Source organism: Duganella dendranthematis (genome assembly GCF_012849375.1).
Classification (GTDB): domain Bacteria; phylum Pseudomonadota; class Gammaproteobacteria; order Burkholderiales; family Burkholderiaceae_D; genus Rugamonas; species Rugamonas dendranthematis.
The window spans coordinates 1,651,469-1,706,333 of record NZ_CP051684.1 but is presented as its reverse complement, the minus strand read 5'-3'; the positions used below and the strand labels follow the sequence as shown (position 1 = coordinate 1,706,333).

The 54,865-nt window shown below is 63.2% G+C and carries 59 protein-coding genes (2 of these 59 cut by a window edge); 29 read left to right on the top strand and 30 right to left on the bottom strand.

The features are described 5' to 3' along the window. The 6 genes in view from panB to HH213_RS07900 are tightly spaced (at most 45 nt apart) and all read right to left on the bottom strand, a layout consistent with a single transcriptional unit that may run on beyond the window. Nucleotides 1-380: the 5' portion of a 3-methyl-2-oxobutanoate hydroxymethyltransferase gene (gene panB, locus HH213_RS07925; protein ID WP_174864399.1), read on the bottom strand. 499 nt of this gene lie to the left of the window's left edge; the window shows 380 of its 879 coding nt (coding positions 1-380); its start codon is at nt 378-380; its stop codon lies beyond the left edge, outside the window. Nucleotides 381-395: 15 nt separating this feature from the next. Next, on the bottom strand, nt 396-935 hold the full coding sequence (folK, locus tag HH213_RS07920; RefSeq protein ID WP_169111890.1) for a 2-amino-4-hydroxy-6-hydroxymethyldihydropteridine diphosphokinase: 540 nt from the start codon (nt 933-935) through the stop codon (nt 396-398). 13 nt (nt 936-948) lie between these two features. Continuing rightward, nucleotides 949-2,394 (bottom strand): polynucleotide adenylyltransferase PcnB, encoded by a 1,446-nt coding sequence (gene pcnB / locus HH213_RS07915; RefSeq protein ID WP_169111889.1) that lies wholly within the window; start codon nt 2,392-2,394, stop codon nt 949-951. Continuing rightward, nucleotides 2,387-3,058, bottom strand: coding sequence for a histidinol-phosphatase (locus HH213_RS07910; protein WP_110845685.1), 672 nt, complete (start codon nt 3,056-3,058; stop codon nt 2,387-2,389). Before HH213_RS07910 ends, pcnB begins: the two co-directional genes overlap by 8 nt. Continuing rightward, nucleotides 3,058-3,744 carry a DnaA regulatory inactivator Hda gene (gene hda, locus HH213_RS07905; RefSeq protein ID WP_110845377.1) on the bottom strand — a complete coding sequence of 229 codons (687 nt, stop codon included), beginning with the start codon at nt 3,742-3,744 and terminating at the stop codon, nt 3,058-3,060. The genes HH213_RS07910 and hda overlap by 1 nt, the downstream gene beginning before the upstream one ends. Before the next feature lie 45 nt (nt 3,745-3,789). After that, a complete protein-coding gene (locus HH213_RS07900) occupies nt 3,790-4,875 on the bottom strand; it encodes an AI-2E family transporter (protein ID WP_169111888.1) in 1,086 nt (361 codons plus the stop codon). A 173-nt stretch (nt 4,876-5,048) separates the two neighbouring features. Here HH213_RS07900 and purM point away from each other — a divergent pair, with 173 nt between their 5' ends. Both purM and HH213_RS07890 read left to right on the top strand, forming a co-directional pair. Beyond that, the gene (gene purM / locus HH213_RS07895; protein ID WP_169111887.1) at nt 5,049-6,092 is read left to right on the top strand and encodes a phosphoribosylformylglycinamidine cyclo-ligase; all 1,044 of its coding nucleotides are present in this window, start codon (nt 5,049-5,051) and stop codon (nt 6,090-6,092) included. 83 nt (nt 6,093-6,175) lie between these two features. After that, the gene (locus HH213_RS07890; protein WP_229263354.1) at nt 6,176-7,378 is read left to right on the top strand and encodes an alkaline phosphatase family protein; all 1,203 of its coding nucleotides are present in this window, start codon (nt 6,176-6,178) and stop codon (nt 7,376-7,378) included. Nucleotides 7,379-7,403: 25 nt separating this feature from the next. Here HH213_RS07890 and HH213_RS07885 read toward each other — a convergent pair whose 3' ends face one another. Beyond that, nucleotides 7,404-7,667, bottom strand: a complete 264-nt coding sequence (locus tag HH213_RS07885) for a hypothetical protein (protein WP_169111885.1) — start codon at nt 7,665-7,667, stop codon at nt 7,404-7,406. 169 nt (nt 7,668-7,836) lie between these two features. Between HH213_RS07885 and HH213_RS07880 the strand changes: the two genes are divergently transcribed. Next, entirely contained in the window at nt 7,837-8,184 is a 348-nt protein-coding gene (locus tag HH213_RS07880; RefSeq protein ID WP_146235885.1) for a hypothetical protein, read from the top strand. A gap of 69 nt (nt 8,185-8,253) precedes the next feature. Here HH213_RS07880 and HH213_RS07875 read toward each other — a convergent pair whose 3' ends face one another. Next, nucleotides 8,254-8,472 (bottom strand): hypothetical protein, encoded by a 219-nt coding sequence (locus HH213_RS07875; protein ID WP_169111884.1) that lies wholly within the window; start codon nt 8,470-8,472, stop codon nt 8,254-8,256. Nucleotides 8,473-8,665: 193 nt separating this feature from the next. Between HH213_RS07875 and HH213_RS07870 the strand changes: the two genes are divergently transcribed. After that, entirely contained in the window at nt 8,666-8,962 is a 297-nt protein-coding gene (locus tag HH213_RS07870; RefSeq protein ID WP_169111883.1) for a HigA family addiction module antitoxin, read from the top strand. Nucleotides 8,963-8,967: 5 nt separating this feature from the next. Here the strand turns inward: HH213_RS07870 and HH213_RS07865 are convergent, their stop codons facing one another. From HH213_RS07865 to HH213_RS07835, 8 genes are all read right to left on the bottom strand, one after another. Further along, on the bottom strand, nt 8,968-10,182 hold the full coding sequence (locus tag HH213_RS07865) for a 6-phosphofructokinase (RefSeq protein ID WP_169111882.1): 1,215 nt from the start codon (nt 10,180-10,182) through the stop codon (nt 8,968-8,970). 52 nt (nt 10,183-10,234) lie between these two features. Next, entirely contained in the window at nt 10,235-10,939 is a 705-nt protein-coding gene (locus HH213_RS07860) for a DUF6624 domain-containing protein (RefSeq protein ID WP_169111881.1), read from the bottom strand. An 11-nt stretch (nt 10,940-10,950) separates the two neighbouring features. Further along, nucleotides 10,951-12,603 (bottom strand): prolyl oligopeptidase family serine peptidase, encoded by a 1,653-nt coding sequence (locus HH213_RS07855; protein WP_229263353.1) that lies wholly within the window; start codon nt 12,601-12,603, stop codon nt 10,951-10,953. Beyond that, nucleotides 12,600-12,965 (bottom strand): hypothetical protein, encoded by a 366-nt coding sequence (locus HH213_RS30090; RefSeq protein ID WP_229263352.1) that lies wholly within the window; start codon nt 12,963-12,965, stop codon nt 12,600-12,602. Before HH213_RS30090 ends, HH213_RS07855 begins: the two co-directional genes overlap by 4 nt. A 74-nt stretch (nt 12,966-13,039) precedes the next feature. After that, a complete protein-coding gene (locus HH213_RS07850; protein WP_169115034.1) occupies nt 13,040-15,049 on the bottom strand; it encodes a sodium:solute symporter family protein in 2,010 nt (669 codons plus the stop codon). Nucleotides 15,050-15,090: 41 nt separating this feature from the next. Next, nucleotides 15,091-15,378, bottom strand: a complete 288-nt coding sequence (locus HH213_RS07845; protein WP_110845368.1) for a DUF4212 domain-containing protein — start codon at nt 15,376-15,378, stop codon at nt 15,091-15,093. Continuing rightward, nucleotides 15,371-16,891: a sensor histidine kinase gene (locus tag HH213_RS07840; protein WP_169111880.1), complete on the bottom strand. Its 1,521-nt coding sequence runs from the start codon at nt 16,889-16,891 to the stop codon at nt 15,371-15,373. Before HH213_RS07840 ends, HH213_RS07845 begins: the two co-directional genes overlap by 8 nt. Continuing rightward, nucleotides 16,888-17,616 carry a response regulator gene (locus HH213_RS07835; protein WP_169111879.1) on the bottom strand — a complete coding sequence of 243 codons (729 nt, stop codon included), beginning with the start codon at nt 17,614-17,616 and terminating at the stop codon, nt 16,888-16,890. Before HH213_RS07835 ends, HH213_RS07840 begins: the two co-directional genes overlap by 4 nt. A 146-nt stretch (nt 17,617-17,762) precedes the next feature. Here HH213_RS07835 and recA point away from each other — a divergent pair, with 146 nt between their 5' ends. The 6 genes from recA (at nt 17,763) to HH213_RS07805 (ending at nt 23,191) form a co-directional block, all read left to right on the top strand. Beyond that, nucleotides 17,763-18,854, top strand: coding sequence for a recombinase RecA (recA, locus tag HH213_RS07830; RefSeq protein WP_110845365.1), 1,092 nt, complete (start codon nt 17,763-17,765; stop codon nt 18,852-18,854). A gap of 81 nt (nt 18,855-18,935) precedes the next feature. Beyond that, nucleotides 18,936-19,388, top strand: coding sequence for a recombination regulator RecX (recX, locus tag HH213_RS07825; protein ID WP_169111878.1), 453 nt, complete (start codon nt 18,936-18,938; stop codon nt 19,386-19,388). Between the two features lie 432 nt (nt 19,389-19,820). Next, nucleotides 19,821-20,987 (top strand): ADP-forming succinate--CoA ligase subunit beta, encoded by a 1,167-nt coding sequence (gene sucC / locus HH213_RS07820; RefSeq protein WP_110845363.1) that lies wholly within the window; start codon nt 19,821-19,823, stop codon nt 20,985-20,987. A gap of 13 nt (nt 20,988-21,000) precedes the next feature. After that, nucleotides 21,001-21,882, top strand: a complete 882-nt coding sequence (gene sucD / locus HH213_RS07815; protein WP_110845362.1) for a succinate--CoA ligase subunit alpha — start codon at nt 21,001-21,003, stop codon at nt 21,880-21,882. A 71-nt stretch (nt 21,883-21,953) separates the two neighbouring features. Then, complete coding sequence (locus tag HH213_RS07810; protein ID WP_169111877.1) at nt 21,954-22,532, top strand: FHA domain-containing protein; 579 nt, start codon at nt 21,954-21,956, stop codon at nt 22,530-22,532. A gap of 173 nt (nt 22,533-22,705) precedes the next feature. Further along, nucleotides 22,706-23,191 carry a pilin gene (locus tag HH213_RS07805; RefSeq protein WP_308494530.1) on the top strand — a complete coding sequence of 162 codons (486 nt, stop codon included), beginning with the start codon at nt 22,706-22,708 and terminating at the stop codon, nt 23,189-23,191. A 56-nt stretch (nt 23,192-23,247) separates the two neighbouring features. Here HH213_RS07805 and HH213_RS07800 read toward each other — a convergent pair whose 3' ends face one another. Together HH213_RS07800 and HH213_RS07795 are read right to left on the bottom strand one after the other, a co-directional pair. Further along, nucleotides 23,248-23,961, bottom strand: a complete 714-nt coding sequence (locus HH213_RS07800; protein ID WP_110845360.1) for a flagellar brake protein — start codon at nt 23,959-23,961, stop codon at nt 23,248-23,250. A 128-nt stretch (nt 23,962-24,089) separates the two neighbouring features. Beyond that, nucleotides 24,090-25,019: a LysR family transcriptional regulator gene (locus tag HH213_RS07795; RefSeq protein ID WP_169111876.1), complete on the bottom strand. Its 930-nt coding sequence runs from the start codon at nt 25,017-25,019 to the stop codon at nt 24,090-24,092. Nucleotides 25,020-25,152: 133 nt separating this feature from the next. Here HH213_RS07795 and HH213_RS07790 point away from each other — a divergent pair, with 133 nt between their 5' ends. After that, the gene (locus HH213_RS07790; RefSeq protein WP_169111875.1) at nt 25,153-25,908 is read left to right on the top strand and encodes an SDR family NAD(P)-dependent oxidoreductase; all 756 of its coding nucleotides are present in this window, start codon (nt 25,153-25,155) and stop codon (nt 25,906-25,908) included. Nucleotides 25,909-25,921: 13 nt separating this feature from the next. On the opposite strand, the gene moaC is transcribed toward HH213_RS07790, so the two are convergent. Continuing rightward, nucleotides 25,922-26,407 (bottom strand): cyclic pyranopterin monophosphate synthase MoaC, encoded by a 486-nt coding sequence (gene moaC, locus HH213_RS07785; RefSeq protein WP_169111874.1) that lies wholly within the window; start codon nt 26,405-26,407, stop codon nt 25,922-25,924. Between the two features lie 103 nt (nt 26,408-26,510). On the opposite strand from moaC, the gene HH213_RS07780 reads away from it, so the two are divergent. Further along, entirely contained in the window at nt 26,511-28,208 is a 1,698-nt protein-coding gene (locus HH213_RS07780) for a beta-barrel assembly-enhancing protease (RefSeq protein WP_169111873.1), read from the top strand. Here HH213_RS07780 and HH213_RS07775 read toward each other — a convergent pair. From HH213_RS07775 to HH213_RS07760, 4 genes are read right to left on the bottom strand one after another with little or no spacing between them, the layout of a single operon-like run. Continuing rightward, complete coding sequence (locus tag HH213_RS07775) at nt 28,180-28,767, bottom strand: DUF2946 family protein (protein ID WP_169111872.1); 588 nt, start codon at nt 28,765-28,767, stop codon at nt 28,180-28,182. The two genes, HH213_RS07780 and HH213_RS07775, sit on opposite strands and share 29 nt — an antisense overlap. After that, complete coding sequence (locus HH213_RS07770; RefSeq protein ID WP_169111871.1) at nt 28,760-29,716, bottom strand: YheT family hydrolase; 957 nt, start codon at nt 29,714-29,716, stop codon at nt 28,760-28,762. The genes HH213_RS07775 and HH213_RS07770 overlap by 8 nt, the downstream gene beginning before the upstream one ends. A gap of 7 nt (nt 29,717-29,723) precedes the next feature. Further along, nucleotides 29,724-30,146 carry a YybH family protein gene (locus tag HH213_RS07765; RefSeq protein ID WP_110845353.1) on the bottom strand — a complete coding sequence of 141 codons (423 nt, stop codon included), beginning with the start codon at nt 30,144-30,146 and terminating at the stop codon, nt 29,724-29,726. Nucleotides 30,147-30,165: 19 nt separating this feature from the next. Then, nucleotides 30,166-30,366 (bottom strand): zinc-finger domain-containing protein, encoded by a 201-nt coding sequence (locus HH213_RS07760; RefSeq protein ID WP_110845352.1) that lies wholly within the window; start codon nt 30,364-30,366, stop codon nt 30,166-30,168. A 135-nt stretch (nt 30,367-30,501) separates the two neighbouring features. Between HH213_RS07760 and HH213_RS07755 the strand changes: the two genes are divergently transcribed. The 12 genes from HH213_RS07755 (at nt 30,502) to HH213_RS07700 (ending at nt 43,354) form a co-directional block, all read left to right on the top strand. Further along, on the top strand, nt 30,502-31,248 hold the full coding sequence (locus HH213_RS07755) for an AzlC family ABC transporter permease (protein ID WP_110845351.1): 747 nt from the start codon (nt 30,502-30,504) through the stop codon (nt 31,246-31,248). Then, entirely contained in the window at nt 31,241-31,573 is a 333-nt protein-coding gene (locus HH213_RS07750) for an AzlD domain-containing protein (protein ID WP_169111870.1), read from the top strand. Before HH213_RS07755 ends, HH213_RS07750 begins: the two co-directional genes overlap by 8 nt. A gap of 67 nt (nt 31,574-31,640) precedes the next feature. Next, the gene (locus HH213_RS07745; protein ID WP_169111869.1) at nt 31,641-32,855 is read left to right on the top strand and encodes a phosphoglycerate kinase; all 1,215 of its coding nucleotides are present in this window, start codon (nt 31,641-31,643) and stop codon (nt 32,853-32,855) included. 171 nt (nt 32,856-33,026) lie between these two features. Beyond that, entirely contained in the window at nt 33,027-34,475 is a 1,449-nt protein-coding gene (gene pyk, locus HH213_RS07740) for a pyruvate kinase (RefSeq protein WP_110845348.1), read from the top strand. Nucleotides 34,476-34,600: 125 nt separating this feature from the next. After that, nucleotides 34,601-35,665: a class II fructose-bisphosphate aldolase gene (fba, locus tag HH213_RS07735; RefSeq protein WP_110845347.1), complete on the top strand. Its 1,065-nt coding sequence runs from the start codon at nt 34,601-34,603 to the stop codon at nt 35,663-35,665. 109 nt (nt 35,666-35,774) lie between these two features. Continuing rightward, nucleotides 35,775-36,671 carry a phosphoribosylaminoimidazolesuccinocarboxamide synthase gene (locus HH213_RS07730; RefSeq protein ID WP_110845346.1) on the top strand — a complete coding sequence of 299 codons (897 nt, stop codon included), beginning with the start codon at nt 35,775-35,777 and terminating at the stop codon, nt 36,669-36,671. Between the two features lie 2 nt (nt 36,672-36,673). Beyond that, entirely contained in the window at nt 36,674-37,171 is a 498-nt protein-coding gene (gene purE / locus HH213_RS07725; protein WP_169111868.1) for a 5-(carboxyamino)imidazole ribonucleotide mutase, read from the top strand. Next, nucleotides 37,172-38,377: a 5-(carboxyamino)imidazole ribonucleotide synthase gene (locus HH213_RS07720; RefSeq protein WP_169111867.1), complete on the top strand. Its 1,206-nt coding sequence runs from the start codon at nt 37,172-37,174 to the stop codon at nt 38,375-38,377. Then, nucleotides 38,374-39,459 (top strand): L-threonylcarbamoyladenylate synthase, encoded by a 1,086-nt coding sequence (locus HH213_RS07715; protein WP_169111866.1) that lies wholly within the window; start codon nt 38,374-38,376, stop codon nt 39,457-39,459. The genes HH213_RS07720 and HH213_RS07715 overlap by 4 nt, the downstream gene beginning before the upstream one ends. 90 nt (nt 39,460-39,549) lie before the next feature. Next, on the top strand, nt 39,550-41,091 hold the full coding sequence (locus tag HH213_RS07710) for an alpha/beta hydrolase family protein (RefSeq protein WP_169111865.1): 1,542 nt from the start codon (nt 39,550-39,552) through the stop codon (nt 41,089-41,091). A gap of 174 nt (nt 41,092-41,265) precedes the next feature. Beyond that, a complete protein-coding gene (locus HH213_RS07705; protein ID WP_169111863.1) occupies nt 41,266-42,642 on the top strand; it encodes an SGNH/GDSL hydrolase family protein in 1,377 nt (458 codons plus the stop codon). 31 nt (nt 42,643-42,673) lie between these two features. Beyond that, complete coding sequence (locus HH213_RS07700) at nt 42,674-43,354, top strand: OmpW/AlkL family protein (protein ID WP_110845340.1); 681 nt, start codon at nt 42,674-42,676, stop codon at nt 43,352-43,354. A 43-nt stretch (nt 43,355-43,397) separates the two neighbouring features. Here HH213_RS07700 and HH213_RS07695 read toward each other — a convergent pair whose 3' ends face one another. Further along, nucleotides 43,398-44,369: an SDR family NAD(P)-dependent oxidoreductase gene (locus tag HH213_RS07695; RefSeq protein WP_174864398.1), complete on the bottom strand. Its 972-nt coding sequence runs from the start codon at nt 44,367-44,369 to the stop codon at nt 43,398-43,400. 133 nt (nt 44,370-44,502) lie between these two features. Between HH213_RS07695 and HH213_RS07690 the strand changes: the two genes are divergently transcribed. Further along, complete coding sequence (locus HH213_RS07690) at nt 44,503-45,399, top strand: AraC family transcriptional regulator (RefSeq protein ID WP_169111861.1); 897 nt, start codon at nt 44,503-44,505, stop codon at nt 45,397-45,399. 1 nt (nt 45,400) lies between these two features. On the opposite strand, the gene HH213_RS07685 is transcribed toward HH213_RS07690, so the two are convergent. Both HH213_RS07685 and HH213_RS07680 read right to left on the bottom strand, forming a co-directional pair. Then, on the bottom strand, nt 45,401-46,585 hold the full coding sequence (locus tag HH213_RS07685; RefSeq protein WP_169111859.1) for an acyl-CoA dehydrogenase: 1,185 nt from the start codon (nt 46,583-46,585) through the stop codon (nt 45,401-45,403). 91 nt (nt 46,586-46,676) lie between these two features. Next, entirely contained in the window at nt 46,677-47,180 is a 504-nt protein-coding gene (locus tag HH213_RS07680) for a flavin reductase family protein (RefSeq protein ID WP_110845336.1), read from the bottom strand. A 95-nt stretch (nt 47,181-47,275) separates the two neighbouring features. Between HH213_RS07680 and msrA the strand changes: the two genes are divergently transcribed. Then, nucleotides 47,276-47,809 carry a peptide-methionine (S)-S-oxide reductase MsrA gene (gene msrA, locus HH213_RS07675; protein WP_169111857.1) on the top strand — a complete coding sequence of 178 codons (534 nt, stop codon included), beginning with the start codon at nt 47,276-47,278 and terminating at the stop codon, nt 47,807-47,809. On the opposite strand, the gene HH213_RS07670 is transcribed toward msrA, so the two are convergent. The 3 genes from HH213_RS07670 to HH213_RS07660 all read right to left on the bottom strand — a co-directional run bounded on the left by HH213_RS07670 (nt 47,778) and on the right by HH213_RS07660 (nt 51,423). Continuing rightward, on the bottom strand, nt 47,778-49,121 hold the full coding sequence (locus HH213_RS07670; protein WP_169111855.1) for a class I SAM-dependent methyltransferase: 1,344 nt from the start codon (nt 49,119-49,121) through the stop codon (nt 47,778-47,780). The genes msrA and HH213_RS07670 overlap by 32 nt on opposite strands. A 72-nt stretch (nt 49,122-49,193) precedes the next feature. Beyond that, nucleotides 49,194-50,429 carry a pyridoxamine 5'-phosphate oxidase gene (gene pdxH, locus HH213_RS07665; RefSeq protein WP_110845333.1) on the bottom strand — a complete coding sequence of 412 codons (1,236 nt, stop codon included), beginning with the start codon at nt 50,427-50,429 and terminating at the stop codon, nt 49,194-49,196. Nucleotides 50,430-50,487: 58 nt separating this feature from the next. Beyond that, nucleotides 50,488-51,423 (bottom strand): tetratricopeptide repeat protein, encoded by a 936-nt coding sequence (locus HH213_RS07660; protein ID WP_169111853.1) that lies wholly within the window; start codon nt 51,421-51,423, stop codon nt 50,488-50,490. A gap of 54 nt (nt 51,424-51,477) precedes the next feature. Between HH213_RS07660 and HH213_RS07655 the strand changes: the two genes are divergently transcribed. The 3 genes from HH213_RS07655 (at nt 51,478) to cysK (ending at nt 53,895) form a co-directional block, all read left to right on the top strand. Beyond that, nucleotides 51,478-52,356: a tRNA threonylcarbamoyladenosine dehydratase gene (locus HH213_RS07655; RefSeq protein ID WP_169115031.1), complete on the top strand. Its 879-nt coding sequence runs from the start codon at nt 51,478-51,480 to the stop codon at nt 52,354-52,356. Between the two features lie 47 nt (nt 52,357-52,403). Continuing rightward, nucleotides 52,404-52,898, top strand: a complete 495-nt coding sequence (locus HH213_RS07650) for an FKBP-type peptidyl-prolyl cis-trans isomerase (protein ID WP_169111851.1) — start codon at nt 52,404-52,406, stop codon at nt 52,896-52,898. A gap of 64 nt (nt 52,899-52,962) precedes the next feature. Beyond that, nucleotides 52,963-53,895, top strand: a complete 933-nt coding sequence (gene cysK, locus HH213_RS07645) for a cysteine synthase A (RefSeq protein ID WP_169111849.1) — start codon at nt 52,963-52,965, stop codon at nt 53,893-53,895. On the opposite strand, the gene HH213_RS07640 is transcribed toward cysK, so the two are convergent. Beyond that, a protein-coding gene (locus HH213_RS07640) for a cation diffusion facilitator family transporter (protein ID WP_169111846.1) crosses the window boundary here: on the bottom strand, nt 53,892-54,865 show its 3' portion. It continues 58 nt past the right edge of the window; only the last 974 of its 1,032 coding nucleotides appear in the window; its start codon lies off the right edge, out of view — the gene reads right to left on this strand; the stop codon is at nt 53,892-53,894. The genes cysK and HH213_RS07640 overlap by 4 nt on opposite strands.

The window sequence follows — 54,865 nt, the reverse complement described above, 5'->3', positions numbered from 1 at the left end:
GCGTAGGCGGTTTCCGGCGTGCCGTAGGCGCCGAACGGCAGGTCGGCCATGATCATCGCCGACTTGGCGCCGCGCGCCACCGAGGCGGTGTGATAGGCGATGTCGTTGACGGTGACCGGCAGCGTGGAGGTGTGGCCGGCGCAGACCATGCCCAGCGAATCGCCGATCAGCAGGATTTCGACGCCGCAGCGGTCCATCAGCGAAGCGAAGCTGGCGTCGTAGCAGGTCAGCATGGTGATTTTTTCACGCGCGGCGTGCAGCGCCTGCAGCGTGTTGACGGTGACAGCCTTGTTGACGACCGCTTTGGCCGGTGCAGGTGCGGTGGCTTCGGCAGGCTTTTGGCCGGAGGCCAGTTCGGTTCCTTGCAGGTATCCAGACATGATAAATCCTTTACTTTAAAGCGGGCGGATGCCCTGGTCGGCCACACCGGCGGCGTACTGCGACGCCGCGCCGTGGCCGGGAATGTGGATGGACGGCGCGATCTCCAGCAGCGGCACCAGCACGAAGGCGCGCTCGGTCATGCGCGGATGCGGCACCGTCAGCGTGGCGCTGTTGATGACGGCGTCGCCATACAGCAGCAGGTCGAGGTCCAGCGTGCGCGGAGCATTGTGGTAGGGCCGTTCGCGGCCGTGCGCCTGTTCGATGCTGTGCAGTGCCTGCAGCAGCGCTTCTGCATCCAGCGTGGTGGCGATGCGGGCGACGGCGTTGATGTAGTCGTCGCCGCTGGAGTCGATCGGCGCGGTACAGTACAGACTTGATGTGGCCAGCAGCGTGCAGCCGGGCTGGCGCTGCAGGCGTTGCAGCGCATCGAGCACGTTGGCCTGGGCGTCCCCCAGGTTGGCGCCGATGCCGATGTAGGCCAGTGTAAATGCAAATGGCGCCTGGTCGTCCGGTGCGGAGGCGGGCGCCAGGCCGGCGGAAATTGCGGTGTTCATGATGCGGCGGAGATTACTCGGCGCCGCCGTCGCGCGCAGGAGCGTCGCTACCACCTTCGCCGCCGTCGCCGCCCTCACCACGGCCGCTGCGGTTGCGTCCACCACGGCGCGGGCCGCGTTTGCGTTTGGCCGGGCCGCCAGTACTGCCGCCACCAGCGCCGCCGCCGCTTTCACCCTCGCGCGGTGCGCGGGCGGAGGCGATCAGTTCTTCGCGGGTGATCTCGTCGCCTTCGTAGAACGCAGTCCACCAGTCGCCGATTTCGGCGTCGATTTCGCCGGAGGCGCAACGCAGCAGCAGGAAGTCGTAACCGGCGCGGAAGCGCAGGTGTTCCAGCAGCTTGTGCGGCGCCTTGCCGGTGCGGCGCTCGAAGCGCGGCTGCATCGACCAGATGTCGCGCATGTCGGTGCCGATCTTGCGCTGCAAGGCCAGCTTTTCGGTCTGCGAATCGAGTACATCGTCGGCCGCCAGGTGCAGCGCCGGAATGGTCTGTTCGCCGGCTGCGCGGTAGGCGGTCCACTTTTCCAGCACCTGGTGCCACAGCAGCGACGCAAACAGGAAGCCCGGCGAGACGGTCTTGCCGGCGTGGATGCGCGAGTCGGTCGAGTCCAGCGCCAGCGTCACGAACTTGACGCCCAGCGGCTGTTCCAGCACCACGTCGAGCAGCGGCAGCAGGCCGTGATGCAGGCCTTCCTTGCGCAGCTGCTGCAAACAGGCCAATGCGTGGCCGCTCATCAAGAGCTTGAGCATTTCGTCGAACACGCGCGCGGCCGGCACGTTGTTGATCAGCGGCGCCATGACCTTGATCGGCGCGCCGGTTTCCGGCTCGATGCTGAATTTCAGCTTGGCGGCAAAGCGCACCACGCGCAGCATGCGCACCGGGTCTTCGCGGTAGCGCGCTTCCGGTACGCCGATGATGCGCAGCGTCTTGGCGCGGATGTCTTCAATGCCGCCGTGGTAGTCCAGCACCTGCTGGTTGGCCGGGTTGTAGTACATGGCGTTGATGGTGAAGTCGCGGCGTTCCGCGTCTTCCGCCTGCGAGCCGAAGGTGTTGTCGCGCAGGACGCGGCCATGTTCATCCTTCGGCGCGCTGTCCGAGGTGGTGCCGCGGAAGGTGGTCACCTCCAGCAGGTCCTGGCCGAACATCACGTGCACGATCTGGAAGCGCTTGCCGATGATGAAGGCGCGGCGGAACAGCCGCTTGACCTGCTCCGGCGTGGCGTTGGTGGCGATGTCGAAGTCTTTCGGCTTGACGCCCAGCAGCAGGTCGCGCACGGCGCCGCCGACCACAAAGGCTTCGTAGCCGGCTTCCTGCAGGCTGCTGGTGACGCGGATGGCGTTGTTGGACAGCAGGCGCGGATCGATGCCGTGGGCTTCGGGCCCCAGCACCACCGGGGTGTTCGTGTCGCGGACCGCTTTACTCTTGGTGCCGAGGATTTTGCGGATCAGTTTCTTAATCATTGAATAGGTCAATTAATGGCCAGCCATTCGCGGCGGCGTGCGTTTTCAGTTTTTCGTTGGGGTTGGTCGCCACCGGATGGCTGACGATGGACATCAGCGGCAGGTCGTTGTGCGAGTCGCTGTAGAAGTAGACAGTGTCGAAATCTTCCAGCGTTTTCCCCATTTTTTCCAGCCACGCCTTGGTGTGGACGATCTTGCCCGGTCCCTGGGTCGGCGTGCCAAGCAGCTTGCCGGTCAGGTTGCCGTCGGCGTCCAGTTCCGGCATGGCGGCGATCAGGTGTTCCACGCCCAGCGCCTTGGCGATCGGCGCGGTGACGAAGTGGTTGGTGGCGGTGACGATGGCCACCAGGTCGCCTGCATCGATGTGCTTTTGTAGCAGCGCGCGCGCCGCCGGGTGCAGCGCCGGCGTCACCACTTCGGCCATGTACTGCGCGTGCATTTCATCCAGCTGCGTGCGCGGGAAGCGCGCCAGCGTGCCAAGCGTGAACTCCAGGTATTCTACCGGATCGAGCGTGCCGGCCTGGTATTGGGCGAAGAACTCCCGGTTGCGGCGGTCGTATTCGACGGCGTCGACGGCGCCGGTGCGCACCAGGAACTGGCCCCATTCAAAGTCGGAGTCGATCGGCAGCAGGGTGTGGTCGAGGTCAAAAAGGGCGAGGTTCATCATTCTTTCGCTTCCGCCTGCAGCCACTCGCGCAGCAGCGGCAGAGTGATCGGGCGTTGGGTTTCAAGGGAATACTGGTCCAGCGAGTCCAGAATGGTCGACAGCGACCGCATGTCGCGCTGGAAGTGCGACAGCAGGTAGGGTATCACGCCAGCCGACAGCGTCAAGCCGCGGGCGGTGGCGGCGGCGGCCAGCGCGGCGCTCTTTTCGTCGTCGGTCAGGCCGTGGATCTGGTAGATCAGGCCCCAGCCCATGCGCGTGCGCAGGTCTTCGCGCACCGGCAGCACCGCCGGCGCGACGTTGCCGCTGCAGACCATGAAGGCGTTGTTGGCGCGGATTTCGTTAAACAGCGCGAAGGCGTCGATCTGCGCCACCGGCGACAGCTTTTCGCAGTCGTCCAGCAGGTACAGGTCCACCTCCGGCGAGTAGACGAATTCGGACTCGATCGAAAACGGCGAGATGTAGCGTGCGCGCGCCTGGTCGGCCTCGCTGCCGCTGCTGGCCAGGGCCTTGAGCAGGTGCGACTTGCCGACGCCGACCGCGCCCCACAGGTAGGCGAAGTGTTCGCGCGAGCTGCGATCGGCGAACTGCTTCATCAGCGCTGCCGATTCGGCATTCTGTCCCACCTCGAACGATGCGAGGCTGTGCGCTGGTTCCGCGCCTAAATCGAGCACCAGTTGTTTCATGGCGTTCGCCTTGTGGTCTTTTGCATAACGTTTATCTGTTTCACATCATGCATTATAGAAGCTGCTGCTCAGATAGTGGCGACGCAAGTGGCGGAAAGCCACCATCAGCACCGCCGACGCGGGCAACGCCAGCAGCACGCCGACCAAGCCGAACAGCTGGCCGAAGGCCAATAAGGCGAAAATGACGGCCAGCGGATTGAGGCCGATCCGTTCGCCCACCAGGCGCGGGGTCAGCACAAAACCTTCCAGCACCTGGCCGACGCCGTAGATGATGGCCACCGCGATCAGGCCGCTCCAGTCGGAAAATTGCAGCACCGCCGAAATCAGCGCCAGCACCAGGCCCAGGCCAAAGCCGAGGTAGGGGATGAACACCAGCAGGCCGGTGATGATGCCGACCGGCAGGGCGACGTCGAAACCGGCGATCGCCAGCGTCACCGAATAGTAGATGGCCAGCACCAGCATCACCAGCAGCTGGCCGCGCAGGTACTGGGCCAGCAGGGTGTCGACTTCGCGCGCCATGCCCATGGTCGGCGCGATGTAGCGGCGCGGCACGCAGCCGGCCACGCGGCCCAGCATGGCCGGCCAGTCCAGCAGCAGGTAGAACAGCACCACCGGGATCAGGGTCAGCGTCGCCAGCCAGCCGAGAATGGCGGTGCCGCCGACGCGGGCGGAATTGAGCACGGCGCTCCAGATGGCGTCACCGCTGGCGGCCAGCTGCTCGGACGCCAGCTGTTTAATGCCGGCGCTGTCGACGCGCACCTTGACCCCCAGATTGAGCAAGCGCGGCGCCAGCATGTCGTTGGCCTTGGCCAGGAAGGCCGGGATCTGCGCCTGCAGCAGCGGGATTTCCTTTTGCAGCACCGGCACCACGATCAGCACCAGCGCGATAATGGCGGCGAAGAACAGCACCACGACGATGGTCACCGACAGCGCGCGCGGCATGGTGACGCGGCGGCCGAAGCGCACCCGGTCCAGCCAGTCGACGCCCGGATTGAGCGCATAGGCGAAGATGGCGGCCGCCAGGAAGGGCGTCAGCACCGGGCCGAGGGTAATTAACAGGAACAGGAATGCCGCCCACACCGCTAACCAGAATGCCGTCTGCTTTTGCTCAACCGAGAGGGGAAATGGCATGGAGGTGAATTCGATGGTTAAAAAGGCGGTTGGACGGGGCAATTTTGATAAAATAGCGGATTGACCGGGTTTATGTACTAATCTTTGCGCTGATTTCTGCGCGTTTTCATGTGATTTTGTCATGAAAATGGGTCTCCGCCTTCTATTTTACCGCCTCCGCTGCGAAATACACCATGAGCCAAACTTCAAATGTTTCCCTGTCCTACCGTGACGCCGGCGTCGATATCGACGCGGGTGATGCTTTAGTCGAAGCAATCAAGCCGTACGCCAAGCGCACCATGCGCGAGGGTGTGCTGGCTGGTTTGGGCGGTTTCGGCGCCATGTTCGAGATCAGCAAGAAGTACAAGGAGCCAGTGCTGGTATCCGGTACCGACGGCGTGGGCACCAAGCTGAAACTGGCGTTTGAGCTGAACCGTCACGACACCGTCGGCATCGACCTGGTGGCGATGAGCGTCAACGACATCCTGGTGCAGGGCGCCGAGCCGCTGTTCTTCCTCGACTACTTCGCCTGCGGCAAGCTGGACGTGGCCACCGCGACCAACGTCATCAAGGGCATCGCCCAGGGTTGCGAACAGGCCGGCTGCGCGCTGATCGGCGGCGAAACCGCCGAGATGCCAACCATGTATCCGGACGGCGAATACGACCTGGCCGGTTTCGCGGTCGGCGCGGTGGAAAAATCGAAGATCATCGACGGCACCAAGATCGCCCCGGGCGACGTGGTGCTGGGCCTGGCCTCGTCGGGCGTGCATTCGAACGGTTACTCGCTGGTGCGCAAGATCATTGAAGTGTCGAAGCCGGACCTGGAAGGCGACTTCCACGGCCGCAAGCTGTCGGACGTGCTGATGCAGCCGACCCGCATCTACGTCAAGCCGCTGCTGGCGCTGATGGAATCGATCGAAGTCAAAGGCATGGTGCACATCACCGGCGGCGGCCTGGTCGAGAACATCCCGCGCGTGCTGCAGCCTGGGCTGGTGGCCGAGCTGGATTCGAAGTCGTGGACCATGCCACCGCTGTTCCAGTGGCTGCAACAGCACGGCGGCGTGGCCGATTCGGAAATGCACCGCGTGTTCAACTGCGGCATCGGCATGACCGTGATCGTCTCGCAGGAGAACGCGGCAGCCGCCATCGCCCAGCTGGAAGCGGCCGGCGAAACCGTCTACACCATCGGCAAGATCCGCGCCCGCGTCGGCGACGAGCATCAGACCATCGTCGTGTAAGCGATACTTTGCGATACAAAAAAGCGGGCCGCGTGCCCGCTTTTTTCATGGCCGCGTCACGCATGGCTGGCATACTGCGAGCCATGAAAAAACTCCTGACCCTATTGCTGGCGCTGGCCGCCGGCGTGGCGGCCGCGCAGCCGGCCCATCCTGTCATTCTGGTGTCGCTGGACGGCTTCCGTCCGGATTATCTGGAGCGTGGCGTCACGCCCAACCTCAACCGGCTGGCGGCCGGCGGCGTGCGCGCGGTGGCGATGCGGCCGTCGTTCCCGTCGATTACATTCCCTAATCATTACACGCTGGTCACCGGCCTGCGGCCCGACCATCATGGCATCGTCGACAACACCATGATCGACAAGGCGATTTCCGACAAGCGCTTCACCCTCAGTAATGCCGAGGCGGTGGCCGACCATCGCTGGTGGGATCAGGGCGAGCCGGTGTGGGTGACGGCCGAGCGCAACGGCATCCGTACCGGCACCATGTTCTGGCCCGGTTCGGAAGCGGCGATTCACGGCGTGCGGCCAACCGTGGCGCCTAAGTTCGACGGCAAGCTGCCGGCCGCCGAGCGGGTCGATACGCTGCTGTCCTGGCTGGACCGTCCGGCCGACCAGCGCTTCGGTTTCATGACGTTATATTTCGATGATGTGGACCACGCCGGCCATGAGTTCGGCCCGGCTGCGCCGCAGACCACCGAGGCGGTGGCGCTGGTCGATCAGGCCATCGGCCGCTTGCTGGATGGGTTGGCCAGCCGCCACCTCGACGCCAACCTGGTCATCGTCTCCGACCATGGCATGGCGGCGGTCAATCACGAGCGCGTGCTGCCGTTGTACCAGATGCTGCCGAAGGGCAGTTATGAGGACGTGACCAACGGCCCGTACGCGGGCATCAATCCCTCGTCGCCGGAGCAGGCGGACAAGCTGGCGGCGGCGTTGATGCAGCCGCACGCGCATCTCCAGTGCTGGCGCAAGGAAGAGATTCCGGCGCGGCTGGCTTATGGCCACAATGCGCGCGTGCCGGCTTTCCTGTGCCTGGCCGATCCGGGCTGGAGTATTGTGTTCAGCGACAAGAGCGCTGCCAAGGTCAAGGGCGGCAAGCATGGCTACGACAACGTGGCGCCGGACATGGCGGCGACCTTCATTGCTGCCGGTCCGGCCTTTAAGCCGGGCGTGGTGCTGCCGGAATTTGACAACGTCGACGTCTATCCATTGCTGATGCGTTTGCTGGACGTGGCGCCGCTACCATCCGACGGCGACATCACGCCGCTGCTGCCGGCGCTGGGGCAGTAGCACCGGCGGCAGGCGCAGCAGACGATCAGCGCCCCGGTGGCGGCGGTGGACCGCCTTCCGGCATGGCGGCGATGACGTCGCCGTGCTTGTGGCACACGCCGCTGACGGTGTCGCCGCGATGGCCGGTGAACTGCACCTTGTCGCCTTCGACCTTGCCTTTGCAGGCGGCCACCGCTTCCGGCGGTGGACCGGGCGGCGGGCCGTCCGGTGGCGGATTATTCTGCGCGGACGCGCTCAACATGCAGCCGGCCAGCGCCGACCACAGCATCCAATGCTTCATCAACTTCATGACTACTCCCGATAACAATGCGTGAGCCGCCATTGTGCTGCTGGCGCTTGTTAGCTGCGGTCAAGGCGGCGTAAAGCGCGGTAAATTGGCGTGTCCGGCTGCCGTGCGCCGTCGCGTCCGCCGGGCGGATTACACTCTGGCGTCAACCACACCGGAGCATTGAAACCACATGAAAGCGTACTCTTTAATGTTGCTTGCCTGCCTGGCCTTGTCCGCCAAAGCCGACGGTCCTTCGACCTATGAGGCTGCGGGGATGCTGGATGCCTACCTCAAAGTCTGCACCGAGCTGGCGCCGGAAAAAACGGCGTTTTACAAAGCGAACATCCTGACGAGCATGAGCTGCGGCATGTCGGTTGCCGACGCGGAGAAAAGTGTGACAGAAATCCGGGACAGCAAGAATCCGCAAATCCGCGCGGCCTACCAGACCGCCTATCAGAAGGCGCTGGCGCCTTTTAACAGCGCCACAGCAAAACAGAAACTGGAATTCTGCGCCCACTTTTCCGAGGTGAAGTGCTAGACCGTCCGGTAGAGTGCTGTCACAGCTGACGCCGAGCAGCGGTCAGGGTACGGTAAAAGACAGTAACCCCTAATGGCGTCTAGCACCGCCATGGTGATGCAGGTCTTCCAGATCGATGTCTGTGACGATGCCGGTATCTGCATCTATACAATTGAAGGTGACGCGCCAGTTGGCATTCACTTCCATGCTGTAGCGGCAGGCGTGTCCGCTTAGTTGTTTGACGTTTTTGAGCACGCCCAAACCATCGCGGATATCATCCAGACATCTTGCTGAGTGCAAATGCAGCAAGATGTCGCACAACGATTTGGCCCAGGAAACGGAAATGCCGCGTTTATCGTTCCCACCCGATTGTCATAGACGCCGCATGCCTTTATGCACGATATCTCTGCTATGAGGAATCATGACATTGTCCTGAATGGTTGACGGGCTTAGTGTTTGCTCCTACGATAAAGAGTGAGTTCTAATCGGCATCGGAGGAACTATGATCACTATGCATCCTGGGGAATATCTCTCTCTGTCCTACGTCGAACCGTACGAAATTAGTTCGGCCGAGTTGTCGGAGCGACTTGGGCTGCCGGTGCTGACTATCGATGGTTTGCTGATGCAAGAGATAGAGTTGACGGCGGAAATGGCTGTCAGGTTTGAACTGGTGCTGGGCTGTTCTGCCGAATCATGGCTGGGGATGCAGACTGATCACAGCCTGATGCAGGCAAGAAAAAAGGTCGAGCCTGCTACGGTTCGACCTTTCGTATTCCCACCGCGTAAGGACGCGGCCTGACAGGATTAGCGCTTGAGAATTTTCGCCACCGGCGCGGGGCGCAGGCGGAAGGCGTCGGGCATGCCGGAACCGAGCAGGGGACGCAGGTACATGCGGAAAGCGTCGGTGACGTCGGTGCCGCTGGCGCTGATGAACTCGTCTTCCATCACGCGCGTCTTCCCGGCTACGGTGGTCAGCGGCAGTAGTTCGTAGTCGACCGAGTAGAAGCCGGTGCGCTTGATGGCCACCGAGCCGTCGCGGGCGCCCCACATGGCGAACTGCACGGCCTTCTCGCCGACTTCACGCGCTTCGCGCTGGTCGACGTCCGACACGCAGCCGATGAAGGAGCGCTGCAAATAGCCGAAGGTGTCGCCACGCACGCGCTTGATGCCGAGTTTGGCCTTGATTTCGTCGCACAGCAAATCGGCCAGCGCGCCGGTGCCGGACAGCTGCACATTGCCATGCGCGTCGCGTTCCACTTCCTTGGCCAGCAAGGAGGCGATGGCTTCACCGCTAGCGTCATGGATGCCTTCCGATACCGCGATCACGCAGCGGCCGTAGCGTTCGTAGGTGGCTTTCACATCCGCCAAAAACTGGTCCAGAGAAAACACCCGCTCCGGCAGATAGATCAGGTGCGGGCCGTCGTCCGGGAACTTCTTGCCAAGGGCCGAGGCGGCGGTGAGGAAGCCGGCGTGCCGGCCCATCACCACGCCCACATACACGCCCGGCAAGGCGGCATTGTCCAGGTTGGCGCCGGCAAACGCCTGCGCTACAAAGCGCGCGGCCGACGGGAAGCCCGGCGTGTGGTCACTGCCGACCAGGTCGTTGTCGATGGTCTTGGGAATGTGGATGCAGCGCAGCGCGTAGTTGGCGGCCTGCGCCTGTTCGCTGACGATGCGCACGGTGTCCGATGAATCGTTGCCGCCGATGTAGTAGAACTGTTCGATCTCGTGCGCGCGCAGCACCTTGAAGATCTCGGCGCAGTAGGCCAGGTCCGGCTTGTCGCGGGTCGAGCCCAGCGCGGAGGAGGGCGTGGCCGCCACCAGCTCCAGGTTCTGGCTGGTTTCGCGCGTCAGATCGACCAGGTCTTCGCTGACGATGCCGCGCACGCCGTGCATCGCGCCGTAGACCCGGTTGACGTCGCGGAAGCGGCGCGCTTCCAGCACCACCCCCGCCAGCGATTGGTTGATGACGGCGGTTGGCCCGCCTCCCTGTGCGACCAGAATTTTTCCCGATGCCATGCCCGCTCCTTGTGAAGGTTGCTGCTGCGCTTCCGCATCATAGCGTACGGCGTTATGGATGTGGTGTACGGAAGTAGCTCATCATGCAGACATAGTCGGCCAGTGGCATGATGCCAAGCTCGCGCCGGTGCTGTTCGACCTCCTGCACGCTTTGCTCATCGGGCAAGCCGAAATGCGGCATGGCCCAGGCTTGCGGCGTGAACTGCGTGCCGTAGCGTTGCGGCTTGTGCTGCGCCACCAGCACGCGGTCGATGAAGCGCGACAGGGTCATGCCATCCAGTTCACCATCGGCATGCCGTTGCTCGATCTCGGGTTGCAGCGAGGCCTGGAACTTGGGTTGCAGGTCCGCATGTTGCGCCAGCAGCCAGGCGTTGCGGACGCCGCGTTCGCCGACCTGGGCGGCCGTCGGAAAGCCTTGCGCTTTGACGAGCTTGTAAAGCCAGGCGACGTTGTCGGCATCGATTTCCAGTGCGCGCCGCCGGACCAACGCATTGTTGGGCGCGGCGAGATAGGCATTGCGTGCGTCCTGATCGCGCTGGAAGCGTTCGGCCAGCGCGTCGCGCAACGCCGGGTTGCTGAAGGTGCGCGCTGCATCCCGCTGGATGAGCGCTTCGGGCGAGTCTTGCGGATGCGCCTGGTTCCAGGCAATGGCGCCGGGACAGGGCATTTCTTCTGCAGAAGATGGCTCCGGCGCGTCGGCGCTAGCCAGCGGCATGGCCAGCGAGGCGCACAGCCAGGCCAACCATGCCATTTGCATGGCGCCGCGCATCAGTGGTCGCCGATATTCTTGTCGAGGAATTTCTCCACCTTGCCCCAGAAGTCGACGCGGGTCTGCGGCAGCTTCCAGCTGTGGCCTTCATCTTCGTATTCGATCAGCTCGACATTCGGGTTGGTGGCCTTGACCGCCTTGCTGAACTTGATGCTGTGCGCCGGTGTCACGCGGACGTCGGCGCCGCCGTAGGCCATCAGCAACGGCTGCTTGAGCTCGGCCGCACGCAGCAGGGGCGAGGTGGCCTTGAACTGCTCGGCATCCTTGTCCTGGTCGCCGATCAGTGCCGGCATGCCGAAGCGCTTGTAGTCGTCGCTCATGTCCGAACGGTAGTTCCAGCTGCCGTCGTACAACAGGTTGATGTCGGTTATGCCGGCCCACTCCACGCCGCACTTGTAGAGCTCCGGTTCCTTGATCATGCCCATCAGCGTGGCGTAGCCGCCGTAGTTGGGGCCGGCGATGCAGATGCGCTTGGCGTTGGCGTAGCCCTGTTCGATGGCCCAGCGGGTGCCGTCGGTGACGTCATCCTGCATTTTCAGGCCCCATTGTTTCCAGCCAGCGCGGAACAGCTTGCCGCCGTAGCCGGTGCTGCCGCGATATTCCGGTTCCAGCACGGCGTAGCCGCGCGAGGCCAGGAACTGCACTGCCGGCACCCATTCCCAGCTGCCGCCGCGTACCCATGGGCCGCCGTGGACCAGCACCACCATCGGCAGGTTCTTGCCGCCGCCTTTCGGCAGCGTCAGCCAGGCCGGGATGGAGAGACCGTCACGCGCCTTGTAGTGCACCAGTTCCTTGCGGCCCATCTGGTTCGGGTCGATGTTAGGGAAGGATGCGCTGATCATGCGCAGTTTGCCGGTTTCGCTGTTGTACAACATCAGGCGCCGTGGCCAGATGTCGGCGTAGGCGCTCACCAGCACCCACGGCGATTCCGGCCGGGATGGCAGGGTCAGCAGGTTGTTGGTGTTGGGCAGCAGCTTGTCGACCTTGTCCTGCATCGCCTGCATGGCCGGATCGAGCCAGGTGGTGCCCCAGGCATCGGTCAGGTGGCGCACGCCCAGCAGTTTGTCCTTGTCGAAGATGAGCTGGCCGCTGAAGTCATAGCCCTCCAGGTTGACCAGCGGCTTATCGGCCAGCTTGCCGCTGGCGACGTCGTAGCTGTAGACGGCGTTGGTGTCGGTGCCGGGCGCGGTATGCATCACGTACAGCGTGCCGTTCTTGCCGAAAGCGAACGGGCGGAAGCCGCCGCCGCGGCCGGTGTAGCGCTCAAAATCGGTCAGCTTGCGCCAGTCGTTGGTGTTCGGATCGCGGTAGAAAATGTTGTTGCTGCCGCCTTTTTCGCGGGTGGTGGTCAGGCGTGGTTCGCCGTCGTTGTCCAGCATCCACGCGACGGTGTCGCCGGGCCGCGCGATGCTGCCGCTGGTGCGGCCGGTCACTGTATTGAGCCGCAGCACATTGGTGTAGAGAAACTCTCCACTGCTGCTGTAGATGCGATCCTGGACGTAGATATAGTCGGAGTTCTGCGCGCCGCGCTGGCCCAGCAGATAGGTATGCCACGGCAGCTGGTCGCGGCTGGCCGTACTGGAACCGTTGGTAATGAACGGCTGCCAGCTGCGCTGCGCCAGTTGGCGGAATTTGCTGCCGTCGCGGTTCACTGCGAACAGGCCGGGGCGTAGCGCATGTCGCCTTCGGCGAGGTCGTGGTCGGCGGCGGTGAACACCAGCCGCTCATCGTTGACCCAGCGGTAGGTGCCAATGTCGGCATCGCCGAAATTGCCCACCACTTTGACTGCATCGGTGGCAAGGTCGACCACGCCCAGCATGTCGCGCTTGTTCTTGGTGGCGACCCGTACCGCCAGGTATTTGCCGCTCGGTGACAACAGGGCGTCGCTGAATTCGGGATTGGTGAAGAAGTCGGCGATCGGCGGCAGGGTCTTGGCTGCGTCGACGGCCTGGGAGTGGCCGCACAGGAACGCGCCGGCCATAGCCAGGGCGCGCAAAAAGTGGTGGAAGCGCATATGCCTTGTTATAAAATAAGTAATCAAGACAAGATAGCACCAGCTTGCCAAATGCGCCACAGCATAAATGTATTTTAATGTTGCTCCGGCGCGCGGATGTAGTCGACCAGCGCCGCCGCGCGCGGTCCCGGCGCCGGCGTCAGCAGGCTGACCACAACCACGGTCAGCACGCCGGCCGGCACGCCAAAGATGCCGGCCGAAATCGGCGCGATATGGAACCATTGATTTGCCGCGCCGCCGCCGAGGATCGGATTGGTGTGCAGCATGTAGTAGACGCACACCAGGAAGCCGACCGTCATGCCGGCCACCGCGCCGTGGTGGTTGGCGCGCTTCCAGAACACGCCCAGCACCAGCGCCGGGAACAGCGTCGAACCGGCCAGCGAGAAGGCCGCACCCACCAGCGATAAAATGTCGCCCGGCTTGGTCGAGGCGGCGTAGGCGGCGATGAAGGCCACCGCCAGCAACAGCAACTTGGAAATCGTCACCCGCTTCTGGGTGGAGGCGCTGCGGTCCACCAGCTTGTAATACACGTCATGCGACAGCGCGTTGGAGATGGCCAGGAGCAGGCCGTCGGCGGTGGACAGCGCCGCCGCCAGGCCGCCGGCCGCCACCAGCCCGGAGATCACGTACGGCAGGCCGGCGATTTCCGGCGTGGCCAGCACCAGCACGTCGGCGTCGATGGTGATTTCGGCCAGCTGCACCACGCCGTCATGGTTGATGTCGTTGATGCTGAACAGCGGATTAAGCTTGTCCACATTGGCCCAGTACGACACCCAGTTGGGCAAATGGTCGTAGTTGGTGCCGACTAGCGCGTTGTAGATGTCGTACTTGACCAGCACCGCCAGCGCCGGAATGGTCAGGTAGATCAGCAGGATGAAGAACAGCGTCCACAGCACCGAGACGCGGGTGTCGTGCACCGACGGCGTGGTGTAGGAGCGCATCAGGATGTGCGGCAGCGCGGCCGTGCCCAGCATCAGGCAGAACACCAGCGCCAGAAAGTTGTTGCGCTTGATGTCGGAGGTGGCCGGGTCGCCGGGGTAGGGCGTAGCGTGCGGCGTGATCGGTTCGGCGCGTTGCAGGTTCTGCTCGCGCGCTTCGCTCCACACGCGTTCGGCCTCGTCGGCATTTTTCGGATAGGCCACCAGTTCGCGTTCCGCACTGCGGATGTCCAGCAGCGAGGCGTTGCGCGTTTTGACGTGGTCCACTTTGCGCTGGGCGTCGGCGCGGCCGATTTCCCAGGAGGATGGCAGCGTACTGAGGCGCTGCTCGTAGTCGGCGGCGCGCTGGCGGAAGATGGCGCGCACTTCGGCTTCTTTCGGATCTTCCTGCAACACGTGTTCGCGCGCGCTCAACTTGGGTAGCAGTTTGCCGTAGGCCACTTGCGGAATCGGGTTGTCGGTATGTTTGGCCGACAGCCAGATGGCTGGAATCAGAAACGCCACCAGGATGATGATGTACTGCGCCACCTGGGTCCAGGTGATGGCGCGCATGCCGCCGAGGAAGGAGCACACCAGGATGCTGGCCAGGCCGAGGAAGATGCCGACCGAAAAATCAACGCCGGTGAAGCGCGAGGCGATCAGGCCTACCGCGTAGATCTGCGCCACCACGTAGGTGAAGGAGACGATGATGGTGGCGATCACGGCCAGGATGCGCACCGCGCGGCCGCCACGCTCGGCATCGTCGGCGCCGCCGTAGCGCTCGGCCAGGAAGTCGGGGATGGTGTACTGGGCGAACTTGCGCAGGTAGGGCGCGATCAGCAGCGCCACCAGGCAATAACCGCCGGTCCAGCCCATGATGTAGGCCAGGCCGTCGAAGCCGTGCAGGTAGAGGCCGCCCGCCAAGCTGATGAAGCTGGCGGCCGAGATCCAGTCGGCGGCGGTGGCCATGCCGTTGAACATGGCCGGCACGCGGCGGCCGGCCACGTAGTATTCGAGCACGTTGGAGGTGCGGCTGATGACGCCGATCAGCGCGTACAGCACAATGGTGGCGAACATGAACAGGTAGCCGATCCACACGCGCGGCATGCCTTCCTGTTCCAGCGCGGCCAGCGCGATCAGGAAGCCGCCGAAGCCGGCGGTGAACATGGCGTAGTAGCTGCGCAGGCGCTGGAAGAAGGTGCGTGGCTTCAAGCGGACGGCTCCGGTTGCTGGCGCGCGGCGCGGTCGAGCCGGCGCATGCGCCAGGCGTAGAAGGCGATGATGCCGAGGTAGACCAGCGACGCCCCCTGCGCCGCCAGATAGAATGACAGCGGCCAGCCGAACACGCTCAGGCCGGCCAGTTCGCGGGCGAAGAAGGCGGCGCAGAAGCCGGTCAGCATCCACAGCGTCAGCAGCAGGGCGGTCATGCGGCGGGTTTTGTGCCAGTGTTGCAGGCGCGTGAGCGGCGGCGCGGCGGAAGGTTGCGGTTTATCCATAGTACGGCGCTTCGTTTTCGTCGTCGTGCTGCGCCGGCGGCAGCGGGAAAGTCAGGCGGAACAGCGCGCCCGGCAGCTTGGGCTGCGTCGCGCGCGGATTGCTGAAGATGTCGACCTCGGCGCCGTGTTGCTGCGCAATCTCGCGCACAATCGCCAGCCCCAGGCCGCTGCCCTCGGCGGTGTTGCCCAAGATGCGGTAGAAGCGCTCGAATACGCGCTCGCGTTCGCCTTGTGCGATGCCGGGGCCGGTGTCTTCCACTTCCAGGTAGCCGTGCTCCAGTTCGTCGCTGCGCACCCGCACGGTGACGCTGCCGCCGGCCGGCGTGTAGCGCAGCGCATTGTCGATCAGGTTAGACAGCAATTCGCGCAGCATGGTCGGATTGCCGGTGATCAGCAGCGGCAGTGGCGGCGCTTCAAAGCCAAGGTCGATGCGATGGGAGAACGAGGCTTGCACCCAGTCCTGCACCACCATGCGCGCCAGCTCGGACAAGTCCAGCGACTGCATGACGCTGCCGGTCTGCGGATGGTTCTCGGCGCGCGCCAGGGCCAGCAATTGATTCACCAGCCGCGTCGCCGCTTCCGAGCTCTTGGCCAGCTGTTCCAGCGAGCGGTGGATTTCGCCGCTGTCGGTCTGGCGCAGGGCCAGCTCGGACTGCATGCGCATGCCGGCCAGCGGCGTGCGCATCTGGTGGGCGGCGTCGGCGATGAAGCGCTTCTGCATATCGATCGTCAGCGACAGCCGCGACAGCATCTCGTTGAGCGAACGCACCAGCGGCGAGATTTCCTCCGGCACCTGGTTGGAGGCGATGGGACTCAGATCTTCCGAACTGCGCGCGCGGATGCGCTCCTGCAATTGCGCCAGCGGCGACAATCCGCGCGCCAGCGCAAACCAGACCAGGGCCAGTACCACCGGCAACACAATGAACTGCGGCAGGATCACGCCCTTGATGATGGCGTTGGCCAGTTGCGCGCGCTTTTCCAGCGTCTCGGCCACCTGCACCAGCGCGAGCTGCGGCGTGCTGCCATCGTTGCGCTCGATCTGCACGTAAGCGAAGGCGACCCGCACCGGCGTGCCATGCATGCTGTCGTTGCGGAAGCGCACGCCGCCGGCGCTGGTCTTGTCTTCATCGTCCAGCACCGGCTGCGGCATGTCGCGGTCGCCGTCGATGTGTTCGCCTTGCGGGCCCTGGATCTGGAAGTAGACGTTGTCGATGTCGTCGGCGCGCAGGATGTCGCGGGCCGATCCACTGAGGCTCTTGATCAGCTTGCCATCGACCGAGCGCACCTGCTGCGCCAGCACCGTCACGCTGTCTTCCAGCGCATGGTCGAAGGGCTGGTTGGCGATCGACTTGGCGACCAGGTAGGTGATGGCGATGCTCATCGGCCACAGCAGCAGCAGCGGCGCCAGCATCCAGTCCAGGATTTCGCCGAACAGGGAATGCTGTATGTCCTCGTCCGCATCGGGGGCGGGCGGTTGATACTCCGGTTCGGCGGTTTCCGGGACGGCGCTCACTTGCTGGCGTTTCCGGTGTCGGCCCTGGCCTCGGCCTCGGCGCTGGCGCGCGCGGCTTCGGTGAATTTCTCCAGGCAGTAGCCGAGGCCGCGCACGGTGGCGATGCGCACGCCGCCGACTTCGATCTTCTTGCGCAGCCGGTGCACATAGACTTCGATGGCGTTGTTGCTGACTTCCTCGCCCCATTCGCACAGGTGATCGACCAGTTGTTCTTTCGATACCAGACGACCGGTGCGGGCCAGCAGGATTTCCAGCAGCCCCAGTTCGCGCGCGGACAGGTCCAGCATCTGCTCATTAATATAAGCGCTGCGACCGACCTGGTCGTAGCTCAGCGGGCCGTGCCTGATGACGGTGGCGCCGCCGCCGGCGCCGCGCCGCACCAGCGCGCGCACCCTTGCCTCCAGTTCCGACAGGGCGAATGGTTTGGCCATATAATCGTCGGCGCCGAGGTCGAGGCCGTTGACGCGCTGCTCGATCGAATCGGCGGCGGTCAGGATCAGCACCGGCAGCAGCGAGGAGCGCGCGCGCAGGCGGCGCAGCACTTCCAGGCCGGACAGCTTGGGCAGGCCCAGGTCCAGGATCAGCAAATCGAATTCCTGGGTCGACAGGGCGGTGTCGGCTTCCTGCCCGTTGCGGACGCAATCGATGGCGTAGCCGGACTGGCGCAAGGAGCGGGTCAGCCCGTCGGCCAGAACGCTGTCGTCTTCGGCAAGTAAAATACGCATGTGAATCTACTCCGGCTGTACAAGCCCCTATTTTGGCGAGTTTTTGTGCTTTCTCAAAGAATTAGCGCAAATCCCGCTTGCATTAAGCACTGTTTTTTTATACAGTGCTACCTGTATTGAACAACCCAACTGGCTGAAAGCACATTATGGACGACAAAAAAGGCGTAGTACCTGCATCTGAAAAAGCCAAGGCGCTGGCAGCTGCGCTGGCCCAGATCGAAAAGCAATTCGGCAAGGGTTCCGTCATGCGCATGGACGCCAGTGCCCCGATCGAAGAAGTACAAGTGGTCTCGACCGGCTCGCTGGGCCTGGACGTGGCACTGGGCGTCGGTGGCCTGCCGCGCGGCCGCGTGGTGGAAATCTATGGTCCGGAATCGTCGGGTAAAACCACGCTGACCCTGCAAACCATCGCCGAGATGCAAAAACTGGGCGGCACCTGCGCCTTTATCGACGCCGAGCATGCGCTGGACGTCGGCTACGCGCAGAAACTGGGCGTCAACCTGCACGAGCTGCTGATTTCGCAGCCGGACACCGGCGAACAAGCGCTGGAAATCTGCGACGCGCTGGTGCGTTCCGGTTCGGTCGACATGGTGGTGGTCGACTCGGTCGCCGCGCTGACGCCACGCGCCGAGATCGAAGGCGATATGGGCGACTCGCTGCCAGGCCTGCAGGCACGCCTGATGTCGCAAGCGCTGCGCAAGCTGACCGGTTCGATCAACCGCACCAACACCCTGGTGATCTTCATCAACCAGATCCGCATGAAGATCGGTGTGATGTTCGGTTCGCCGGAAACCACCACCGGCGGTAACGCGCTGAAGTTCTACGCCTCCGTGCGTCTGGACATCCGCCGCACCGGCTCGATCAAATCGGGCGATGAGGTGATCGGTAACGAAACCAAGGTCAAGGTCGTCAAGAACAAGATCGCGCCACCGTTCAAGGAAGCGCACTTCGACATCCTGTACGGCGCCGGCACCTCGCGCGAAGGCGAAATCCTCGATCTGGGCGTGGAAGCCAAGATCGTCGAGAAGTCGGGCTCGTGGTACAGCTACAACGGCGAACGCGTCGGCCAGGGCAAGGACAACGCCCGTATCTTCCTGCAAGAGCGTCCGGCGCTGGCGTGGGAAATCGAAAACAAGGTGCGCGAATCGCTGGGCGTGCGCGCACTGCCGCCACTGGCCGGCGCCGACACCACCGTGGTCAAGCTGAAGCCGGCCAAACCGGAAGCCGACGCGGCGTAAGCATGTCGTTCCCGCGCAGGCGGGAACCCATGCTGAGCCAGCGCTGTCTCGGCTCCCGCTTGCGCGGGAGCGACGCCGTCCATGCGAACCCCACCACTTAGCCTCAAAGCGCGGGCGCTGCGCTATCTCTCCATGCGCGAGCATAGCCGGCTGGAACTGGCGCGCAAGCTGTCCAAATATGCCGAGGCGGGCGACGACGTCGACGCCCTGCTCGACCTGCTGGAAAAAAACAACTGGCTGTCGCAAGAGCGCTTTTCCGAAGCGCTGATCCACCGCCGTGCCGCCCGGTACGGCAATAGCCGCATTGTCGCCGAGCTGCAAAGCCACGGCGTCAATGGGGAAGCCCTGCAGGAACTCAAATCCAATCTGGCCGACACCGAGATCGAACGCGCCCGCGACATCTGGCAGCGCAAGTTCGGCATCGTGGCAAATGATCCACAGGATCGACATAAGCAAATTCGCTTTCTGTTGCAGCGAGGCTTCTCGCAACGCACCGTGCAAAAGGTCATCAAAGGCGCCGATCTCGACGACTGAGTATCCAGCCGGTGCGGGGTGTGCTAAACTTTGCGGGTTTTTGCAGCACCGCGGGTGCGGTGGTTGTCCGTAGAAGCTGCGGCAACGTGCATTTTTAGTAAGAGAAAATGCGCCAGGCTGCTAACTAATTACATGCCGCGAGAGCGGTATCGATCTTATGTCCCTGTTAACTCCAGTTATCCGACGTGCGCTGCGGTCCTCGCGCGCAACCGCTATCCCCAACCGGAATGGTGTGCGGACTATTGGCGGCACCCCTCTGCATCACACACCGATTTGCACTACAAGATTCCTCACCCTGCACGGCCTGGCCAGCGCAGTGGCGAAGTTTTACCCGCGCTGGGTGGACAAAGCAGCACCGGGTAGCGCGTAGCAACATTATCTGCTTAATCATTCAACCGATTTATACACATCAGCATCAGAAGGGAAGCCAGCATGAAAATCCATGAGTATCAAGGCAAAGAAATCCTCCGAAAATACGGAGTGACGGTACCGCGCGGCATTCCGTGCCTGTCCGTTGAAGAAGCAGTCAAAGCTGCTGAAACCTTGGGCGGCCCAGTCTGGGTTGTGAAAGCTCAAATCCACGCCGGTGGCCGTGGTAAAGGCGGCGGCGTGAAAGTTGCCAAGTCGCTGGAACAAGTGAAAGAATACGCTGACCAGATCCTGGGCATGCAGCTGATCACCCATCAGACCGGCCCAGAAGGCCAAAAAGTACGTCGTCTGCTGATCGAAGAAGGCGCCGACATCAAACAAGAACTGTACGTATCGCTGGTGACCGACCGCGTGACCCAGCGCGTTGTGCTGATGGCCTCGTCGGAAGGCGGCATGGACATCGAAGAAGTTGCCGAGTCCCACCCAGAAAAAATCCACTCGATCGCCATCGATCCAGCCGTCGGCCTGACCGACGCGGACGCTGCCGCCATCGCTGCCAAAATCGGCGTGCCGGAAGGTTCGATCGCTGATGCCGTCACCAACCTGCAAGGCCTGTACAAAGCCTACTGGGAAACCGACTCGTCGCTGGCCGAAATCAATCCGCTGATCGTGACCGGTTCGGGCAAGATCATCGCGCTGGACGCGAAATTCAACTTCGACGCCAACGCTCTGTTCCGTCAACCAGAAATCGTCGCTTACCGCGATCTGGACGAAGAAGATCCAGCGGAAGTGGAAGCTTCGAAATTCGACCTGGCCTACATCTCGCTGGACGGCAACATCGGCTGCCTGGTGAACGGCGCCGGTCTGGCCATGGCCACCATGGACACCATCAAGCTGTTCGGCGGCGAGCCGGCCAACTTCCTGGACGTCGGCGGTGGCGCCACGGCTGAGAAAGTCACCGAAGCCTTCAAGATCATGTTGAAAAACCCAGGCCTGAAAGCCATCCTGGTCAACATCTTCGGCGGCATCATGCGTTGCGACGTGATCGCCGAAGGCGTCATCACCGCATCGAAAGCAGTTTCGCTGCAAGTACCGCTGGTGGTCCGCATGAAGGGCACCAACGAAGATCTGGGCAAGAAGATGCTGGCTGACTCCGGTCTGCCAATCATCGCTGCTGACACGATGGAAGACGCAGCCAAGAGCGTTGTTGCCGCAGCTGCTGGTAAATAATTAAGGAACCGATATGTCTATTCTGATCAACAAAGACACCAAAGTCATCACCCAGGGTATCACCGGTAAAACCGGCCAGTTCCACACCCGCATGTGCCGCGACTACGCGAACGGCAAAAACGCCTTCGTAGCAGGCGTGAACCCGAAGAAAGCCGGCGAAGACTTCGAAGGCATTCCAATTTTCGGTTCGGTGAAAGAAGCCGCCTCGGAAACCGGCGCGACCGTGTCGGTCATCTACGTGCCGCCAGCTGGCGCTGCTGCTGCAATCTGGGAAGCTGTTGAAGCCAACCTGGACCTGGCAATTTGCATCACCGAAGGCATTCCAGTCCGCGACATGATGGAAATCAAGGACCGTATGGCCAAAGCGGGTTCGAAAACCCTGCTGCTGGGCCCTAACTGCCCAGGCCTGATCACCCCTGACGAAATCAAGATCGGCATCATGCCAGGTCACATCCACAAGAAGGGCCGTATCGGCGTGGTGTCGCGTTCGGGCACCCTGACCTATGAAGCAGTGGGTCAGCTGACCGCACTGGGCCTGGGCCAGTCGTCGGCAGTTGGTATCGGCGGCGACCCAATCAACGGTCTGAAGCACATCGACGTGATGCGCATGTTCAACGAAGATCCTGATACCGATGCGGTCATCATGATCGGCGAAATCGGCGGTCCGGACGAAGCCAATGCAGCCCGTTGGATCAAAGACAACATGAAGAAACCGGTCGTTGGCTTCATCGCCGGCGTGACCGCTCCTCCAGGCAAGCGCATGGGCCACGCCGGCGCGCTGATCTCGGGCGGCGCGGACACCGCACAAGCCAAACTGGAAATCATGGAAGCTTGCGGCATCACCGTGACCAAAAACCCATCGGAAATGGCGCGTCTGCTGAAAGCAATGCTGTAATTTCCATCCGCTTAGTTGTGGAATAATAAAGGGGAGCCATGTGCTCCCCTTTATTTTTGCCGGAGATCCGATTGGCCAAGCTCCTCATTTCGCGTGACGGACAACCAGAGCAGCAGGTGCAGCTGAGCAAGGAGCGCATGACCTTGGGCCGCCATCCGCGCAACGACATCGTGCTGAGCCATCCGGCCATCAGCGCCGAACATGCGGTCATCGTCACCATCCTCGACGACTCCTTCCTGGAGGACCTGCACAGCACCAATGGCACCTTCGTTAACGGCCACCGTATCGGCAAGCATTTCCTGCAACATCAGGACGCCATCAAGATGGCCAAATTTGAGCTGGCGTTCGTGGCGGATGGCGTGCGCCCGCTGGCGGCGGCGCAGCCGGTGCTGGCCGAGTTGTCGGTGCTGAACGGTGCGAATGCCGGCAAGCACGTCGCGTTGACCAAGCCGCAGACCACGCTGGGCCGGGCCGGTGTGCAGGTGGTGGTGATCCACCGCCATCTGCAGTTCTATACGATCACCCATACCGAAGGCGAGCTGGCGCCGCTGCTCAACGGTACGACCTTGGACCGGCAGGTTGCTGAGCGCCTCAGCGACGGCGACGTGATCGACCTCAGCGGCACGCAAATGACCTTTCGCGTGGCCTGACAAAATTTGTCAGTCGTGGACAGGCTGACAAATTGCGGCGCATCGGGCTGACAAAAAATGGCAGTTTGGGGTGGGTTTTGCTGAAATTTTAGGCAAAAACAGGCTGGCACACCAATTGCACTAGTAGGGATGTGTCACCCAACAATGTAATCACACCCCCTAGGAGTCGCAAAATGAAATCCATGAAAATGATGAAGAAACAAGCACAAGCCGGCTTCACCCTGATCGAACTGATGATCGTGGTCGCCATTATCGGCATCCTGGCCGCCGTGGCGATTCCACAGTACAGCGACTACACGGCCAAAGCCAAGGCACAGAGCGTTGTGGCTGCGCTGGACGGCCTGAAAACTGCTGTTTCGCTGTGCATCCAGGAAAATAGTGGCGTGGCGGACAGCTGCGACACCGGCGCTGCCGGTATCCCAGCCTTCACCGCAACCAAGGAAGTATCGAGCGCTACTGTAACTGATGGCGTCATCAAGGCAAACCTCGATACCGATACTGGCAAGGCATTGAAAGGTAGTTACATCCAACTGGCTCCTAGTGGCCTTGGCACCGCTAACATTACCTGGACGGTATCGACTGACTCCACCAACACGGCAGTATCGAATGCACTGACCAAAAACAATCCGCCCGCCTCCGCTGCCTCTGCCGCAAGCTAACTAGCTGGACGGATCACGAAAAAAAACCGGCAGCTTGCCGGTTTTTTTTCGTCCGCTTAGACGATCTTCTGGCGGTCGGCGATCAGCGCTTCGTAGGTGAGATTTTGCAGCATCGTGTAATGGACCGGGTCGAGGTCGACGAACTGCACGCCGTAAGTGAACACCTCCGGCTTGTCGCCGGTCGCCGGCTTGACCACATTGATATTGCGGATGGTCGCATTTGGATTCACGCGCACCTGGCGGTTGCCGGGCTGCGCAATCAGATAAAACGACAGCGCGACCTGCCCATCGCTGTCCGACAACTGCTTGGGCGACTCGATCAGCGCCCCGGACACGCTCAAATTGACCAGGAATACCGACGTGTGGCTGCCCGACGCGTTGGTGATCTGCGCCGGGATATCCACCTTGACCCGCATCGCCGCCCGCAGGCTGGTGCCCTGAATCGACACCGGAAAACTCAGGTGCGCATAAAACAGCGGCCGCGGAAACACCCGCTGCACCACGCTGGAGAACGAGCATACGTTGACGCCGGAAAACACGCGGATCGTCAGCTTGTCGCCCTCATTGAGCGCGATCGGTGCGTTGTTCTCAAACGGCACCTTGACGATCATGTACTCATCCTTGACCCAGCCGATCAGCGTCGAGAAGTGCTGGATGGGTTTGATGGTGCGATGGGTGATGAACTGTATCCTGCCGCCCACTTGCAGGTTCATCTGCTCGAACTCGTATTCCTGAGTCTTGGCTTCGCTCGGCGGAGGGTTGCTGCTCATGCAAACTCTTTCTATGTGGCGCAAACGACGACGGTGGACAATACCGTCAGAAAATTGTTCCTGCGACATTAATTATATGCGCGCCAACGAAATGTGACAATCAAGCAATACAACACATTGCCGATCGGTCATGTGGTGGCAACAGCATCTGTTGGGTTCAAGAGCGAATGGCCATTCAGCCCAGGCGTATGCGCAAACAGCTCAGTGATGAAGTCGATGAATACCGTAGCGCGCTGCGGCAGCAGCCGCTCTGCCGAATAAACGGCGTTGAGCGGCGAGGGAGTCGCCGTGTAATCGCTTAGCACCGCCCGCAAGCGGCCACTGCGCAGGTATTCGGCTACCATCCACGCCGGCAGATAGCCGATGCCCATGCCGGCCAACACGGCGCGGCGGATGGCCTCCAGACTATTGAGCCGCAGCCGTCCCGATACCTGCACCTCGCCGTCTTTCAACGGCCAGCCACGGGCTTGGCCGGCCAGCAGGGTATAGATGATGCAGTCGTGCCGCAGCAGTTCCTCCGGCCGTTGCGGCGTGCCGTGCCGGTCAAGATAATCGTCACTGGCAACGCACAGGCGCTCCGACGTGCCAACGCGGCGCGCCCTGAGTGCGCTGTCTTTCAATACGCCGCCACGGATTGCCAGGTCCACGCCTTCCGCGACCAGATCGATGTAACCGTCGCTGATATTCAGTTCCACATCCACATCCGGGTAGCGCGCCATGAAGGCCGGCAGCGCATCGATGATTTTCTCGGTGGCGAGCGCGGGAGGGCATGCGACCCGTAGCAAGCCATGCGGATTCTGCTGCCCACGCGCATCGGATTCCGCCTGATGGATCACATCCAGCGCCTGCCGCGCCAGCGCGTAATAACGCTGGCCGTCGGGTGTGGCCACCAGTTGACGCGTAGAGCGGTTGAGTAGACGGGTTCCCAGCATCCGCTCCAGCGACGCGATGTGGCGGCTGACGTTGGGCTGGCCTATCCCCAACTCCCGCGCGACAGCGGTAAAGCTGCCGGTTTCGATTGCCCTGACCAGGCACTGCATCCATAACAATTTATTCATTTTTCTGTGGGCTCCTTGTACATCCATGCGATTAAAGCATAAATGTTATGAGCCGCGCTTGTCTTATCAGCGCAGCGACAGGTGCGCATACTTGATTCACGCTTTTTCACTTTTACTTTAAAGGAATCACAACATGGCACTCAAACTCGCGAACAAAGTCGCTGTCATCACAGGCGGCAGCACCGGCATCGGCCTGGCCATCGCCAAGCGCTTCGTCAACGAAGGCGCCACGGTCTACATCACTGGCCGCCGGCAGGCGGAACTCGATCTGGCGGTCAGCGCCATCGGCGGCACGGCGCAGAGCGTGCGCGTGGATTCGGCCGACTCATCGCAGTTGCAGGCGCTGTTCGAGCGCATCCGCGCCGAGCATGGCAAGCTGAATGTGCTGGTCGCCAACGCCGGCGGCGGCTCGCTGGCGCCGCTGGGCGAGATCACGGAAGAACATTTCGACGATACCTTCGGGCGCAACGTGAAAGGCACGCTGTTCACGGTACAGGCTGCGTTGCCTTTGTTGGGAGAAGGCGCCTCGGTCATCTTGACCGGCTCGACCGCAGCAAGCAGCGGCACGCCGGCGTTCAGCGTGTACGCCGCATCCAAGGCGGCGGTCCGGGCGTTTGCCCGCAACTGGATACTGGACGTCAAGGGCCGCGGCATCCGCATCAACACCCTGAGCCCGGGTCCGATCAAGACGCCGGGCCTGGTCGAGCTGGTGGGTAACGATCCTGCCCAGCAGCAAGGCTTCCTCGATCATTTGGCGTCGCAGATCCCGATGGGCCGCGTCGGCGATCCGGATGAAATCGCCAAGGCAGCCGTATTCCTGGCCTCGGACGACGCCAGCTTTGTCAACGGCATTGAATTGTTCGTGGACGGCGGCCTCGCCCAGATCTGATGTCCGGCGGCGGTTAGCTGGTGGCGCTCCAGTCGCCCGACTTGCCGCCGTGCTTTTCCATCACGCGGATATCGCTCATGACCATGCCGCGATCCACGGCTTTGCACATGTCATACACAGTCAGCAAGCCGACTTGCACCGCAGTGAGTGCTTCCATCTCCACCCCGGTCTTGCCGTAGGTCTCCACTTGCGCCTTGCAGTGTACCGAAGACTTGTCGACGTCGGTTTCAAAGTCCACCGCCACGCGGGTCAGGGCCAGCGGGTGGCACAGCGGGATCAGGTCGCTGGTGCGTTTGGAGGCCATGATGGCGGCGATGCGGGCGATGCCCAGCACGTCGCCTTTCTTCGCGGTGCCGCTCATGATGATGGCCAGCGTCTCCGGTTTCATGCGGATGGAGCCGCTGGCCAGCGCGATGCGGTGGGTCTCGGCCTTGGCGCCCACGTCCACCATGTGGGCTTGTCCGGTGGCGTCGAAATGGGTCAGGTGATCGGTGGTCATGGTTGCAGCTTAAAATGATTCATAATGTGGCACTCAGTTTTCATACCCGAGTTGCGGGTATCATATCACCGTGAATGCTAAACGCTCCTCTTACTCTGGACGCATGCGCGCCGTTGCCGCCGCGCTGCTGATCGCCATGCCGATGGCCATGGCGCAGACCGGTATCGCGCCGGCCAAGATCCCCAACCTGCCCGCGCTCGGCGGCACGGAAAGCCAGGATTTGTCGCCGCTGATGGAGCGTAAGCTGGGCGAGGAGATCATGCGCGACATCCGCCGCGACCGCGATTACCTCGACGACGGCCCCATCCTCGAATACATGAACAACTTCGGCAACGTGCTGGTGGACGCTCGTCCCGGCGCGCGCGGCGAGGCCAAGTTCGATTATTTCTTCTTCGTGGTGCGCGATCCGCAGCTGAATGCGTTCGCGCTGCCCGGCGGTTTCATCGCCGTGCACTCGGCGCTGCTGTTGCAGGCGCAGAACGAGTCCGAGCTGGCATCGGTGCTGGGCCACGAGGTCGGCCACGTGGTGCAGCGGCACATCGCCCGCTCGATCGGCCAGCAGAAGCAGGATGCGCTGATTCCGCTGGCGGCGATGATCCTGGCCGCGCTCACGGCGCGCCAAGGCGGCGGCGATGCGGCCATGGGCGTATTCCTCGGCGGCCAGGGCCTGGCGATCCAGCGGCAGCTGAACTTCGGTCGCGATGCCGAACGCGAAGCCGACCGCATCGGTTTCCAGATTATGGGCGAGGCTGGTTTCGACCCGTCGGGCATGGTGGCGTTCTTCCAGCAGATGCAGGCTTCTACCCGGAATTACAGCGATCTGGTGCCGGCCTGGCTGTTGACTCACCCGTTGACCAGCGAGCGTATCGCCGACATCCAGGCGCGTATCCGCGCGCAACCTTACAAGCAGCGCCAGGACAGTCTGGACTTTTTCCTGGTGCGTTCGCGCGCGCGCGTGCTGCAAGACCAGAGCGCCAACGGCTACAGCGAAACCAAGCAGTTCTTCCAGGGCCAGATTTTGCAGGACAGCTGGCAGCAGAAGGCTGCCGGCCAGTACGGCATGGCGTTCCTGACCATGAAACAGGGCGACACCGACGCCGCGCAGAAGTGGCTGGACCAGGCGCGCGAGACAGTCAACAAGCCGCCGCCGACCGGTGTGTTCGGCGCTTCGCCGCGCAGCAAGGCCGAGTCGATTTTTGCCGCGACCTCGATTGAGATCAAGCTGGCGCAGACCGAGAACAAAGAGGTGCTGGCCAAGGCCGCCACCGAGGCGGAAGCGGCGCATCAGAAGTTCCCGCTGTCGCGCGGCATCGCCCATCAGTACGGCGAGGCGCTGCTCGCGGCCGGCAAGCTGGATGAGGCCGGCGCTTACCTGCGCGACCAGGTGCAGTTGTACCGCGAAGATATCGAAGCCTACGATCTGCTGGCGCAGGTGTATTCCAAGCAGGGCAAGCTGGCGTTGCAGCACATTGCGCTGGCCGAGTCGTACAACCTGCAAGGCGGCGTGATGGCGGCGCTGGATCAGCTGGGTTATGCGCGCAAGGCGCCGGATGCGTCGTTCTACGACCAGTCGCTGATCGATGCGCGCGAACGCGAGTGGCAGGCCCGTCGCCGCGAAGACCTGGCCGACCGGGGCAAGAAGGAAATGGCCCTGTCAGGCTCGGCGTTCAAGATGGAGCTGAAGTCGGACAAGGATGCAAAGGACAACAAGGACGATCCATTCAACAATTCCTATACCAGTCCGTTCGACCGGCTGCGCAAGGCTACAGATCCTATGCAGTCGCCGGGGTCGGTACGCTGATGTAGCCGAAGCGCGTCGCCAGCTGATCGGCGGCGATGCGCTGCACCGCCACACCATTCAGGCTCAGCGCACCTTCGGCGCGGCCTTCCAGCCATGCAAGCAAGACCTCGTCCGCCACCGGCGCGCCATCCATGCGCAGCTGTGGCAGCACGCCGGCGAAATCGCGGTCATCCAGTTGCGCAACGATATCGCTATGACGCAGCACCAGTGCGCCGCCCTCGGTCATGAACGCCGCTTCGGGCGTGCCCAGCGGTGCGCCGGTGTGCAGCTGCCAGCCATCAGATGGATCGGTGCGGACGATGTACGGCGTCGCCTCCAGCGCCACATACACACGCTGCGGTCCGTTCTGGAAATACCAGCAGCCGCGCTCATCGGCCGCGTAGTTGCGCGTGATGAAGCCGACCAGCGCCGCATTGGTCAGCTTGTCGCCCGGCAGATTCAGGTGCTGCGCGCGTTCGTCGCGCATGCGCCAGTTGCCGCGCGCATCGAGCGCCAGCCAGCCGTAGCAGAGGGGGACGTTGGGCCATTTGGCCAGCGCCTGTTTGACGATGTCATCCATGTTGTTCGAGAAAGTGAATCAGTTTGCTCGGCAGCCAGTTGATGCGTCCAGGCGGGCCGCCGACGGCAAAGCCGACATGGCCGCCCTGCTCAGGATAATCTAATACCACGCGCGATGACGCACGCTGCGGCAGATGGCGGCCCGGCAGGAAGGGATCGTTCTTGGCGTTCAGCACCAGAGTCCGCACGGTGATGTCGTCCAGCACGTGCTTGGCGCTGGCGCGGTTCCAGTAGTCGTCGGTGTTGCTGTAGCCGTGCAGCGGTGCGGTGACCACATTGTCGAAGGCATACAGGTCGCGCGCAGCATGCAGGGCGTCTAGGTCGAACAGGCCGGGGAACTGCTGTAGTTTGGCTACGCATTTCGGCTTCAGCGTTTGCAAAAACATGCGCGTGTAGATCATGTTGAATCCGCGCGACAGCGAGACGCCACCCTGCGCCAGGTCCAGCGGCGCAGACACGGCGCAGGCCGCATCGACAAACTCGGCCTGGTGTTGCGACTCGCCTAGCCAGCGCAGCAGCGCGTTGCCGCCCAGCGAGACACCGGTGGCGTAGAACTTGCCGCTGGCGCCGTCCGCCTGGCGCCGCGCGTGCAGGCGGCGCACGATCCAGTCGATTTCGGCGGCGTCACCGGAGTGGTAGAAGCGTGGTGCGCGGTTGGCTTCGCCGGAACAGCCGCGAAAATGCGGCACCGCGCCGGACCAGCCGCGCGCTTGCGCCTCGGCCATCAGCGCGCGCGCGTAGTGGCTGTCGGACGAGCCTTCCAGTCCGTGGAACAGCACCACCAAAGGCTGGTCGGGCGGACCGTCGACGAAATCGATGTCGATGAAGTCGCCGTCCGGCGTGTCCCAGCGTTCGCGCCGGAATTGCACCGCCGGCTTGCTGATGGCAATCGCAGGATAAATGGTCTGCAGGTGGCCGCTAGGCAGCCAGAACGGTGCGGTGTACTTCACGACGGCTTTAATGCAGGATCTGGCTGTGCGTGTCCTGCGGCGCCGGGCCCGGTGCGATCGATACATGATGCAGGACGATGCGCCAGCCTTTCGGCGTTTTCGCGTACACATTGGTGGCGACCAGGTGCGCCGGCTCGCCGCTGGCGGCGGTGGCGCCTTCGATTACCACGTGAACCGAACTCATCAGCGTATGGGTTTCGTGCAGCTGCGATGGCATGATGTGCAGGCCGCCATGCTCGAGGATGGCGGCCCAGGAGGCGCGAATGGCCGCATGGCCGATCAGGCGCACGCCGCCCGGATGCACGCAGACGATTTCGTCGTCATCCGCCCACAAGGCCATCAGCGCTTCGAGGTCCGCCCGGTTGAGGGCGTCGTAGAAGGCCGTTTCGGTTTCAGCGGCGCTGCCGTTGTGCGTTTTCTTGGCTGGCATGGTGGGCGAGGGGAGGAGGTTAGTGGTGGCCGACCACGGTGCCCGGCTTCAGGCTGTAGGCGGTGCCGCAGTACGGGCATTTGGCGACGCCGTGGGCGTCGAACTCCAGGAACACGCGCGGGTGCGACGACCACAGCGGCATGGCCGGGTTAGGGCAGTGGGCCGGCAGATCTTTGCCATCGAGTTCAACTGCGGCGGCGGCGGCTTTAGGGTTGGTCATTTCTTGTGGCTCCGGATGGCTAAGAGAAAACCACGATTTTAACGGATTCGCGCAGTTGACAAAAATCGTCGGTAAAATAGCGCCTCTACAACCCCGGTCCGGCCCACCCTGTGGCGGGAATGCCACAACTGTCCCATGATTGAATCCAGCCCTGCGGCCGCCGCACCCTGCGTCGCCACCCACCACGAACCGTCCTGGCGCGCCGGCGTCAAGACCGGCCTGCCGTCGCTGTTCGGTATCGGCGCCTGGGGCCTGGTGGTGGGCATCGCCATGGTCAAGTCGGGTTTGACGATCCCGCAGGCGCTGGGCATGACGCTGGTGGTGTTTGCCGGCTCGGCCCAACTGGCGGCCTTGCCGCTGATCGCGGCCGATGCGCCGATCTGGGTCATCTTCGTGACCGCGCTGGTGGTCAATCTGCGTTTTGTGATCTTTTCGGCGCTGCTGGCGCCGCATTTTGCCCACCTGCCGTGGCGCCAGCGCCTGACGCTGGGTTATGTGTCCGGCGACATCTCCGTGGCACTGTTCCTGCAAAAATACCCGTCGCCGGCGCCCGAGATCGGCAAGCTGTCGTATCTGAAGGGGCTGCTGTATCCCAACTGGGCGTCGTGGCAGATCGGCTCAATTGCCGGCGTGTTGCTCGGCAGCGTGGTGCCGCCGGAGTGGAATCTGAGTTTTGCCGGCACGTTGGCGATTATTTGCGTCATGGTGCCGCTGACGGCGGGGCGGCCGGCGTTGTGCGGCGTGCTGGTGGCGGGCGCCGTGTCGGTGCTGGCGCACGGCCTGCCGTACAAGCTCGGCTTGCTGGCGGCGGTACTGGCCGGCATGCTGAGTGCGATGCTGGTCGGCGAGACCGCCGAGAAATTGAGGAGCAAGCATGGCTGACTGGGAAATCTGGGTGGTGATCTTCGTGCTGGCGCTGGCCACGGCCGCCACCCGCAGCGGGTTCTGGCTGGTCGGCCACCGTGTCACCATCCCCAAGCGGGTGCAGGAAATGTTGCGCTACGCGCCGGCCTGCGCGCTGGCGGCGATTGTGGCGCCGGACCTGATCCTCGCCGCCGATGGCCAGCCGGTGCTGGACGCCAGCAATCTGAAACTGGTGGCCGGCATCGTCGCCACCGTCTATTATTTGCTGCGACGCAATATGCTGGAGACCATCATATTCGGCATGGCTTTCTTCACAGCATTAAGGCTGATTTCTGTAATTTAATAACAGAAAAATCAACTCCGGCTTGCGGTAGAATAGCGCTCTTCCTCCAACTCGACTTTGGGTAGCCATGTCCGCTGTTCTTAACTTCATCCGTCTGCAAGACCTCATCGATCAAAATGCGCTGCAAGGCAAACGCGTTTTCATTCGCGCCGACTTGAACGTGCCACAGGACGATGCGGGCAATATCACCGAAGATACGCGCATCCGCGCTTCCGTTCCCGCCATTAAGGCAGCAGTTGCCGCCGGCGCCAAGGTCATGGTCACGTCCCACCTGGGTCGTCCGATCGAAGGCGAGTTCAAGCCGGAAGACAGCCTGGCGCCGGTCGCCAAGCGCCTGTCCGAGCTGCTTGGCCAGCAGGTCGAACTGAAGCAGAACTGGGTGGACGGCGCCGACCTGGAAGGCCTGCAAGCCGGCCAGGTCGTACTGCTGGAAAACGTCCGCGTCAACAAGGGTGAAAAGAAGAACAGCGACGAACTGGCGAAGAAAATGGCCGCATTGTGCGACATCTACGTCAACGACGCCTTCGGCACCGCGCACCGTGCCGAAGCGTCGACGCACGGCATCGCCAAGTTTGCGCCGATCGCCGCCGCCGGCCCGCTGCTGGCCGCCGAGCTGGACGCACTGGGCAAGGCGCTGGGCGCCCCGGCCCGTCCATTGCTGGCGATTGTCGCTGGCTCGAAAGTTTCCTCCAAACTGTCGATCCTGAAGGCGCTGGCCGACAAGGTCGATAACCTGATCGTCGGTGGCGGCATCGCCAATACCTTCATGAAGGCCGTCGGCCTGAACATCGGCAAGTCGCTGGTGGAAAACGACCTGGTCGATGAAGCCAAGGCCATCATCGACATCATGGCCAAGCGCGGCGCGCAAGTGCCGATTCCGGTCGACGTGGTGTGCGCCAAGGAATTCTCGCCAACCGCTGTCGCCACCGTCAAAGACGTGGCCGAGGTGGCTGACGACGACATGATTCTGGATATCGGTCCAAAGACCGCCGCCCAGCTGGCCGCGCAGATCGCTGCCGCCGGCACCGTGGTGTGGAACGGGCCGGTCGGCGTGTTCGAGTTCGACCAGTTCGGCGAAGGCACCAAGACGCTGGCGCTGGCCATCGCGCAATCGAAGGCGTTCTCGATCGCCGGCGGCGGCGACACGCTGGCGGCGATTGCCAAGTACAACATCGGCGAGCAGATCGGTTACATCTCCACCGGTGGCGGCGCTTTCCTGGAATTCCTGGAAGGTAAGACCCTGCCAGCGGTGGAGATCCTGACCCAGCGCGCCGCCAAGTAAGAGGAATAGCACGGTCGTGCTTTGTAGCAAATTAACAGTAGAATCCAGGTAATGCCTGGGAAGGGCGTCAAATCTGTAGCAAAACCTACAGATTTGATGTCTTAACCGCAATAAACCCTGGTTTCCGCGCCGCGCGGGAACTGTTCGCATGACCTACTGCTAAGGAATACTATGTCTCGTAGCACCAAAATTGTCGCCACGATTGGCCCAGCTTCTACCGACTTCAACGTACTGGTCAAGATGATCCGTGCCGGTGTCGATGTCGTGCGCTTGAACTTCTCGCACGGCAAGGCGCAGGACCACATCGACCGCGCCCGTCTGGTGCGCGAGGCGGCTGCCGAGTGCGGCCGCGAAGTGGCGATCATGGCGGACATGCAGGGGCCGAAAATCCGCGTTGGTAAGTTTGAGCAAGGCAAGATCGAACTGGCCAAGGGCGACAAGTTCATCCTGGACGCCAAATGGGGCGAGAACGGCGAACTGGGCAACCAGGAACGCGTGGGGCTGGACTACAAGGCACTGCCGCAGGACGTGCGTCCGGAAGACCAGCTGTTGCTGAACGACGGCCTGATCGTGCTGGTGGTGGAAAAAGTGGTGGGCAGCGAGATTTACACCGTCTGCAAAATCGGCGGCGAGCTGTCCAACAACAAGGGCATCAACCGCCTGGGTGGCGGCTTGACCGCGCCGGCGCTGACCGCCAAGGACATGGAAGACATCAAGACGGCCATGAGTTTCCAGGCCGATTACCTGGCGATCTCGTTCCCGAAAAGCGCCACCGACATGGAAATGGCGCGCCAGCTGGCCAATATCGCCGGTGACGCCTACGGCCACAAGCCGATGATGATCGCCAAGATCGAACGCGCCGAAGCGATCCCGCTGCTGCAGGAGATCCTCGACGCCTCCGACGGCATCATGGTTGCCCGTGGCGACCTGGCGGTGGAAGTGGGCAACGCCGCCGTGCCGGCGCTGCAAAAGCGCATGATCCGCATGGCGCGCGAGTCGAACAAGCTGGCGATCACCGCGACCCAGATGATGGAGTCGATGATCTTCAACGCCGTGCCGACCCGCGCCGAAGTCTCGGATGTGGCCAACGCCGTGCTGGACGGCACCGACGCCGTCATGACGTCGGCCGAAACCGCATCGGGCCGCTATCCGATCGAAACCGTGGAAATGATGGCCGCCATTTGCGTGGAAGCCGAGCAGTCCGAGTACAACAAGCTGGACGCCGATTTCCTCAACGCGACCTTCACCCGCATCGACCAGTCGATCGCCTACGGCGCGCTGTTCACCGCGCACCACCTGGCGGTGAAGGCGATTGTGGCGCTGACCGAGTCCGGCTCGACCGCGCTGTGGATGAGCCGTCACAACATCGACACGCCGATCTTCGCGCTGACGCCATCGATCACCACGCTGCGTAAAGTGTCGCTGTACCGTAACGTGAAGGCATACAATTTGCTGCAGGAAGGCGGCAGCGCCGCCGTGCTGAAAAAAGCGGAAGAGTTGCTGGTCGCGCAGGGCGTCGTCAAGAAGGGCGACCTGATCGTGGTGACCTCGGGTTCCCCGATGGGCCAGGTCGGCGGCACCAACGCGCTCAAGATCGTCAAGGTCGGCGAATTTAGTTAAGACCGCCGTCGTTCCCGCGCAAGCGGGAACCCATGCTGCGCCTCACTGGCAGCCGATGTATGGGACCCCGCCCGCGCGGGGCGACGGACGGTAACAGGTTTTTTTATTGTTTTTGGAGAGTTACCATGTCCCTCGTATCCATGCGTCAACTGCTGGACCATGCCGCCGAAAACGGTTATGGCATCCCTGCGTTCAACGTCAACAATCTGGAGCAAGTGCAGGCCATCATGGCTGCCGCCGATGCGCTCAATTCGCCGGTGATCATGCAGGCGTCGGCCGGCGCCCGCAAATACGCCGGCGAAGCCTTCCTGCGTCACCTGATCGACGCCGCCATCGAAGCCTATCCGCACATCCCGGTCGTCATGCACCAGGACCACGGCCAGTCGCCGGCGGTCTGCATGGCCGCCATCCGCTCGGGCTTCAGCTCGGTGATGATGGACGGTTCGCTGGAAGCCGACGGCAAGTCGGTGGCGTCGTACGAGTACAACGTCGACGTCTCGAAAGAAGTGGTCAAGTTCTCGCACGCCATCGGCGTGACGGTGGAAGCCGAACTGGGCGTGCTCGGTTCGCTGGAAACCATGAAGGGCGACAAGGAAGACGGCCACGGCGCGGACGGCACCATGACCCGCGAACAGCTGCTGACCGACGTGGCGCAAGCGGCCGACTTCGTGCAACGCACCCAGTGCGACGCGCTGGCGATCGCCATCGGCACCTCGCACGGCGCCTACAAATTCACCCGCAAGCCAACCGGCGACATCCTGGCCATCGACCGCATCAAGGAAATCCACGCCCGCATTCCCAACACCCACCTGGTGATGCACGGCTCGTCGTCGGTGCCGCAGGAACTGCTGGCCATCATCCGCGAATTCGGCGGAGACATGAAGGAAACCTACGGCGTGCCGGTCGAAGAGATCCAGGAAGGCATCCGTCACGGCGTGCGCAAGATCAACATCGACACCGACATCCGTCTGGCGATGACCGCCGCCGTACGTCAGTACATGTTCCAGAACCCGTCGAAATTCGACCCTCGCGACTTCCTGAAGCCAGCCCGCGCTGCTGCGGAGCAAGTTGTCCGCGCACGTTTCCAGGCCTTCGGCTGCGAAGGCCAGGCGTCGAAAATCAAGCCAATTCCACTGGATAAAATGGCTGAACGCTACAAAGCCGGCGAGCTGTCCCAGATTGTGAAGTAAAATTCTGTTTTGGAACGGGTTGGTTCTTACGGACCAATCCGACTCTTTCGACCGGCGATCGAGCATTCCTCTGTCGCCGGTTTTTGCTTTTTCATTACATTCCCCTGCTATGAACAGCCTCTACCAGTCTTCCATCAAGTCCCTGCCACTCCTCGGTCATGGCAAAGTCCGCGACAACTACGCTGTCGGCGATGACAAAATCCTCATCGTGACCTCCGACCGCCTGTCGGCCTTCGACGTTGTCATGAATGAACCGATTCCCGGCAAGGGCAAGGTACTGAACCAGATGACCGACTTCTGGTTCGAGAAGCTGGGCCACATCGTGCCGAACCACCTGACCGGCGTGGCGCCGGAATCCGTGGTGGCCGCCGACGAAGTGGAGCAGGTCAAGGGCCGCGCCGTGGTCGCCAAGCGGCTGAAGCCGATCATGGTGGAGGCCGTAGTGCGCGGCTACATCATCGGCTCGGGCTGGAAAGACTACCAGGCCACCGGTTCGATCTGCGGCATCAAGCTGCCAGAAGGCCTGCAACAGGCTGAAAAGCTGCCACAGCCGATCTTCACGCCAGCCGCCAAGGCCGACCTGGGCGAGCATGACGAGAACATCAGCTTTGAAGACATGGAATCCCGCATCGGCGCCGAACTGGCCGCCAAAATGCGCGATGTCGCCATCAAGTTGTACACCGAAGCGTCGGAATACGCCGCCTCGCGCGGCATCATCATCGCCGACACCAAGTTTGAATTCGGCCTCGACGACAATGGCGTCATGCACCTGATGGACGAAGTGCTGACCGCCGACTCGTCGCGCTTCTGGCCGGCCGATTCGTACGCGGTCGGCATCTCGCCGCCGTCGTTCGACAAGCAGTTCGTGCGCGACTATCTGGAGACCCTGACCGACTGGGGCAAGACCGCACCGGCGCCAGCGCTGCCGGCCGACGTCATCGATAAAACCCAGGCCAAGTATTTCGAAGCCATCGAACGCCTGACCGGCGAAAAGCTGAAGGTATAAAAATGGCGGATCAAAAACCAGTGGTCGGCGTCATCATGGGCTCGTCTTCGGACTGGGACGTGATGTCGAACGCCGTAGCCATCCTCAAGCAGTTCGACGTGCCGTTTGAAGCGCAAGTGATTTCCGCGCACCGCATGCCGGACGAAATGTATGCGTACGCCAAGAGCGCCCGTGCGCGCGGCCTGCGCGCCATCATCGCCGGCGCTGGCGGTGCCGCGCACTTGCCGGGCATGGTTGCGGCCATGACCATCGTGCCGGTGCTGGGCGTGCCGGTGCCGTCGAAATATCTGCGCGGCGAAGACTCCATGCTGTCGATCCTGCAAATGCCGAAAGGCGTGCCGGTTTCCACCTTCGCCATCGGTGAAGCGGGCGCCGCCAATGCGGCGCTGACCGCCGTGGCTATGCTGGCCGCCACCGACGACGCGCTGGCCGACAAGCTGGAAGCGTTCCGCGTTTCGCAAACCGAGGTCGCCAAGGCCATGACTCTGCCGGTTGAATAAATGAGTGATACGAAGTTACAGCCCATCCTGCCGCAAGCCAATCCACCAGCCTGGCTGGGTGTGATGGGCGGCGGCCAGCTGGGCCGCATGTTTGCCCAGGCCGCGCAGGCCATGGGTTATCAGGTTGCCGTGCTGGAGCCGTCGGAAGATTGCCCGGCCGGCCAGGTCGCCCAACGGCTGGTCAACGCCGGCTACAGCGATAACGCCGGCCTCGACGCGCTGGCTGCGCAATGCGCCGCCGTCACCACCGAGTTTGAAAACGTCCCGGCGGACAGCCTGTCGCGCCTGGCGCAATCGGTGTTCGTGGCGCCCAACGCGCACGGCGTGTCGGTCGCGCAGGACCGTGTGGCCGAGAAGCGCTTCTTCGTCAGCTGCGCCGACAAGTCGGGCGTGCTGCCGGCGCCGCACAAAGTGATCGCTTCGCAAGAAGATATCGACGCCATCAGCGATGACCTGCTGCCGGGCATCCTGAAAACCGTGCGCATGGGCTACGACGGCAAAGGCCAGGTGCGCGTGAAATCGCGCGCCGACGTGCAGGCCGCGTTTGAATCCATGGACAAGGTGACTTGCCTGCTGGAGAAGATGCTGCCGCTGGCGTACGAGGTGTCGGTGCTGACCGCGCGCGGCCACGACGGCGAATCGGTGGTCTATCCGATCGCCGAGAACGTGCACCGCGACGGCATCCTGTTCACCACCACCGTGCCAGGCCCGAACGTGTCGGAAGAGAGCGCCTTGAAAGCGCAGAAGGCGGCGCAAGCCATCGTGGCCGAGCTCGGTTACGTGGGCGTGCTGTGCATCGAATTCTTCGTGCTGACCGACGGTTCGCTGGTGGTCAACGAAATGGCGCCGCGTCCGCACAACAGCGGCCACTACACCATCGACGCCTGCGTCACCAGCCAGTTCGCGCAGCAAGTGCGCGCCATGGCGCAACTGCCGCTGGGCGATGTGCGCCAGCATTCGGCGGCCGTGATGCTGAACATTCTGGGTGACGTCTGGTTCACCGACGACAGCGAGGTTGGCGACAGCGCGCGCGAACCGGCCTGGAATGAAATCCTGGCGCTGCCGGGCGCCAATCTGCACCTGTACGGCAAGGACGATCCGCGCCGTGCCCGCAAGATGGGCCACCTGACCTTCATCGCGCCGACGCTGGCGCAAGCGCAGCAGCAGCTCAACGCCGCCTGCGCCGTGCTCGGGATCGCACCTTGAAGCAGCCATCCGCAACTGTCGCCGACCAGGCCGCCATTGCCGAAGCGGCGGCCATTCTGGAGCAGGGCGGGCTGGTGGCGTTTCCTACCGAGACCGTCTACGGCCTCGGTGCGGACGCTGAAAATCCGGCCGCCGTGGCGCGCATCTACGAAGCCAAGGGCCGGCCGCATGATCATCCGGTGATCGTGCACCTCGCTCCCGGCGCCGATCTCGACTACTGGACCACCGACGTGCCCGACGCAGCGCGCCAGCTGGTGCAAGCCTTCTGGCCTGGCCCGCTGACCTTGATCCTCAAGCGCCATCCGCGCATCCCGGACGCCGTCTCGGCCGGCCAGGACAGCGTCGGCATGCGTTGTCCGTCGCACCCGGTCGCCATCGCGCTGTTGCAGGCGTTTAAAGGTGGCAAGGGCGGCCTGGCGGCGCCATCGGCCAACAAGTTCGGCAACGTCAGCCCGACCACCGCGCAGCATGTGCGCGATGAGTTCGGCATGGACGCGCACGACGACGGCGCACTGAACGGTGACGATGCCTGCTCCGCAGCCGAACTGAGCCGCGTGCTGGAAGGCGGTTCGAGCGAGGTGGGGATCGAATCCACCATCGTCGATATGTCGCGCCTGGCGACGCACGGCCCGGTGCTGTTGCGTCCCGGCCACATCAGCGCGCAACAGATTGCGGAGGTGATCGGCATGCTGCCGGCCGCGCCGGATCAGGCCGCGCCGCGCGCCTCCGGTACGCTGGAATCGCACTACGCGCCGCGCACGCCGGTCACCATGCTGGCGGCCGATGGCTTTGCCGCTACCTTGTCCCAGTTGCACGCCAAAGGCGTCAAGGTGGCGCTGATCGGCCACGACTTGCCGGCCGCGCTGACCGCCTCGGCCCATGCCCACTGCATGCTGCCTGCCGATCCTGCCGGCTACGCTTACGGCCTGTACGCTGCGCTGCGGGATATGGATCAGACCGGTGCCGGCCTGATCCTGGTCGAAACGCCGCCGCAGGATGGCGCCTGGCTGGGCGTCAACGATAGACTGCGCCGCTCCGTGTTCGGCTCGGCTGGCGTGATAGCCTCGCTGTTGCAAAAATAAGCCACTGCCGTTTTGTGCGGCAGTTTCACCTGCTAAGATGAATTCGTTGCCGGCCGAAATACTCGCCCGGCCATCTTGCAAGGATGTGATATGCGCAATGCACGGCTGGCCCTGATTCCCCTTGTCTTGACCCTGGCCTCCTGCGGTGGCGGCGGCGGTAGTGCCGACCACAGCGGCGGCAGTGTCGTCACTCAACCGACGCCGCCGGCGCCGCAACTGCGAGGCCAACCGATTGGCGGCGCCACGCTGGTGCCGGTCGTGGTCAGCGCCGGCAGCACTGTCAACACGCTTGACCCGGCCGCGTTGAAAACGCTGGTCGACGCCGGCACCACGTTGGGCAGCGCGGTCACCGGCACGCCCACCTGCGCCATCACCACCTACACGCTGAAATATCACACCATCGATGCCACCGGCGCCGACACGCCGGCCAACACCGCCATTTTTGTGCCGTCGGGCAGCGATGCGGCTTGCCAGGGCGGCCGTCCGGTGTTGTTGTACGCGCACGGCACCTCGGTACAAAAAAGCACGGACATGGCCAATCTGGCCTCGACCGAACCGCGCCTGATCGCCGCCATGTTCGCGGCCCAGGGCTACATTGTGGTGGCGCCGAATTACGTCGGCTATGCCGGCTCGACTGCCGGCTACCATCCGTATCTGGATGCGCAGCAGCAGTCGGCCGATATGATCGACGCCTTGCGCGCCGCCCGCAGCGTGTTCAGCAGCATCAACGTTGGCGCTTCCAGCCGGCTGATGGTCACCGGCTACTCGCAGGGCGGCTTTGTGGCACTGGCCACGCAGCGCGCCATGCAGACGCAATACCCGTCCGAATTTGCGGTGACGGCCGCCGCGCCGTTGTCCGGCCCGTACGCGCTGATGCAGTTCGGCGACACTATCTTCAACGGCGCGCCGACCACCGGTTCGGCTGGCTTTTTGCCGATGCTGATCACCGCCGGCCAGCGTGCCGGCGCCAACCTGTACAGTAGCACCAGCGATATCTACGAACCGAAATACGCCAGCGGCATCGACACGCTGCTGCCCGGCACGCAAAGCCTGGGCGAACTGGTGGCCGCCGGCAAGCTGCCCAACGATGTGCTGTTTGCCGCCGACTCGCTGCCGCAGACGGCCGGCTACGCCAGTGCGTTCGGCGCCGATCACCTGATCAAGACCGCCTACCGCGACGCCTACCTGGCCGACCTCAAGGCCAACCCGTGCAACGCCAGCAGCGCCGCGCCGCTGGCCTGCGCGCCGGCGCAATCACTGCGCAAATGGCTGCTGAAGAACGACCTGCGCACCTACACGCCGACCGTGCCGCTGTTCCTGTGCGGCGGCGATGAAGACCCGTTAGTCCCGTACGCCAACACCACCAGCACGGCGGCCTACTTCCGCGCGCAAAATGCGACCGGCCTGCAACTGACGGTGTTGAACGTGGACACACTGGCGGCGGGGCCATCGCTGACCTCGCGCACGGAATTTGCTGCGGCCAAGGAGGCGTTGCGCGCTCTCACCAAACAACAGACCGGCAGCGCCGCTGCCGCCGACCAGGCGGTCAAGGATGCGTACCACGCCGGATTGGTGGCGCCGTTTTGCCTGCGGGAAGCGCGTGCCTTCCTCGATTCTGCACCAAGCCGGTGAATCGCTCCTTGATCTAGCGTAAGAAACGCCGAGCAAGCGTTCTTTTTTGCTCACAAACCCCGGTTTTTAGGGGTGTTCCTCTATACAAGTGTTTCCGGGACTGGCATATTAGTTGGGTTGCGAATAGCACGGCCGTTCGTATCACAAGACAAAAAAATATTTTTAGGAGACAACATGCGTCATACCAAACTTGCACTTGCTGCAATGGCCCTGGCCGTCCTTGCGGGTTGCGGCGGCACCGATCCAGCAGCCGGCGATCAAACCACCAAAGTCAAATACAGCGCACAGGTATCGTTCGGCGATAGCCTGTCCGACGTCGGTTCCTACGCAGTCGGCACCGTCGCCGCGCTGAAGGGCGGCAAATTCACCATCAACGGCAATAACACCTCGGTCAACGAAACCCTGACCGGCAAAAACTGGACCGAGCTGACCGCCGCCCAGATCGGCTTGGCTGCACCATGCGCCGCCGTGACTGGCCTGGACGGTAACGCCGCCCAGGGCTTCTCGGTGCCGGCCACTGCGCACGCCGGCTGCTACGGCTACGCCATGGGCGGTTCGCGCGTGACCAACCCGGTTGGACCAAGCAACAAGCTGACCGGCAGCGCGCTGGGCGCGCTGACCTATCCGGTCGTGACCCAGATCGCCAACCACCTGAAAGCCGTTGGCGGCAAATTCAAGGGCGACGAGCTGGTGCTGGTGATGGCCGGCGGTAACGATGCGCTGTTCCAGCTGGGTGCGCTGAGCACCGCCGCGACCGCAGCGGGCACCGCGGCCGGCAACACCGCTTACGTCACCAGTCTGGTTGGTCAGCTGGCGGCCGGCGCTACCGATCCTGCGTCGGCCGCCGCCGCTATCGGCACTGCCGCGCAAACCGCAGCGGCGCAGAGCGGCGCGACGCAGACCACCATTACCCAGGCCGCAGTCGGCGCTGCTGCTGTGCAGCCAGGTAACTCGGCGGTCGCTTCCCCTGCTGTGTATGGTCCGATGGTGACCAAGGCTACCGCCGCCGGTACCGCCGCAGGGCAAAAAGCCGGTGCTGACTACGCCACCGCCCACGGCCCTGAACTGGTCGCTGCAATGGGCCAGGCCGGCACCGAACTGGTGGCACTGGTGAAAACCCAGCTGATCGGCAACGGCGCCAACTACGTGGTGGTGAACAACCTGCCGGACGTGGCCACCACGCCGTCGGGCCGCACCAAGGATGCCTCGACCCAGGCGCTGATCAACGCCATGGTCAACGCCTTTAACAGCGCGCTGAGCACTGGCCTGGCCAGTGAATCGAAAGTATTGCTGGTGGACGTGTTCGCGGTCAGCCATGACCAGGCCACCAATCCTGGCCCATACGGTCTGACCAACGTGTCCGAAACCGCGTGCGACCTGAGCACCGCCAAGAACCCGCTGGGCAGCTCGCTGGTGTGCAATGCCAGCAACCTGAAAACGGGCGACGTCAGCCACTGGTCGTTTGCCGATGACGTACACCCAACCCCTTACAACAACCTGCTGCTGGCGCGTTATGTGTCCAAAGCGATGGTGACCAAGGGCTGGCTGTAATTCAGTCACATACAAGATATCTGGAGACGATATGAATAAAACGGTAAAACTGCTGGCGCTGGCCGCCGCAATGACGGTGGCTTCGGCTGCATCGGCACAACAAACCGCCGGTACCTGGCTGGGTACGCTGGGTGTCAACAAGATCACGCCGAAAGTGGAGTCGGGCGATGTGTCGGCACCGGCGCTGCCGGGCACCAAGACCGACGTCGGTTCGGACACCAAGCCGCGCTTCACCATAGGCTACATGGTGACCGATCATATTTCGGCTGAGCTGGACCTGGGCCTGCCGTACAAGCACGAGCTGTCCGGCGCCGGGTCCATTCAGGGCACCGGCAAGCTGGCGACGGCGGAAGTGCTGCCGCCGACCTTCTTCGTCCAGTACCGTTTCCTGAACGCGGACTCGGCGTTCCGCCCGTATGTCGGCCTCGGCTATACCTACGCCATGTTCCAGAAGGAACGCGGTTCGGGCCAGCTGACCGCCATTCTGAATACCGGCGGCCCGGGCGCGACCTTCAAGCTGGATGACAAATCGGCAGCCAGCTTCCAGATCGGCGGCACGTACAAGATCAACGAGAAATGGTTCCTGGATGCGTCGGTCATCAAGACCAAGCTGAAAACCACGGCCCACTACTCGACCGGCCAGACCCAGGAAGTGCGCCTCGATCCGCTGGCGGTCAACTTCAGCATCGGCTACGCCTTCAAGGGCTTCTAGCCTTCGGGTAGAGAGAACCGCTGCTTCGGCAGCGGTTTTTTTTTTAACGGTTGCCGACGAGTTGCTCCGCCTTGTTCCACAGCGCTTCGGCCCGCGCCGGATCGACCGCATAACGCCGCACGCCGGCACTGAAGGCACTCAACTCCAGATCGTCGGGCACCAGTTCGCCGACCTGGCAATCCTCGCAATAACGCCCCCCGATCGTATCCGCATCGGCGACCACGCCGGCCCAGATGGTGGTGGCCGCACCTTGCTGCACCGACTTCACTTCGAATGGCGGATTGCCCAGCGCCAGATGCTGCGCATTCATGGCCTCGAACGCCGCCTGGAACGCTGCCGGTTCGATATTGCGCACCAGCTCAGTCTGGATCACGCCCGGATGCACGCTGGCCGCCCGCACGCCTCGGTGGCGATGGCGCGCGTCGAAGGCGACCGCCAGCAGCGCGTCGCCGGTCTTCGAGCGGCCGTAGGCCACCCATGGATCATACGGCGTGTGTTCGAAGTTCGGATCTTCCAGGTCGACGTCGGCGAAACGGTGGCCATTGGACGACAGCGTGACTAGCCGCGCGCCTTGCCGCATCAACGCCGCCAACTGGTTGATCAACACGTAGTGGCCCAGCACATTGGTGCCGAACTGGCTTTCAAAACCGTCGCGGGTGTGTTGGAGTGGCGTGGCCATGATGCCGGCGTTGGCCACCACCAGGTCGAACGGCTGGCCGGCGGCGACCACGGCGTCGCCCAACGCGCGCACCGACGCCAGGTCGGCCAGGTCCATCTGCACCAGCGTCAGTTCGCCGCCGCTGGCTTGCGCCGCCTGCCGGATCTGGGCCGTGGCGCGCTCGGCTTTTGCCAGGTCGCGCGCGGTGCCGACTACTGACGCGCCATGCGCCACCAGGGCCCGCGCAGTCTCCACGCCCAGCCCGGCCGAGACGCCGGTGATGAAGGCGCGCTTGCCGCGCAGGTCGCTGCCGGCCAGCACCTCGTCGGTGGTGGATGTTGCTCCGAAATGTTTCATGATGAGGTCCTCCTGTGTATGGAGTCATCACGATACGCTTACCGGCGGCCGCGAATTCGCCCAAACTGGTCGATTTCTTGCCTGATCCGCTCAAACGCTTGCCCTTCGCCGGCGGCACTGCCACACTGGCTTGATGGACGATTTACTTCAACAGATGACGCGCCGTGTGCTGTACCACAGCGGCGGCCAACTGACCGACACGCCGATCCCACGGCTGGCGATCGGCGCTTTCCGCCAGCCGGAGCCGACCATCACGGCGGTGGCGGCTGGCGTTTGCCTGGTGCTGCAGGGCGCCAAGCAGATGCTGGTGGGTGGGAAGATGCTGCGCTACAGCGCCGGCGGCTGCTACGCCTCGCTAATCGAATTGCCGACCACCTGCTGCGTGTTCGAGATGGCGGGCGACCAGCCCTATGTCGGCACCGGCCTGACGCTGGATCATGCGCTGTTTGCGTCCCTGATTGCGGAGATGCCGGCGCCGCCGCCGGAACAGCCGGTGATGGGCTTTCATATCGGCTCGGTATCGCGCGCGGTGCTGGAGGCGTGGGATCATTTGCTGGCGCTGCTCGACACGCCGGAAGATATTCCGCTGCTGGCGGCGTCACGCGAGCGCGAGCTGATGTACCGCTTGCTGCAAAGCCCGCATGGCCCGCTGCTGCGCCAGATCACCCGCGAGGAGGGCAGGCTGGCCCAGGTGCGCAGGGCGATCGACTGGATGCGCCAGCACTTTGAAGAACCGGTGGCGATTGAGACGGTGGCGGGAATCGCCGGCATGAGCGTGTCGTCGTTCAACCGGCACTTTCGCGCGGCGACCGCGACCAGTCCCTTGCAATACCTGAAGACGCTGCGCTTGCAGGCGGCGCGGCGCCTGCTGGCGGCCGGCACCGACGCCACCCGCACCGCCTACGCGGTCGGCTACGAAAGTCCGTCGCAGTTCAGCCGTGAATACGGCCGGCTGTTCGGCCGGCCGCCCAAGCAGGATGCGTCGCGACTGCGGGAAAATATCAGCGATATTTCCAGCGTCGTGGTGTGAGTTACTGGAAGGCCTGGATGCCGGTCTGGGCCCGGCCCAGGATCAGCGCGTGGATATCGTGCGTACCTTCGTAGGTATTCACCACTTCCAGGTTGACCATGTGGCGGATGATGCCGAACTCGTCGGAGATGCCATTGCCACCCAGCATATCGCGCGCCAGGCGGGCGATATCCAGCGACTTGCCGCACGAGTTACGCTTCATCATCGACGTGATCTCGACCGCCGCCGTGCCGTCATCCTTCATGCGGCCCAGGCGCAGGCAGCCTTGCAGGCCCATGGTGATTTCGGTCTGCATGTCGGCCAGCTTCTTCTGGATCAGCTGGTTGGCGGCCAATGGCCGGCCAAACTGCGTGCGATCCATGACGTACTGGCGCGCCGTGTGCCAGCACGACTCCGCCGCACCCAGCGCACCCCAGGCGATGCCGTAGCGGGCCGAGTTCAAACAGGTGAACGGACCTTTCAGGCCGCGCACGTCCGGGAAGGCGTTTTCTTCCGGCACGAACACATTGTCCATGACGATTTCGCCGGTGATCGAGGCGCGCAGGCCGAACTTGCCGTGAATGGCCGGCGCGCTCAGACCCGCCATGCCTTTTTCCAGCACGAAGCCGCGAATCGACCCTTCATCGTCCTTGGCCCATACGACGAACACATCCGCCACCGGCGAATTGGTGATCCACATCTTGGCGCCGCTCACCGAATAGCCGCCCGGCACTTTCTTGGCGCGGGTGATCATCGAGCCGGGATCGGAGCCGTGGTTCGGTTCGGTCAGGCCGAAGCAGCCGATCCACTCACCGCTGGCCAGCTTGGGCAGGTATTTCTGTTTCTGTTCTTCAGTGCCGAACTCGTAGATCGGCACCATCACCAGCGACGACTGCACGCTCATCATCGAGCGGTAGCCGGAATCGATGCGTTCGACTTCGCGGGCGATCAGGCCGTACGCCACGTAATTCAGGCCGGGGCCACCGTACTGTTCGGGAATGGTCGGGCCCAGCAGGCCGATCTCGCCCATTTCGCGGAAAATCGACGTGTCCATGGTTTCATGGCGGAAGGCGTCGAGGATGCGCGGTTGCAGCTTGTCCTGGCAGTAGGCGGCTGCGGCGTCGCGCACCATGCGCTCGTCGTCGGTCAGCTGCTGGTCCAGCAACAGCGGGTCATCCCAGTGGAATTGGGCGCGGACTTGGCTCATAGATAGTCTCTCATTATGGATGAATGCTGCCAGCATTCTATGCCTGAGACCTGGTGTGCGCTTTTCTAATGGCGACACCAATTTCCGTTTTTTACCCGAGGCCGGCGAACTGGCCGCTGTGGAAGATCAGGGGAGGGCGCGGCGAAAACGCGCAGAATTCCACTTCGCCGACGAAAATCACGTGGTCGCCTTCCGGGTAGCGACTACGGTTATGACACTCGAACCAGGCCGACGCATCCTTCAAAATCGGCTGGCCGGTGCGCGACAGCTCGTATTCCACGCCTTCCCACGGATCGATGCCACGGGTGGCGAAGCGCTTGGCCAGATGGGCTTGCTCAGCGTTCAGCACATTGATGACGTAATGCGAGTTGCCGGTAAAGATGGGCATGCTGTTGGCGCCATTGGACAGGCTCCACAGCACCAGCGGCGGATCGAGCGAGACGGAATTGAAGGAACTGGCGGTCAGGCCGCGAAAGCTGCCGTCCGCCAGCCGGGTGGTGATGATGGTCACGCCGGTCGCGAACTGGCCCAGCGCCTGGCGGAAATGCGCCGTATCGAACGTGCGCTCTTCGGCACGGGGAGAATTGGTGTTCATGCGTCCATTATGCCAAAGATTTGTACCGTCATAGCGGATTACCCCGGTTTGCGTTACAGTGGGCAGGTGGGCAAGTCTTCTACGCAGGAGGAGTCATGGCTGGCAATGTGGAAACCGCGCTACTGGGCGGCGGCTGTTTTTGGTGTACCGAAGCGGTGTACCTGGAGGTCAGGGGCGTCACCTCGGTGGAGTCCGGCTACGCGGGCGGCGAGATCGCGCAGCCGACCTACGAACAGGTGTGCACCGGCGCCACCGGCCACGCGGAAGTGGTCAAGCTGAGCTTCGACCCCACGGTTATCAGCTACCGCGACCTGCTGGAAATCTTTTTCACTATCCACGATCCGACCACGCTCAACCGCCAGGGCAACGACGTCGGCACGCAATACCGTTCGGTCATCTATCACCAGTCGCCGCAGCAGGAAGCCACGGCGCGCCAGGTCATCGCCGAAATGGCGCATGTGTGGGATGCGCCCATCGTCACCGAACTGTCGCCGGCCCCGCTGTTTTACAAGGCCGAGGACTACCACCAGGATTACTTCCGCCAGCATCCCATGCAGGGCTATTGCGCGTTCGTGGTGGCGCCCAAGGTCGACAAGTTCAAGAAGACGTATGCCGAGCGTTTGAGGTAAGGGCCGGTGCGGCAAGCCCTGCTGCGCCGCCGTCCTCGCCCAGCACCGCAAACGCCGGCACGCCGCCTTCGTCCAGCGCATACGACGGCTGCACCGGCGCACTTGCCGCCGATGGATACATATGCTTGCGCGACCACGGCAGCACCGACGCCCGCTGGCCCGCCTTGCGACCGACGATCTGGTACAGGCTGATCAAATCCTGCTCGAAGGCATAGGCGCACCCGGCCAGGTAGACGTGCCAGATGCGGTAGCGCTTGTCCCCGCCCAGCGCGCGCACTTTCTCGCCGTTGGTCTCGAAGTTGTCGGTCCAGATGGCGCAGGTGCGGGCGTAGTGGCGGCGCAGGCTTTCTACGTCGGTCACTTCCAGCGAACCCTGCTGCATGGCTTTCAGCACATGGCCGATGTGCGCCAGTTCGCCGTGCGGGAACACATATTTTTCGATGAACTCGCCGCCGCCGTACGGCGTCTCGCCGTTGTCCGCATCGGTGGAGGTAATGCCGTGGTTCATCACGATGCCTCCCGGCGCCAGCAGCTTGTTGATGGCGGCAAAGTATTCCGGCAAATGGCGGATGCCCACGTGCTCGAACATGCCGACGCTGGTGATGCGGTCGAACTGGCCGCGCACGTCGCGGTAGTCCTGCAGGCGGATCTCGACCAGGTGCTCCAGCCCGGCGGCGCGCACCCGTTCCCTCGCCAGCGCATACTGGTTTTCCGACAAGGTGACGCCGACGCAGCGGGCGTGGTACTTCTGCGCCGCGCGGATCACCAGCGCGCCCCAGCCGCAGCCGATGTCGAGCAGCGTCTGGTTTGGCCGCAGCTCGATCTTGCGCAGAATGTGGTCGATCTTCTTCAGCTGGGCGGTGGCCAGGTCTTCGTCGCCGTTTTCAAAATAGGCGCACGAGTACACCATATTCGGGTCGAGGAATTCCTGGTAGAAGTCGTTGGAGACGTCGTAGTGATAGCGGATCGCTTCGGCGTCTTTCTGCTTGTTGTGGCTGATGGTGCGCACCATGCGGGCGAATTTGCCCTCGGCCTTGAGCGAACTGCGCGCCAGCGCGTTGACCACGGCGATCATGTCCATGGCCTTGCCTTTGACCTCGATCGCCCCTTCGACATAGGCGGTGCCGAGGTTGGACAGCGACGGCGTCAGCAGGTAGCGGGCGGCGGCGATATTCGGCAGCCGTATCGTCACGCGCGGTGTTTCGCTGGACAGGTCGACCTGCTGGCCGTTCCATAGCTCGATGCGCAGCGGCAGCGTGAGCTGTTCGCGGATGCCCGAGATCCAATTGCTAAGTTGATTCTGTACGAACAAGATAACCTCCGAGTTCAGGATAAAAAGACCATCGCAAGCAATGGTCTGGTATCCATGCGGAGGCGGTCCTGCTTACGGTTGCAGGCGCTCCTTGACCCAGCTGCCATCAGCTTGTTTCTCGTACACGATCCGGTCATGGAAACGCGAACGGCGTCCCTGCCAGAATTCGATGCGGACCGGATCGAGGCGATAACCGCCCCAATGCGCCGGCCGCACCGGCTGCTCACCGCTGACTGCCGCGGCGGCTTCGTAATTGGCTTCCATCTGCTCCCGGTTGGCGATAGGCGCGCTCTGCTGCGAGGCAATCGCAGCGATCTGGCTTTTCACCGGCCGGCTGTAAAAATACTTGTCGCTTTCTTCGGCGGCGGTTTGCACCACACTACCTTCGATCCGCACCTGGCGTTCGAGTTCACTCCAGAAGAACAGCAAAGCCGCGCGCGGGTTGGCGCGCAACTGCTGGCCTTTCTGGCTCTCATAATTGGTGTACCAGGTGAAACCACGCTGGTCGTATTGCTTGATGAGGACGATGCGCGAACTGGGTTTGCCGTCCGCGTCCACCGTGGCCACGCTCATCGCGTTGGGTTCATTGACCTTCGCATGCATGGCCTCCTCAAACCACTTGCCGAACTGGGCGATCGGGTCGTCCAGCACGTCCTGCTCTGTCAGGCTGGCGCGGCCGTAATCGAGCCGCAAGTCCGCCAGCACTACGCCATCGGCCACCGTGTGGTTGACCGGGACCGCCTGTTGCTCCGGCACCTGGCTGGGCGGCAGGTCGGGGGTAATCCCGCGCCGTACCTGCATTGCACTGCCCAGCTGCGCCATTTGTTCGGGGGTGAACAGCCGCTTGGCCATCGTTGCGATATGGGTTTCCTCTTGCACCATGTGGGCCGCGTAGGTGTCGCAGAAGCGCGCGACATCGCTGGCCGACAGCGTGGTGCTGGTCCCGTTGGCGATTTGCTCAAGTTGCGTTTTGATTATAGTCCAGTCTCTATCCATTTGCTCGTGACCGGCCAAGATGGCGGGAACCAGCTCTGCCAGAAGGGAGGCGTCGGCGTCGCGCGCGGTGGCCTGCAGCATCGGCAGCAGGTTTTGTTCCTCGTCGTCGTGATGCAAATGAGCAGCATGGTTGAAGTATTTCAACACCGCTTGCGCGGCTTTCTGCGCATCAATATCGGCGCCGTGCAGGGGCAGGTGGGCCAGCAGGTTCTGCATGGTTTGCAGCTGCTTGCGAATGCGATCGTGGCAGTGTTTCAGCACAGCAATCGGCTGGCTGAAATCGGGGGCGGTGTCGTACAGTGCGTTGCTCATGGAAGGCGCTCTCTCTGGATTAAGCGCCCATTCTAGAATAATTCAAGCAGGCGCGGATTTAGTCGTTGGCCCGGAACGCTTGCGCGAACTGGTCAAGGTGTTGCTGGATGGGCGGGAAATTGAGTGCGGTCATGCGCACCAGCATGGCGCGGCCGCGGTCGTTCTGGCCCAGCTCCAGGCAGGCGCGCATCAGGTTGAGGCCGGTAGTTGGGCCATGCAGGTGTTCGTCGTAGACCGGGTCGATCAGGTCGAGGATCAATTGGAGGTGGCCGGTCGAACCGAGGTCGTTGGCGATCATCATCAAGGCGTGGCGGTCGAAATTGCCGGACGCTAGCACGCCGGCGTACAGCGCCTGCGCCTGCTCGACTTGCTGCTGCTCTAGATGGTGGCGCGCCAGCCACAGTTGCGGACACCAGGCGCCCGGCAGGGCGGCGGCGGTGCGCAGCGCGTCCAGGTAGGCGGCTTCGCCATGTTTCTCGCGCTCGGTCGTGGCCCACCACATCAAGCCCGCTTCCAGATTCGGCGCAGCCTGCACTGCCTGCCACAGCGTCTGCTCGGCCAGCGCTTCGTCGCCGCGCTCGAACTGCACCTTCGCCAGGTTGGTCAGCAGGGCGCCGGTTTCACCGACCTTCTCCATGCCGGCGCGCAGCGTGGCTTCGGCGGCGTCGAGCTGGCCGTTGGTCAGGTACACAATGCCCAGCGTGGTGTGGCTGCGGTCGATATTGGCGTCGATCTCGACCAGACGTTCGCCGGCCGCCGGCAGGTCGGCCGCGAAGCCGTCGTTGATGCCGGTTAGGATTTGTCGGTAGAGTTCATCCGCGTCATCCCATGCCTGCTGCAGCGTCGGCAGGAACATTTTCTCGCGCCACTCCTCGCGGCTGATCTGCAATTCCCGGCCCTGGCTGTCGTAGGCAGTGATCGGGGTGGCGGCTGCTGCGGCGGCGGGGGCTTCGGTTTGGCTGCCGCGCAGGGCAGCGAGGATTTTTTTGAACATGACTGGGCAGAATGGTAGCGATTCGGCCAGCATATCAGCTTGTTAACTTTTTCAATGTTCGGTTGGTTTGCCGCCGCTCCGTTAAAATGGCGGCATGAACAGCATTACTCCCCAGATTTCGACGATGTCGACTTTGAACGCCGCTTCGGCGGCATTGCGCGCCTGTATGGCGCCCATGCGCTCGCACGCTTCCGCACCGCCCACGTGTGCGTGGTCGGCGTCGGCGGCGTCGGCTCGTGGATCGTCGAGGCGCTGGCGCGCAGCGCCATCGGCCAGCTGACCTTGATCGACCTCGACAACGTGGCCGAGTCCAACATCAACCGCCAGATCCAGGCCCTCAGCAGCACCGTCGGCATGGCCAAGATCACCGCGCTGGCCGAGCGCATCGCGCAGATCAATCCGTTCTGCCAGGTCAACCAGGTGGAAGATTTTGTCGAGCCGGACAACCTGGAAGCCATGCTCGGCGGCGGCAAGTTCGATTACCTGATCGACGCCACCGACTCCGTCAAGGCCAAGGCCGCCATGCTGTCCTGGGCGCGCCAGCACAACCTGCCGGTGATTACCATCGGCAGCGCCGGCGGCAAGACCGATGCGTCGCAGATTTCGGTGCGCGATCTGGCCAAGACCGAGCAGGAACCGCTGCTGAAAAAGGTGCGCAAGATCATGCGTGCCCAGTACGGCTTCCCGCGCGGCGAAAAAACCAAGTTCCACATCGACGCCGTGTTCTCGATGGAGCCGCTGAAGTTCCCGGAAACCGGCGAAGTGTGTGCGGTCGACGGCGACGACCGCAGCGGCGGCGTGACCGGCCTCAACTGCGCCGGCTTCGGCTCGGCGATGGTGGTCACCGCCACCTTCGGCATGGTGGCGGCCGGTCACGCGCTGCGCCGGCTGGCCGATGACGCCCTGCCAACAAGCACCCCGCACGCCGTCTAGTTTGCTATCATGACGAGCTGTCTGCCGACCTCATTGAAAGAATCCACATGAAGCGTAGTTCCGTATTTGTTGCGATGTTGTTGACTGTTTCGGCCGCCGCCTTCGCGCAGGCGCCACAGGCCCAGCCTGAAGCTGCACCTGCCGCTCCGGCTGCCCCGCTGGTGGTCGGTTCCGCCACGCCCGGTCCGGCTGCCGAACAGCTGATCATCACCGACACCAAGGTCGGCACCGGCACCGAAGCCACCGTTGGCGCTACCGTCTACATGCACTACTCGGGCTGGCTGTACCGCCCGCTGGCCAAGAATATGCACGGCAAGATGTTCGACTCGTCGATCGCGCGCGGCGAACCGCTCGACTTCGTGCTGGGCGCCGGCCGCGTCATCAAGGGCTGGGACCAGGGCATCATCGGCATGAAAGTGGGCGGCAAGCGCACCCTGATCATCCCGTCGGAACTGGCCTACGGCGCGCGTCCGACGCCAGGCAGCGGCATCCCGCCGAATTCGGCATTGATCTTCGACGTCGAATTGGTCAACGTAAAGTAAAAGAGCAAGTACCGTGCGAACCGGGGTAGACTAACAGCTCTCCCCGTCGCCGCCGGAGCTTGTCATGCACGTCGCAAACAACGTTACTGAACTGATCGGCCGTACCCCGCTGGTACGGATCAACCGGCTGGCCCAGGGCAGCACTGCCCAGGTCCTGGCCAAGCTGGAATACTGCAATCCGGCGCACAGCGTCAAAGACCGCATCGGCCTGGCCATGATCGAGGCGGCCGAAGCAGCCGGGCAACTGCGCCCCGACACCATCATCCTCGAACCGACCAGCGGCAACACCGGCATCGCGCTGGCCATGGTGTGCGCCGCGCGCGGCTATCGCTGCACGCTGGTGATGCCGGACACCATGAGCCGCGAACGGCGCATGCTGCTGCGCGCCTATGGCGCCGAGCTGATCCTCACACCCGGCAGCGAAGGCATGCTAGGTGCGATCCGCGCCGCCGATGAACTGGCCGCAAGCGATGCGCGCTACCTGATCCCGCAGCAATTCAACAATCCCGCCAATCCCGCAGTGCATCGCCGCACCACCGCCGAAGAAATCTGGGCCGACACCGAGGGCCGCGTCGACATCCTGGTAGCCGGCATCGGCACCGGCGGCACCATTACCGGCGTGGGCGAGGTGCTGAAGGAGCGCAAGCCGGGCTTCCGTTGCGTAGCGGTGGAACCGGCGGCGTCGCCGTTTTTGTCACAGGGGACCAAGGGACCACACCCGATCCAGGGCATCGGCGCCGGCTTCGCGCCGGCCGTGCTGAATACCGCCGTCTATGACGAAGTGGTGTGCGTGAACAACGAGGATGCGTTCGAGACCGCGCGCCAGGCGGCGCGGCAGGAAGGACTGCTGGTGGGGATTTCCTCCGGCGCCGCGCTGTGGGCAGCGTTGCAGGTGGCGCGGCGGCCGGAGCATGCCGACAAGATCATCGTCACGATCATCCCGTCGTTTGGCGAGCGCTACCTGAGTACCGCCCTGTACGCCAATCTGGCGGATTAGTGCGCGTGGGCGTGCGCGGCGGGCGCCGGTGCCGGCGCTTGCAGGCAGCATTCCAGTTCGGCTTCGCCGGTGCGCACTTGTAGCGTGCTGTGCTGGATGGAGAATTCCTCACGCAGCGCCTTGCTGATGGCGTCGATGGCGTCGTCGCCTGGATAGCCGGTCGGCGTGACCAGCTGCGCCGTCAGCGCGTTCTCGGTGGTGCTCATGGCCCAGATGTGCAGGTCGCTCACCTTGCTCACGCCCGGCTGCTGGCGCAGAAACTGTTCGATCTTGGCGCGGTCGACATTGTCCGGCACCGCCGCCATTACCATGCGCAGCGACTGCTTCAGCAGCGACCAGGTGCTGATCACGATGAACACCACGATCACCATGCTGACCAGCGGGTCCAGCCAGTTCCAGCCGGTGTAGCGCACCACCACGCCGGCGATCAGCACGCCCAGCGAGATGGCGGCGTCGGCCGCCATGTGCAGGTAGGCGCCGCGGACGTTGATGTCGTCCTTGCTGCCGGACATGAACAGCCAGGCCGAGAAGCCATTGATCAGGATGCCGACCCCGGCCACCACCGACACCGTCAGGCCGGCCACCGGGTCCGGATGCGCCAGTTGCTGCACCGCCTCCCACGCAATGCCGCCGCAAGCTGCCATCAGCAGCATGGCGTTGAACAGCGCGGCCAGCATCGAGCTGCTGCGCAGGCCGTAGGTATAGCGCTGGTTCGGCAGGCGCTTGGCCAGGATGGCGGCGCCCCAGGCCAGCATCAGGCCCAGCACGTCTGACAGGTTGTGGCCGGCATCGGCCATCAGCGCGGTGGAGTTGGCCAGGAAACCGTAGAAGAACTCGACACAGACAAACACCGTATTGAGACCGATGGCGATGGCGAAGGCGCGGCCCATGGTGTTCGGATCGCCGTGATGGTGGTGATGGCCGATGCCGTGGCTGTGATCGTGGTGGCTGTGCGCGTGCTGGTCGTGGC

Excerpts from the sequence above, each read along its gene's own strand:
- folK (WP_169111890.1), bottom strand. The coding sequence starts at position 935 with ATGAACACCGCAATTTCCGCCGGCCTGGCGCCCGCCTCCGCACCGGAC.
- pcnB (WP_169111889.1), bottom strand. The coding sequence starts at position 2,394 with ATGATTAAGAAACTGATCCGCAAAATCCTCGGCACCAAGAGTAAAGCG.
- HH213_RS07910 (WP_110845685.1), bottom strand. The coding sequence starts at position 3,058 with ATGAACCTCGCCCTTTTTGACCTCGACCACACCCTGCTGCCGATCGAC.
- hda (WP_110845377.1), bottom strand. The coding sequence starts at position 3,744 with ATGAAACAACTGGTGCTCGATTTAGGCGCGGAACCAGCGCACAGCCTC.
- HH213_RS07900 (WP_169111888.1), bottom strand. The coding sequence starts at position 4,875 with ATGCCATTTCCCCTCTCGGTTGAGCAAAAGCAGACGGCATTCTGGTTA.
- purM (WP_169111887.1), top strand. The coding sequence starts at position 5,049 with ATGAGCCAAACTTCAAATGTTTCCCTGTCCTACCGTGACGCCGGCGTC.
- HH213_RS07890 (WP_229263354.1), top strand. The coding sequence starts at position 6,176 with ATGAAAAAACTCCTGACCCTATTGCTGGCGCTGGCCGCCGGCGTGGCG.
- HH213_RS07885 (WP_169111885.1), bottom strand. The coding sequence starts at position 7,667 with ATGAAGTTGATGAAGCATTGGATGCTGTGGTCGGCGCTGGCCGGCTGC.
- HH213_RS07880 (WP_146235885.1), top strand. The coding sequence starts at position 7,837 with ATGAAAGCGTACTCTTTAATGTTGCTTGCCTGCCTGGCCTTGTCCGCC.
- HH213_RS07870 (WP_169111883.1), top strand. The coding sequence starts at position 8,666 with ATGATCACTATGCATCCTGGGGAATATCTCTCTCTGTCCTACGTCGAA.
- HH213_RS07865 (WP_169111882.1), bottom strand. The coding sequence starts at position 10,182 with ATGGCATCGGGAAAAATTCTGGTCGCACAGGGAGGCGGGCCAACCGCC.
- HH213_RS07860 (WP_169111881.1), bottom strand. The coding sequence starts at position 10,939 with ATGCAAATGGCATGGTTGGCCTGGCTGTGCGCCTCGCTGGCCATGCCG.
- HH213_RS30090 (WP_229263352.1), bottom strand. The coding sequence starts at position 12,965 with ATGCGCTTCCACCACTTTTTGCGCGCCCTGGCTATGGCCGGCGCGTTC.
- HH213_RS07850 (WP_169115034.1), bottom strand. The coding sequence starts at position 15,049 with ATGTTCACCGCCGGCTTCGGCGGCTTCCTGATCGCGCTGGCCGCGCTG.
- HH213_RS07845 (WP_110845368.1), bottom strand. The coding sequence starts at position 15,378 with ATGGATAAACCGCAACCTTCCGCCGCGCCGCCGCTCACGCGCCTGCAA.
- HH213_RS07835 (WP_169111879.1), bottom strand. The coding sequence starts at position 17,616 with ATGCGTATTTTACTTGCCGAAGACGACAGCGTTCTGGCCGACGGGCTG.
- recA (WP_110845365.1), top strand. The coding sequence starts at position 17,763 with ATGGACGACAAAAAAGGCGTAGTACCTGCATCTGAAAAAGCCAAGGCG.
- recX (WP_169111878.1), top strand. The coding sequence starts at position 18,936 with ATGCGAACCCCACCACTTAGCCTCAAAGCGCGGGCGCTGCGCTATCTC.
- sucC (WP_110845363.1), top strand. The coding sequence starts at position 19,821 with ATGAAAATCCATGAGTATCAAGGCAAAGAAATCCTCCGAAAATACGGA.
- sucD (WP_110845362.1), top strand. The coding sequence starts at position 21,001 with ATGTCTATTCTGATCAACAAAGACACCAAAGTCATCACCCAGGGTATC.
- HH213_RS07805 (WP_308494530.1), top strand. The coding sequence starts at position 22,706 with ATGAAATCCATGAAAATGATGAAGAAACAAGCACAAGCCGGCTTCACC.
- HH213_RS07800 (WP_110845360.1), bottom strand. The coding sequence starts at position 23,961 with ATGAGCAGCAACCCTCCGCCGAGCGAAGCCAAGACTCAGGAATACGAG.
- HH213_RS07795 (WP_169111876.1), bottom strand. The coding sequence starts at position 25,019 with ATGAATAAATTGTTATGGATGCAGTGCCTGGTCAGGGCAATCGAAACC.
- HH213_RS07790 (WP_169111875.1), top strand. The coding sequence starts at position 25,153 with ATGGCACTCAAACTCGCGAACAAAGTCGCTGTCATCACAGGCGGCAGC.
- moaC (WP_169111874.1), bottom strand. The coding sequence starts at position 26,407 with ATGACCACCGATCACCTGACCCATTTCGACGCCACCGGACAAGCCCAC.
- HH213_RS07780 (WP_169111873.1), top strand. The coding sequence starts at position 26,511 with ATGCGCGCCGTTGCCGCCGCGCTGCTGATCGCCATGCCGATGGCCATG.
- HH213_RS07775 (WP_169111872.1), bottom strand. The coding sequence starts at position 28,767 with ATGGATGACATCGTCAAACAGGCGCTGGCCAAATGGCCCAACGTCCCC.
- HH213_RS07765 (WP_110845353.1), bottom strand. The coding sequence starts at position 30,146 with ATGCCAGCCAAGAAAACGCACAACGGCAGCGCCGCTGAAACCGAAACG.
- HH213_RS07760 (WP_110845352.1), bottom strand. The coding sequence starts at position 30,366 with ATGACCAACCCTAAAGCCGCCGCCGCCGCAGTTGAACTCGATGGCAAA.
- HH213_RS07755 (WP_110845351.1), top strand. The coding sequence starts at position 30,502 with ATGATTGAATCCAGCCCTGCGGCCGCCGCACCCTGCGTCGCCACCCAC.
- HH213_RS07750 (WP_169111870.1), top strand. The coding sequence starts at position 31,241 with ATGGCTGACTGGGAAATCTGGGTGGTGATCTTCGTGCTGGCGCTGGCC.
- HH213_RS07745 (WP_169111869.1), top strand. The coding sequence starts at position 31,641 with ATGTCCGCTGTTCTTAACTTCATCCGTCTGCAAGACCTCATCGATCAA.
- pyk (WP_110845348.1), top strand. The coding sequence starts at position 33,027 with ATGTCTCGTAGCACCAAAATTGTCGCCACGATTGGCCCAGCTTCTACC.
- fba (WP_110845347.1), top strand. The coding sequence starts at position 34,601 with ATGTCCCTCGTATCCATGCGTCAACTGCTGGACCATGCCGCCGAAAAC.
- HH213_RS07730 (WP_110845346.1), top strand. The coding sequence starts at position 35,775 with ATGAACAGCCTCTACCAGTCTTCCATCAAGTCCCTGCCACTCCTCGGT.
- purE (WP_169111868.1), top strand. The coding sequence starts at position 36,674 with ATGGCGGATCAAAAACCAGTGGTCGGCGTCATCATGGGCTCGTCTTCG.
- HH213_RS07720 (WP_169111867.1), top strand. The coding sequence starts at position 37,172 with ATGAGTGATACGAAGTTACAGCCCATCCTGCCGCAAGCCAATCCACCA.
- HH213_RS07710 (WP_169111865.1), top strand. The coding sequence starts at position 39,550 with ATGCGCAATGCACGGCTGGCCCTGATTCCCCTTGTCTTGACCCTGGCC.
- HH213_RS07705 (WP_169111863.1), top strand. The coding sequence starts at position 41,266 with ATGCGTCATACCAAACTTGCACTTGCTGCAATGGCCCTGGCCGTCCTT.
- HH213_RS07700 (WP_110845340.1), top strand. The coding sequence starts at position 42,674 with ATGAATAAAACGGTAAAACTGCTGGCGCTGGCCGCCGCAATGACGGTG.
- HH213_RS07695 (WP_174864398.1), bottom strand. The coding sequence starts at position 44,369 with ATGAAACATTTCGGAGCAACATCCACCACCGACGAGGTGCTGGCCGGC.
- HH213_RS07690 (WP_169111861.1), top strand. The coding sequence starts at position 44,503 with ATGGACGATTTACTTCAACAGATGACGCGCCGTGTGCTGTACCACAGC.
- HH213_RS07685 (WP_169111859.1), bottom strand. The coding sequence starts at position 46,585 with ATGAGCCAAGTCCGCGCCCAATTCCACTGGGATGACCCGCTGTTGCTG.
- HH213_RS07680 (WP_110845336.1), bottom strand. The coding sequence starts at position 47,180 with ATGAACACCAATTCTCCCCGTGCCGAAGAGCGCACGTTCGATACGGCG.
- msrA (WP_169111857.1), top strand. The coding sequence starts at position 47,276 with ATGGCTGGCAATGTGGAAACCGCGCTACTGGGCGGCGGCTGTTTTTGG.
- pdxH (WP_110845333.1), bottom strand. The coding sequence starts at position 50,429 with ATGAGCAACGCACTGTACGACACCGCCCCCGATTTCAGCCAGCCGATT.
- HH213_RS07660 (WP_169111853.1), bottom strand. The coding sequence starts at position 51,423 with ATGTTCAAAAAAATCCTCGCTGCCCTGCGCGGCAGCCAAACCGAAGCC.
- HH213_RS07655 (WP_169115031.1), top strand. The coding sequence starts at position 51,478 with ATGTTCGGTTGGTTTGCCGCCGCTCCGTTAAAATGGCGGCATGAACAG.
- HH213_RS07650 (WP_169111851.1), top strand. The coding sequence starts at position 52,404 with ATGAAGCGTAGTTCCGTATTTGTTGCGATGTTGTTGACTGTTTCGGCC.
- cysK (WP_169111849.1), top strand. The coding sequence starts at position 52,963 with ATGCACGTCGCAAACAACGTTACTGAACTGATCGGCCGTACCCCGCTG.